Origin of the sequence: Xanthobacter sp. AM11, from assembly GCF_047444035.1 — a bacterium.
Lineage (GTDB): Bacteria > Pseudomonadota > Alphaproteobacteria > Rhizobiales > Xanthobacteraceae > Xanthobacter.
On record NZ_JBLAOA010000001.1, the window covers coordinates 3040776 to 3096003 of the forward strand.

At 69.1% G+C, this 55228-nt stretch carries 51 protein-coding genes, 1 tRNA gene and 1 pseudogene (1 of these 53 running past the window's edge); 38 read left to right on the forward strand and 15 right to left on the reverse strand.

Annotated features, from left to right (window positions below; genetic code table 11):
- From nagZ to ACI7BZ_RS14035, 14 genes are all read left to right on the forward strand, one after another.
- A protein-coding gene (nagZ, locus tag ACI7BZ_RS13970; protein ID WP_414117779.1) for a beta-N-acetylhexosaminidase crosses the window boundary here: on the forward strand, positions 1-699 show its 3' portion. It extends 315 nt beyond the left edge of the window; only the last 699 of its 1014 coding nucleotides appear in the window; its start codon lies beyond the left edge, outside the window; it ends in the stop codon at positions 697-699.
- 2 nt (positions 700-701) lie between these two features.
- Positions 702-1532, forward strand: coding sequence for a segregation and condensation protein A (locus ACI7BZ_RS13975; RefSeq protein WP_414117781.1), 831 nt, complete (start codon positions 702-704; stop codon positions 1530-1532).
- On the forward strand, positions 1529-2275 hold the full coding sequence (gene scpB, locus ACI7BZ_RS13980; RefSeq protein ID WP_414117782.1) for an SMC-Scp complex subunit ScpB: 747 nt from the start codon (positions 1529-1531) through the stop codon (positions 2273-2275). The genes ACI7BZ_RS13975 and scpB overlap by 4 nt, the downstream gene beginning before the upstream one ends.
- A gap of 45 nt (positions 2276-2320) precedes the next feature.
- Complete coding sequence (locus tag ACI7BZ_RS13985) at positions 2321-3391, forward strand: ABC transporter ATP-binding protein (RefSeq protein WP_414117783.1); 1071 nt, start codon at positions 2321-2323, stop codon at positions 3389-3391.
- A 65-nt stretch (positions 3392-3456) separates the two neighbouring features.
- A complete protein-coding gene (locus ACI7BZ_RS13990; RefSeq protein WP_414117785.1) occupies positions 3457-3690 on the forward strand; it encodes a twin-arginine translocase TatA/TatE family subunit in 234 nt (77 codons plus the stop codon).
- A 59-nt stretch (positions 3691-3749) separates the two neighbouring features.
- Positions 3750-4280 carry a Sec-independent protein translocase protein TatB gene (gene tatB, locus ACI7BZ_RS13995; RefSeq protein ID WP_414117786.1) on the forward strand — a complete coding sequence of 177 codons (531 nt, stop codon included), beginning with the start codon at positions 3750-3752 and terminating at the stop codon, positions 4278-4280.
- Positions 4277-5086, forward strand: coding sequence for a twin-arginine translocase subunit TatC (gene tatC, locus ACI7BZ_RS14000; RefSeq protein WP_414117788.1), 810 nt, complete (start codon positions 4277-4279; stop codon positions 5084-5086). The genes tatB and tatC overlap by 4 nt, the downstream gene beginning before the upstream one ends.
- A 215-nt stretch (positions 5087-5301) precedes the next feature.
- Positions 5302-6774: a serine--tRNA ligase gene (serS, locus tag ACI7BZ_RS14005; RefSeq protein ID WP_414117789.1), complete on the forward strand. Its 1473-nt coding sequence runs from the start codon at positions 5302-5304 to the stop codon at positions 6772-6774.
- A 224-nt stretch (positions 6775-6998) separates the two neighbouring features.
- Complete coding sequence (gene surE / locus ACI7BZ_RS14010) at positions 6999-7766, forward strand: 5'/3'-nucleotidase SurE (protein WP_414117790.1); 768 nt, start codon at positions 6999-7001, stop codon at positions 7764-7766.
- Between the two features lie 167 nt (positions 7767-7933).
- On the forward strand, positions 7934-8281 hold the full coding sequence (gene yajC / locus ACI7BZ_RS14015) for a preprotein translocase subunit YajC (RefSeq protein ID WP_414117792.1): 348 nt from the start codon (positions 7934-7936) through the stop codon (positions 8279-8281).
- 27 nt (positions 8282-8308) lie between these two features.
- Positions 8309-9916 (forward strand): protein translocase subunit SecD, encoded by a 1608-nt coding sequence (gene secD, locus ACI7BZ_RS14020; RefSeq protein WP_414117794.1) that lies wholly within the window; start codon positions 8309-8311, stop codon positions 9914-9916.
- 13 nt (positions 9917-9929) lie between these two features.
- Positions 9930-11039: a protein translocase subunit SecF gene (gene secF, locus ACI7BZ_RS14025; RefSeq protein WP_414117795.1), complete on the forward strand. Its 1110-nt coding sequence runs from the start codon at positions 9930-9932 to the stop codon at positions 11037-11039.
- Between the two features lie 4 nt (positions 11040-11043).
- Positions 11044-11424, forward strand: coding sequence for an Mth938-like domain-containing protein (locus ACI7BZ_RS14030; RefSeq protein ID WP_414117797.1), 381 nt, complete (start codon positions 11044-11046; stop codon positions 11422-11424).
- A gap of 10 nt (positions 11425-11434) precedes the next feature.
- Positions 11435-12310: a phytoene/squalene synthase family protein gene (locus ACI7BZ_RS14035; protein WP_414117799.1), complete on the forward strand. Its 876-nt coding sequence runs from the start codon at positions 11435-11437 to the stop codon at positions 12308-12310.
- Between the two features lie 103 nt (positions 12311-12413).
- Here ACI7BZ_RS14035 and ACI7BZ_RS14040 read toward each other — a convergent pair whose 3' ends face one another.
- From ACI7BZ_RS14040 to ACI7BZ_RS14050, 3 genes are all read right to left on the reverse strand, one after another.
- On the reverse strand, positions 12414-13517 hold the full coding sequence (locus tag ACI7BZ_RS14040) for a serine/threonine protein kinase (RefSeq protein WP_414117801.1): 1104 nt from the start codon (positions 13515-13517) through the stop codon (positions 12414-12416).
- A gap of 9 nt (positions 13518-13526) precedes the next feature.
- Positions 13527-14948: a methylenetetrahydrofolate--tRNA-(uracil(54)-C(5))-methyltransferase (FADH(2)-oxidizing) TrmFO gene (gene trmFO / locus ACI7BZ_RS14045; RefSeq protein WP_414117802.1), complete on the reverse strand. Its 1422-nt coding sequence runs from the start codon at positions 14946-14948 to the stop codon at positions 13527-13529.
- 204 nt (positions 14949-15152) lie between these two features.
- Positions 15153-15314, reverse strand: a complete 162-nt coding sequence (locus tag ACI7BZ_RS14050) for a DUF1127 domain-containing protein (RefSeq protein ID WP_414117803.1) — start codon at positions 15312-15314, stop codon at positions 15153-15155.
- Between the two features lie 394 nt (positions 15315-15708).
- On the opposite strand from ACI7BZ_RS14050, the gene ACI7BZ_RS14055 reads away from it, so the two are divergent.
- Positions 15709-16335, forward strand: a complete 627-nt coding sequence (locus ACI7BZ_RS14055) for an FkbM family methyltransferase (RefSeq protein WP_414117804.1) — start codon at positions 15709-15711, stop codon at positions 16333-16335.
- A 682-nt stretch (positions 16336-17017) separates the two neighbouring features.
- On the opposite strand, the pseudogene uvrA reads toward ACI7BZ_RS14055, so the two are convergent.
- Positions 17018-19927, reverse strand: a pseudogene (uvrA, locus tag ACI7BZ_RS14060) (excinuclease ABC subunit UvrA); the annotation flags it as partial.
- Between the two features lie 45 nt (positions 19928-19972).
- A complete protein-coding gene (locus tag ACI7BZ_RS14065) occupies positions 19973-20293 on the reverse strand; it encodes a hypothetical protein (protein WP_414117805.1) in 321 nt (106 codons plus the stop codon).
- 160 nt (positions 20294-20453) lie between these two features.
- On the opposite strand from ACI7BZ_RS14065, the gene ssb reads away from it, so the two are divergent.
- The 8 genes from ssb to gatB all read left to right on the forward strand — a co-directional run bounded on the left by ssb (position 20454) and on the right by gatB (position 31206).
- On the forward strand, positions 20454-21032 hold the full coding sequence (gene ssb / locus ACI7BZ_RS14070; protein ID WP_414117806.1) for a single-stranded DNA-binding protein: 579 nt from the start codon (positions 20454-20456) through the stop codon (positions 21030-21032).
- A gap of 333 nt (positions 21033-21365) precedes the next feature.
- On the forward strand, positions 21366-24104 hold the full coding sequence (gene gyrA / locus ACI7BZ_RS14075; protein WP_414117807.1) for a DNA gyrase subunit A: 2739 nt from the start codon (positions 21366-21368) through the stop codon (positions 24102-24104).
- A gap of 275 nt (positions 24105-24379) precedes the next feature.
- Positions 24380-24991 (forward strand): LysE family translocator, encoded by a 612-nt coding sequence (locus ACI7BZ_RS14080; RefSeq protein ID WP_414117808.1) that lies wholly within the window; start codon positions 24380-24382, stop codon positions 24989-24991.
- Positions 24992-25051: 60 nt separating this feature from the next.
- Positions 25052-26872: a DNA helicase RecQ gene (gene recQ / locus ACI7BZ_RS14085; protein ID WP_414117809.1), complete on the forward strand. Its 1821-nt coding sequence runs from the start codon at positions 25052-25054 to the stop codon at positions 26870-26872.
- A gap of 166 nt (positions 26873-27038) precedes the next feature.
- On the forward strand, positions 27039-27326 hold the full coding sequence (gatC, locus tag ACI7BZ_RS14090; RefSeq protein ID WP_414117810.1) for an Asp-tRNA(Asn)/Glu-tRNA(Gln) amidotransferase subunit GatC: 288 nt from the start codon (positions 27039-27041) through the stop codon (positions 27324-27326).
- The gene (gene gatA / locus ACI7BZ_RS14095) at positions 27323-28807 is read left to right on the forward strand and encodes an Asp-tRNA(Asn)/Glu-tRNA(Gln) amidotransferase subunit GatA (RefSeq protein ID WP_414117811.1); all 1485 of its coding nucleotides are present in this window, start codon (positions 27323-27325) and stop codon (positions 28805-28807) included. The genes gatC and gatA overlap by 4 nt, the downstream gene beginning before the upstream one ends.
- A 122-nt stretch (positions 28808-28929) precedes the next feature.
- Positions 28930-29508, forward strand: a complete 579-nt coding sequence (locus ACI7BZ_RS14100; RefSeq protein WP_414117812.1) for a hypothetical protein — start codon at positions 28930-28932, stop codon at positions 29506-29508.
- A 207-nt stretch (positions 29509-29715) separates the two neighbouring features.
- Positions 29716-31206, forward strand: a complete 1491-nt coding sequence (gene gatB, locus ACI7BZ_RS14105) for an Asp-tRNA(Asn)/Glu-tRNA(Gln) amidotransferase subunit GatB (RefSeq protein WP_414117813.1) — start codon at positions 29716-29718, stop codon at positions 31204-31206.
- Positions 31207-31243: 37 nt separating this feature from the next.
- On the opposite strand, the gene ACI7BZ_RS14110 is transcribed toward gatB, so the two are convergent.
- Both ACI7BZ_RS14110 and lipB read right to left on the reverse strand, forming a co-directional pair.
- Positions 31244-31843, reverse strand: a complete 600-nt coding sequence (locus tag ACI7BZ_RS14110) for a hypothetical protein (RefSeq protein WP_414117814.1) — start codon at positions 31841-31843, stop codon at positions 31244-31246.
- A 107-nt stretch (positions 31844-31950) separates the two neighbouring features.
- Positions 31951-32724: a lipoyl(octanoyl) transferase LipB gene (gene lipB, locus ACI7BZ_RS14115; RefSeq protein WP_414117815.1), complete on the reverse strand. Its 774-nt coding sequence runs from the start codon at positions 32722-32724 to the stop codon at positions 31951-31953.
- A 185-nt stretch (positions 32725-32909) separates the two neighbouring features.
- On the opposite strand from lipB, the gene ACI7BZ_RS14120 reads away from it, so the two are divergent.
- A tRNA-Leu gene (locus ACI7BZ_RS14120) sits at positions 32910-32994 on the forward strand.
- Positions 32995-33085: 91 nt separating this feature from the next.
- On the opposite strand, the gene ACI7BZ_RS14125 is transcribed toward ACI7BZ_RS14120, so the two are convergent.
- Positions 33086-33883, reverse strand: coding sequence for a polysaccharide deacetylase family protein (locus ACI7BZ_RS14125; protein ID WP_414117816.1), 798 nt, complete (start codon positions 33881-33883; stop codon positions 33086-33088).
- Between the two features lie 277 nt (positions 33884-34160).
- On the opposite strand from ACI7BZ_RS14125, the gene mgtE reads away from it, so the two are divergent.
- The 6 genes from mgtE to ACI7BZ_RS14155 all read left to right on the forward strand — a co-directional run bounded on the left by mgtE (position 34161) and on the right by ACI7BZ_RS14155 (position 41171).
- On the forward strand, positions 34161-35576 hold the full coding sequence (gene mgtE, locus ACI7BZ_RS14130) for a magnesium transporter (protein WP_414117817.1): 1416 nt from the start codon (positions 34161-34163) through the stop codon (positions 35574-35576).
- 210 nt (positions 35577-35786) lie between these two features.
- Positions 35787-37922, forward strand: a complete 2136-nt coding sequence (locus tag ACI7BZ_RS14135) for a putative bifunctional diguanylate cyclase/phosphodiesterase (RefSeq protein WP_414117818.1) — start codon at positions 35787-35789, stop codon at positions 37920-37922.
- 247 nt (positions 37923-38169) lie between these two features.
- Positions 38170-39045, forward strand: coding sequence for a bifunctional methylenetetrahydrofolate dehydrogenase/methenyltetrahydrofolate cyclohydrolase FolD (gene folD / locus ACI7BZ_RS14140; protein ID WP_414117819.1), 876 nt, complete (start codon positions 38170-38172; stop codon positions 39043-39045).
- Positions 39046-39143: 98 nt separating this feature from the next.
- The gene (locus ACI7BZ_RS14145) at positions 39144-39524 is read left to right on the forward strand and encodes a 4a-hydroxytetrahydrobiopterin dehydratase (RefSeq protein ID WP_414117820.1); all 381 of its coding nucleotides are present in this window, start codon (positions 39144-39146) and stop codon (positions 39522-39524) included.
- Positions 39525-39546: 22 nt separating this feature from the next.
- Positions 39547-40023: a hypothetical protein gene (locus ACI7BZ_RS14150; RefSeq protein ID WP_414117821.1), complete on the forward strand. Its 477-nt coding sequence runs from the start codon at positions 39547-39549 to the stop codon at positions 40021-40023.
- A gap of 83 nt (positions 40024-40106) precedes the next feature.
- On the forward strand, positions 40107-41171 hold the full coding sequence (locus ACI7BZ_RS14155; protein ID WP_414117822.1) for an aminotransferase class III-fold pyridoxal phosphate-dependent enzyme: 1065 nt from the start codon (positions 40107-40109) through the stop codon (positions 41169-41171).
- 3 nt (positions 41172-41174) lie between these two features.
- Here the strand turns inward: ACI7BZ_RS14155 and ACI7BZ_RS14160 are convergent, their stop codons facing one another.
- The 5 genes from ACI7BZ_RS14160 to ACI7BZ_RS14180 form a co-directional block, all read right to left on the reverse strand.
- Positions 41175-42005 (reverse strand): (5-formylfuran-3-yl)methyl phosphate synthase, encoded by an 831-nt coding sequence (locus ACI7BZ_RS14160; protein WP_414117823.1) that lies wholly within the window; start codon positions 42003-42005, stop codon positions 41175-41177.
- Positions 42005-42574 carry a DUF447 domain-containing protein gene (locus tag ACI7BZ_RS14165; RefSeq protein WP_414117824.1) on the reverse strand — a complete coding sequence of 190 codons (570 nt, stop codon included), beginning with the start codon at positions 42572-42574 and terminating at the stop codon, positions 42005-42007. Before ACI7BZ_RS14165 ends, ACI7BZ_RS14160 begins: the two co-directional genes overlap by 1 nt.
- Entirely contained in the window at positions 42571-43986 is a 1416-nt protein-coding gene (locus ACI7BZ_RS14170) for a DUF6513 domain-containing protein (protein WP_414117825.1), read from the reverse strand. Before ACI7BZ_RS14170 ends, ACI7BZ_RS14165 begins: the two co-directional genes overlap by 4 nt.
- Before the next feature lie 4 nt (positions 43987-43990).
- Positions 43991-44572, reverse strand: a complete 582-nt coding sequence (locus ACI7BZ_RS14175; protein WP_414117826.1) for a flavoprotein — start codon at positions 44570-44572, stop codon at positions 43991-43993.
- A 113-nt stretch (positions 44573-44685) separates the two neighbouring features.
- Positions 44686-45360, reverse strand: coding sequence for an amino acid kinase family protein (locus ACI7BZ_RS14180; RefSeq protein WP_414117827.1), 675 nt, complete (start codon positions 45358-45360; stop codon positions 44686-44688).
- 172 nt (positions 45361-45532) lie between these two features.
- On the opposite strand from ACI7BZ_RS14180, the gene ACI7BZ_RS14185 reads away from it, so the two are divergent.
- The 3 genes from ACI7BZ_RS14185 (at position 45533) to ACI7BZ_RS14195 (ending at position 48334) form a co-directional block, all read left to right on the forward strand.
- Positions 45533-45925 (forward strand): c-type cytochrome, encoded by a 393-nt coding sequence (locus tag ACI7BZ_RS14185; protein WP_414117828.1) that lies wholly within the window; start codon positions 45533-45535, stop codon positions 45923-45925.
- A gap of 300 nt (positions 45926-46225) precedes the next feature.
- Positions 46226-46969, forward strand: a complete 744-nt coding sequence (locus tag ACI7BZ_RS14190) for a 16S rRNA (uracil(1498)-N(3))-methyltransferase (RefSeq protein ID WP_414117829.1) — start codon at positions 46226-46228, stop codon at positions 46967-46969.
- 243 nt (positions 46970-47212) lie between these two features.
- A complete protein-coding gene (locus tag ACI7BZ_RS14195; protein WP_414117830.1) occupies positions 47213-48334 on the forward strand; it encodes a carboxylate-amine ligase in 1122 nt (373 codons plus the stop codon).
- A gap of 41 nt (positions 48335-48375) precedes the next feature.
- Here the strand turns inward: ACI7BZ_RS14195 and ACI7BZ_RS14200 are convergent, their stop codons facing one another.
- Entirely contained in the window at positions 48376-49224 is an 849-nt protein-coding gene (locus ACI7BZ_RS14200) for a fumarylacetoacetate hydrolase family protein (RefSeq protein WP_414117831.1), read from the reverse strand.
- A gap of 127 nt (positions 49225-49351) precedes the next feature.
- Between ACI7BZ_RS14200 and ACI7BZ_RS14205 the strand changes: the two genes are divergently transcribed.
- From ACI7BZ_RS14205 to ACI7BZ_RS14225, 5 genes are all read left to right on the forward strand, one after another.
- Positions 49352-49951, forward strand: a complete 600-nt coding sequence (locus ACI7BZ_RS14205) for a LysE family translocator (RefSeq protein WP_414117832.1) — start codon at positions 49352-49354, stop codon at positions 49949-49951.
- Positions 49952-50157: 206 nt separating this feature from the next.
- Positions 50158-50967: a UDP-2,3-diacylglucosamine diphosphatase gene (locus ACI7BZ_RS14210; protein WP_414117833.1), complete on the forward strand. Its 810-nt coding sequence runs from the start codon at positions 50158-50160 to the stop codon at positions 50965-50967.
- A complete protein-coding gene (locus tag ACI7BZ_RS14215; RefSeq protein ID WP_414117834.1) occupies positions 50967-52034 on the forward strand; it encodes a glycosyltransferase family 4 protein in 1068 nt (355 codons plus the stop codon). Before ACI7BZ_RS14210 ends, ACI7BZ_RS14215 begins: the two co-directional genes overlap by 1 nt.
- Positions 52031-53023, forward strand: coding sequence for a threonine ammonia-lyase (locus ACI7BZ_RS14220; protein WP_414117835.1), 993 nt, complete (start codon positions 52031-52033; stop codon positions 53021-53023). The genes ACI7BZ_RS14215 and ACI7BZ_RS14220 overlap by 4 nt, the downstream gene beginning before the upstream one ends.
- Before the next feature lie 29 nt (positions 53024-53052).
- Entirely contained in the window at positions 53053-54240 is a 1188-nt protein-coding gene (locus tag ACI7BZ_RS14225) for an MFS transporter (RefSeq protein WP_414117836.1), read from the forward strand.
- On the opposite strand, the gene dgcA is transcribed toward ACI7BZ_RS14225, so the two are convergent.
- Positions 54210-55190, reverse strand: a complete 981-nt coding sequence (dgcA, locus tag ACI7BZ_RS14230) for an N-acetyl-D-Glu racemase DgcA (protein WP_414117837.1) — start codon at positions 55188-55190, stop codon at positions 54210-54212. The genes ACI7BZ_RS14225 and dgcA overlap by 31 nt on opposite strands.
- Between the last annotated feature and the right edge of the window lie 38 nt (positions 55191-55228).

Sequence of the window (55228 nt, forward strand, 5' to 3'; positions counted from 1 at the left end):
GCGCGGGCCATGGCGTGCGACCTCAACGCCCTGGGCATCGACGTGGATTGCCTGCCGGTGGCGGACCTGCGTCATCCCGACGGGCACGGCATCATCGGCAACCGCGCCTATGGCACCGCGCCCGGCCCGGTGGCGGCGCTGGCCCGCGCCGCGGCCGTGGGGCTTTTGGAAGGCGGCGTGCTGCCGGTGCTGAAGCACCTTCCCGGCCATGGGCGGGCCCCGGTGGACAGCCACGAATCCCTGCCCCGGGTGAATGCGCCGCGCGCCGAGCTGGAGCAGGCGGACTTCGCCGCCTTCCGCGACCTGGCCGACCTTCCCCTCGGCATGACCGCCCACGTGGTCTATGCGGACATCGACCCCGACCACCCCGCCACCACCTCCCGCAAGGTGATGGACGAGGTGATCCGCGGCTTCATCGGCTTTTCCGGCTTCCTCATGAGCGACGACCTGTCCATGGGCGCCCTTGCCGGCGACATGCCGGCCCGCGCCCGCGACGCCCTCGCCGCCGGCTGCGACGTGCTGCTGCATTGCAACGGCCGCATGGACGAGATGGAGGCGGTGGCGCAGGCTGCGCCCCTGCTGGCGGGGGAGGCCGAGGCCCGCGCCCGGCGCGCCCTGGACCTGCGCATCACGCCGGAGCCGGTGGACCCGGCCGGTCTGCGCGCGGCGGTGGCCGCGCATCTGCGCGCGGTGGCCTGACCATGGCGGCGGAGGCGGACCCGGACCCCTTCGCCTTCGGCGCGGACAGCGCGTCGCAGGCGCGGGCGGACGAGGCCTTCGTCGTGGACGTGGACGGCTTCGAGGGGCCGCTCGATCTGCTGCTGGCCCTGGCCCGGGTGCAGAAGGTGGACCTCACCCGCATCTCCATCCTGGCGCTGGCCGACCAGTATCTCACCTTCATCGAGGCGGCGCGGCGCGGCCGGCTGGAGCTGGCGGCAGACTATCTGGTGATGGCGGCCTGGCTCGCCTATCTGAAATCCCGCCTGCTGCTGCCGGCGCCGCCGCAGGAGGAAGGGCCCAGCGCCGAGGAACTGGCCGCCGCCTTCACCCGCCGGCTGCGCCACCTGGAGCGCATCCGCAAGGCGGCGGAGCAGCTGATGGCCCGCCCGCAGCTCGGCCGCGACGCCTTCCCCCGCGTGGTGCCGGAGCCCGACGCCGCGCCGCAGCAGGCACTGACCTACACGGCCACCCTCTATGATCTGCTCACCGCCTACACCCGCCAGCGGCAGACCAAGGCCCTGTCCCACGTGACGCTGCGGACCCGGGCGGTGTGGTCGCTGGCCGAGGCGCGGGCGCGGCTGGAGCGCCTCATGGGCGCCGAGGCGGTGGGGGAATGGATGCGGCTCGACCAATTCCTGCTAGACTATCTGGCTGAACCCGAGCAGCGGGCAACCGCGCTTGCATCGAGCTTTTCGGCCAGCCTGGAGATGGTGCGCGAGGGGATGCTGGACATCCGGCAGGATGCCCCCTTCGCCCCGCTCTGGCTGAAGCCGCGCGTGGCGGACCCCGTTCCGCCCGGAGAGGAGACATGAACCGTCCCGCCCCGCGCATCGACCTGTTCGACGTGCGCCCGGAGGACGAGCGCGCCTATGCGTTCGCGCGCGACCTGAGGACCATCGAGGCCTTGCTGTTCACCTCCTCCGGCCCGGTGGAGGCGCGCGCCCTCGTCCCCCATCTCTCGCCGGGGGCCGACATCGACGCGCTCATGGAGGCGCTCGCGGCCGATTATGCGCGGCGCGGCGTCAACATCGTCAAGGCGGCGGGGGGCTGGATGCTGCGCACCGCGCCCGACCTTGCCCATGTGCTGGCGGGCCGCGCGCCGGAGCCGCGCAAGCTCTCGCGGGCCGCGGTGGAGGTGCTGGCCATCATCGCCTATCACCAGCCGGTGACGCGGGCGGAGATCGAGGACATCCGCGGCGTCTCCACCTCCAAGGGCACCCTTGACGTGCTGCTGGAATCCGGCTGGGTGCGTCTGCGCGGCCGCCGCAAGGCGCCGGGCCGCCCGGTGACCTATGGCACCACGCCGGCTTTCCTGGTGCAGTTCGGCCTCGACCAGGTGCAGGACCTGCCGGGGCTGGACGAACTGAGGGGCGCCGGACTCATCGACGCCCGCCTGCCCGCCGGCTTCGGCATTCCGCTGCCCTCCGACGATCCTGCGCTGCGCGAGGACGAGGAGGCGATGGAGGCCGAGCCGCTGGATTTCTCCCTCGCCCCGCCGCCCTCGGGCGACGAGGACGAGGAAAGCGACGGCGCACGGGCGCAAGAGGGTGCATGAGGGGAGGCGATCTGCGTGCTGGCCGGGGATCAGGAGGAAAGCATCGTGCGTAGCCGCACGCCGGCGTCCATCGCCAAGGGCCTGACCTTCGAGGCCGTGGAACTCGCTTATGGCGGGGTCGAAGCCGTGCGGGGGGTCAGTCTTGAGATCCGGCCGGGGGAGGTGGTCTGCCTGCTGGGCCAGTCGGGCTGCGGCAAGACCTCCCTGCTGCGGCTTGCCGCCGGCATCGAGCGGCCGGATGCGGGCCGCATCCTGGTGGATGGCCAGGTGGTGGCGGGGCCGGGCACCTTCGTGCCGCCGGAGCGGCGGGGCGTCGGCCTCGTGTTCCAGGATTATGCCCTGTTTCCCCACCTCACCAACCTTCAGAACGTCATGTTCGGCCTTTGCGACCTGAAGCGCCCCGAGGCCGAGCGCGAGGCGCTGCTGGCGCTTTCCCGGGTGGACCTGAGCGATGTGGCGGAGGCCTACCCGCACGAATTGTCCGGCGGCCAGCAGCAGCGCGTGGCGCTGGCGCGGGCCATGGCGCCGCGGCCGGGCATCCTGCTGCTCGACGAGCCGTTCTCGGGCCTGGACCGGCGCCTGCGCGACCAGGTGCGCGCCGACACCCTCGCCGTGCTGCGGGACGCGAAGGCCACCGCCATCATCGTCACCCACGATCCCGAAGAGGCCATGCGCCTTGCCGACCGCATCGCGCTGCTGCGCCGGGGCGAATTGATCCAGCTGGGGCCGCCGGCCGAGCTCTACCGCGCGCCGGCGGACATCGGCGTCGCCCGCTTCTTCTGCGAACTGAACGAGTTCGAGGCGGTGGCCAGCGGCGGGCGGGTGGAGACCCTTTTGGGCGGCTTTCCGGCGCCGGCGGGATGTGCGGACGGGCTGGTGACGGTGGCGATCCGGCCGCAGGGGCTGCGGCTGGAGCGGGCCGGCCGTGGCATCGCCGGACGGGTGCTTGAGCGGCGCTTTCTGGGCGAGCTCGATCTCGTGGAAGTGATCGTGGACGGGCTGGAGCGGCCCCTCGTGGCCCGCCTGCGGGACGCGGGAACTGCGGCAAAAGGCCAGGATGTGGGGCTTTGGGTGGACCCCGGCGAAGTCCTTGTTTTCGCCGCGGGCGGGGCCTAGTCTCGCGGTCCGAAGCATCCTGTGCGCCGGGCGCCGGGACCTGCCACCCCTTGGAGGACGGTTAAATGGGTTCGATGAGCATCTGGCACTGGATCGTGGTGCTGGCCGTGGTGCTCCTCCTGTTCGGTCGCGGCAAGATCTCCGATCTGATGGGCGACGTGGCGAAGGGCATCAAGTCCTTCAAGAAGGGCATGGCGGAGGACGACGAGCCGGCGAAGGCGCAGACCCCGCCCGAGGCGCCGCGCCCGCTTCCGCACCAGGCATCCGCTGCCCCCGAGGCCGAGAAGAAGGCCGTCTGAGGACGGCCTTCCCCTGAACCCGAGGAGGGCGGCGGCTCGGCCGCCGGCTTGAGGCTTCCATGTTCGAGATCGGCTGGTCCGAGCTGATGTTGATCGGCATTGTCGCGCTGATCGTCATCGGCCCCAAGGAGCTGCCCTCGGTGCTGCGCACCGTGGGCCGCACGGTGACGAAGCTGCGCCGCATGGCCGGCGAGTTCCAGGGCCAGTTCCAGGAGGCCCTGCGCGAGGCCGACCTTGCGGACATGCGCAAGGAAATCTCGGACGTGACCGAGAGCGCCCGCTCCACCCTCGCCACATCCGAAATGTTCGACCCGCTGCGCTCCATCCGCGAGGACATCCGCAGCACCGTGGAAGGCGCCACCGCCAAGCCGCCCGCGCCGGATGCGCCCGCGCCCGATGCGGTGCCGCCCGATGCCGGCGTGCCTGACTTTCCCGCCGCCGACCTTCCGGCGATCGCGCCGCCCGCCGCCACCCCGGAGACCCTTGACGCCATGCAGGCCATCCGCGACGAGATCCGCCGCACGATGGATGCGGCGCCGGCCGCTCCCCGTCCCGCCGCCGGTGCGGGCGAGACCAAGGGCGCGTCATGAGCGACGAGGACGAGATCGACGCCTCCAAGGCCCCCCTCATCGAGCATCTGGTGGAGCTGCGCGCGCGGCTCATCAAATCGGTGGTGGCCTTCCTGCTGGCCTTCTTCCTGTGCTTCACCTTCGCCAAGCAGATCTACAATATCCTGCTGTGGCCCTATGAGTTTGCATCGGGCTTCGCGCCGGGCGTGAAGCTCATCTACACCGCGCCGCAGGAGTTCCTGTTCACCCAGATCAAGCTCGGCATGTTCGGGGCGGCCTTCATCTCCTTTCCGGTGGTGGCGACGCAGATCTACATGTTCGTGGCGCCGGGCCTCTACAAGCACGAGAAGAACGCCTTCCGGCCCTATCTGGTGGCCACCCCCATCTGCTTCCTCATCGGCGCGGCGTTCGTCTATTTCGTCGCCATGCCGCTGGCCATGACCTACTTTCTGGGCATGCAGCAGGCGGGCGGGGAGGGGCAGGCGGAAATCTCGCTGCTGCCCAAGGTGTCGGAATATCTCTCCCTCATCACCACCCTCATCCTGGCCTTCGGCATCTGCTTCCAGCTGCCGGTGATCCTGACGCTGCTGGGGCGCATCGGCATCGTGACGCAGGACATGCTGCGCAAGGCACGCCGCTACGCCATCGTGGGCGTGTTCGTGGCGGCGGCGGTGCTGACCCCGCCGGATGTCATCAGCCAGCTCTCCCTTGCCCTGCCGACGCTGCTTCTCTACGAGGTGTCGGTCTATCTGGTGGGTATCGTCGAGAAGCGGCGGATGGCCGAAGAGGCGGCGCGCAATGCGGCCGACGCCTCCACGGCCAACTGAGGCGGACCGCGGGGCCTGTTCCGGTTTGTCAGGATTTTTCGGGCGCGCGCCTTCCCTTCCGCCCGTCATCCCCCGGCTTGACCGGGGGGTCCACGCATCCGCGCGTGCCGGCGCTCGGCGGCACGATGGATGCCCCGGTCAAGCCGGGGCATGACGGTGGTCAGGGGCAAGACGCGCTGCCCCAATAGGCCCCGAGGGGCCCGGCGGAGCTTGCCATGCACGACATCAAATGGATCCGGGACGAGCCGGACGGGCTCGTGAACGCGCTGGCGCGGCGCGGCGGCAATTCCGACGCGGCGCGGGGGGCGGCAAAGGCGCTGGTGGACAAGCTGCGCGGCCTCGACGAGGAGCGCCGCGCCACCCTCACCACCCTGGAAGCCCTGCTCGCCCGCCGCAACGCCGCCTCCAAGGAGATCGGCGCCGCCAAGGCGAAGAAGGACGAGGCCACCGCCGCCGCCCTCATGGCCGAGGTGGCCAAGCTGAAGGAGGACGTGCCGGCGCTGGAGGCCGAGGCCAAGCGCATCGAGAAGGCGCTGGAGGACGAACTCGCCGCCATCCCCAATGTCCCGCTCCCCGACGTGCCGGACGGGGCGGACGAGGACGGCAATGTGGAGATCCGCCGCATCGGCACGGTGCGCACCGCCGCGACGCTGGGCTTTGCGCCGAAACAGCATTTCGAGATCGGCGAGGCGCTCGGCCAGATGGATTTCGAAACCGCCGCCAAGCTCTCCGGCGCGCGCTTCGTGGTGAACAAGGGGCCGCTGGCCCGCCTAGAGCGCGCGCTGGGGCAGTTCTTCCTGGATGTGCATACGGCGCCGGAGAAGGACGGCATCGGCGGCTATATGGAAGTGAACCCGCCGCTGTTGGTGCGGGATCACACCATGTACGGAACCGCGCAGCTTCCGAAATTTTTCGATGACCAGTTTTTAGCTTATTCGATCCCAGCGTTTACGGAGAATTATAAGGCATTGATTGAGTTGTCCCGAGATATCGTTTTGGGGCATGCTGAGCGCGAAGGGATTGCTTACGCAAAAACCTACCAAATGGAGTCGCTCGCTCTGGATTCTGATCCAGATCGGCATTGGCTCATCCCCACCGCCGAAGTCCCCCTCACCAACCTCGTCCGCGAATCCATCCTTTCGGAAGAAGAACTCCCCCTGCGCCTCACCGCCTGCACCCCCTGCTTCCGCGCGGAAGCCGGCGCGGCGGGGCGCGACACCCGCGGCATGATCCGCCAGCACCAGTTCACCAAGGTGGAGCTGGTTTCCATCACCGCGCCGGAGAAATCCGCCGAGGAGCACGAGCGCATGCTCGCCTGCGCCGAGGCGGTGCTGCAGAAGCTCGGCCTCGCCTATCGCGTGGTCACGCTCTGCACCGGCGACATGGGCTTCGCCTCGCAGAAGACCTACGACATCGAGGTCTGGCTGCCGGGGCAGAACGCCTTTCGCGAAATTTCCTCCTGCTCGGTGTGCGGCGATTTCCAGGCCCGGCGCATGAATGCCCGCTACCGCCCGGCGGAAGGAAAAGGCCCGCGCTTCGTCCATACGCTCAACGGCTCGGGCGTGGCGGTGGGACGGGCGCTGGTGGCGGTGCTGGAAACTTACCAGAACGCGGACGGCTCCGTCACGGTACCGGAAGCATTGCTGCCCTATATGGGCGGGCTGACGCGAATCGAGAGACTGAAATAGGGGGCTCAAGGCTCCCGTCGCCGCTGTCTTCCCGTCACCACCGTCGTCCTCCGGCTTGACCGGAGGACCCTTGACCGCCCCGCCGACCGGTGACTGCCCCGCGATCGGCGGCCCATCGGCACGATGGATCCCCCGGTCAAGCCGGGGGATGACGCTCTGGTGGGGAAGGGGGCCTGCGTTGCGGTCCCAAGAAATCGCGGCCTGACCGCACAGAGGAACACACGATGCGCATCCTGGTCACCAATGACGACGGCATCCACGCCCCGGGCCTCGATGCCTGCGCCGCCATTGCCCGCAGCTTCACCGACGACGTGTGGGTGGTGGCGCCCGAATTCGACCAGTCCGGCGTCGCCCATTCCCTGTCCCTGTCCGACCCCCTGCGCCTGCGGCAGATCGAGGAGCGGCGCTTCGCGGTGAAGGGCACGCCCACGGACTGCGTCATCATGGCGGTGCGGCACCTGATGGCCGACACCCCGCCGGACCTCGTGCTCTCCGGCGTCAACCGCGGCCAGAACATCGCCGAGGACGTGAGCTATTCCGGCACCGTGGCGGGGGCCATCGAGGGCACCATCCTGGGCATTGCCTCCATCGCCTTGTCGCAGGCCTTCGGCGTGACCACCCGGGAAAATCCCAGCTACGCCACCGCCGAGGCCCACGCCCCAAAGGTGATCCGCCACCTGCTGGAGGAGGGCATTCCCCCCGGCATCGTGATGAACGTGAATTTCCCGGACCGCGCGCCGCAGGAGGTGGCCGGCATCGCCGCCACCTTCCAGGGCAAGCGCGACCAGAAGCTCATGCGCATCGACGCGCGCCGGGACGGCCGCAACAATCCCTATTACTGGATCGCCTTCGAGCGCCGCATCTTCGAGACCGCCCCCGGCTCGGACCTGCGGGCGCTGGACGAGGGACGCATCTCCGTCACCCCGCTGCGCCTCGACATGACCGACGAGCCGCAGATGACCCGCCTCGCTCTGCTGTTCGAGGGCAAATAAGCCGTCCTTGGCACCGCCGACGGGGTGCCGGCGCGGTTGCCTTTTCAACAGCTGCGTGATCTATCCGGCCCATCGTTTGCATTCGACGGGGCGGCGGCTATAGTCCCGCCGCTTCGCCGGAGCCCGGCGCGGCGCAAACTTCCCATCACAGACGAACGAGGACGCAAATGTTCATTACGCCCGCATTCGCCCAAGGCGCCACGGGAGCCGGCGGCGGGGCCGACATGCTCATTCAGCTTGCTCCGTTCCTGCTGATCTTCGTGGTGATGTACTTCCTCATCCTGCGCCCGCAGCAGAAGCGCGCCAAGGCCCACCAGGAAATGGTGACGGCCCTGCGCCGCGGCGACGTGGTGGTCACCGCCGGCGGGCTCGTGGGCAAGGTCACCCGCGTGGTGGACGAGGCCGAGATCGAGCTGCAGATCGCCGACAACGTGCGTGTGCGCCAGCTGCGCTCGCAGATCGCCACCGTGCGCGCCAAGGGCGAGCCGGCGAAGGACGAGACGTCCGCCGCCTGATTCTTCAGAACGAGATAAGCGCGCGACATGTTGCATTTCTCCCGCCTCAAGACCGCGGCGATTCTCATCACCATCGCCGTCGGCCTCCTGTTCGCGCTGCCCAACGTGCTGCCCCAGAGCGTGCTGGCGCATCTGCCCACCTGGCTCGCGTCCAGCCGCGTCACTTTGGGCCTCGACCTGCAGGGCGGCTCGCACATCCTGCTTGAGGTGGATGGCGCGGCGCTCCGCAAGGAACGCGCCGAGCAGGTGCGCGACGAAGTGCGCCGCGTGCTGCGCGACCAGAAGATCGGCTATTCCAACCTCGCCGTGCGCGACACCACGGTGAGCCTGCGCCTGCGCGATGCCGCCGACACCCAGAAGGCCGTGACCGAGCTGCGCAAGCTCGCCGCCCCGGTCACCGGCGACCTGTTCGGCAACAGTTCCGGCGAAATGGACCTCACGGTGGCCTCCGCCGCCGACGGCGCCATCAGCGTGCAGCTCACCGAAGCCGGCCTCACGGCGCGCATGCGCGGGGCGGTGGACCAGTCCATCGAGATCATCCGCCGGCGTATCGACCAGCTGGGCACGGTGGAGCCCAACATCCAGCGCCAGGGCGTGGATCGCATCCTGGTGCAGGTGCCGGGCCTGCAGGACCCGCAGCGGCTGAAGAACCTGCTGGGCCAGACCGCCAAGCTCTCCTTCCGCATGGTGGACCAGTCCATGTCGCCGCAGCAGGCGCTGGAAGGCCGCCCGCCGCCGGAATCCGAAGTGCTCCAGGGCCAGGACGGCCAGCCCTATCTGGTGGAAAAGCAGGTGCGCGTTTCCGGCGAGGATCTGGTGGACGCCCAGCCGGGCTTCGACCAGACCAGCCGCGAGCCCATCGTCTCCTTCCGCTTCAACAACAACGGCGCCCGCCGCTTCGCCGCCACCACCCAGGATGCGGTGGGCCGGCCGTTCGCCATCGTGCTCGACAACCAGGTGATTTCCGCGCCGGTGATCCGCGAGCCGATCCTGCAGGGCTCAGGCCAGATTTCCGGCTCCTTCACCGTGCAGCAGGCCAACGACCTTGCCATCCTGCTGCGCGCCGGCGCCCTGCCGGCGCCGCTGAAGGTGGTGGAGGAGCGCACGGTGGGCCCGAGCCTGGGCGCCGATTCCATCGAGGCCGGCAAGGTGGCCGCCTATGTGGCCACCGGCCTCGTGGCGGTGTTCATGGTGTCGGTCTACGGCCTGTTCGGCCTGTTCGCCCTGGTGGCGCTGGCCGTGCACATCATGCTGATGTTCTCCCTGCAATCGGTGCTGGGGGCGACGCTGACCCTGCCGGGCATCGCCGGCGTGGTGCTCACCATCGGCATGGCGGTGGATTCCAACGTCGTCATCTTCGAGCGCATGCGCGACGAGGCGCGCGAAGGGCGCTCCGCCATCTCGGCCATCGACAAGGGCTTCGTGAACGCCCTCGGCACCATCCTCGACGCCAACATCACCTCGCTCGCCACGGCGGTCATCCTGTTCCTCATGGGCGGGTCGGGTCCGGTCCGCGGCTTCGCGGTCACCTACATCCTCGGCCTTCTGACCACCATGTTCACCGCCTACACCCTGACGCGGCTCATGATCGCCTATTGGGTGAAGTGGCGGCGGCCGGCGAAGCTGCCCATCTGAAGGTGCGCCGCACATGCCTTTGATCGACTACATTCCGGCGCAGACGAACATCCATTTCATGCGCCTGCGCCACTGGACGTTCCCGTTCTCGGCGCTGCTCTCCATCGTCGCGGTGGTGCTGTTCATCACCGTCGGGTTCAACCTCGGCATCGACTTCCGCGGCGGCACCCTCATCGAGGCGCAGACCAGCCAGCAGCAGGCCGACATCGGCGCCCTGCGCGAGCACCTGACCGACCTCGACGTGGGCGACGTGCAGATCCAGGAATTCGGCTCCCCGCGCGACGTGCTGATCCGCGTCGGCGCGTTCGGCGCCTCCGACGAGGCGCAGCAGGCCATCCTCACCAAGGTGAAGGATGTGCTGGGCACCGAATACAGCATCCGCCGCGTGGAAACCGTGGGGCCCAGCGTGTCCGGGGAGCTGGTGCGCCAGTCCATCCTGGCGCTGGTGCTGGGCGCGGTGGCGGTGCTGGCCTATCTCTGGTTCCGCTTCGAGTGGCAGTTCGCGGTGGGCGCGCTGGTGACGACGATGCACGACATCTTCGTCACGCTGATGATCTATTCGGCGCTGGGGATCGACTTCGACCTCACCTCCATTGCCGCCATCCTCACCATCATGGGCTATTCGCTCAACGACACGGTGGTGGTGTACGACCGCATCCGCGAGATGCTGCGCCGCTACAAGAAGCTGCCGCTCCCGGAATTGCTCGATATCGCGGTGAATGCCACCTTCTCGCGCACCATCATCGTTTCCACCACCACCTTCTTCGCCACCCTCGCGCTGTATTTCTTCGGCGGCGAGGTGCTGCGCGGCTTCTCCCTGGCCATGACGGTGGGCGTGGTGATCGGCACCTATTCCACCATCTTCGTGGCGGCGCCCATCCTCATCCATCTCGGCCTGCGCGCCTCCACCGTGGCCCCGGCCAAGGGCGGCGAGCCGGAGGAGGTGCTGAACGTGGACGAGACGGCCAAGCTCCTGGAGGCGGAGGCCGCAGCCACGGCGGAAGCAAAGCCTGTGGAAGCGAAGCCCGCGGAATCCAAGCCTGCGGCCTCGGCCGCCACGGCGCCCAAGGGCAAGGGCGGGCGCCCCGGCAAGCGGCCGCCGTCCAAACCCGCCAAGGCCTGATCCGGTGGCCCTGCCGCCCTCCGCGCCATTCCTGCCGCGGCAGGTGACCATCGACGGCTATGGCGACAGCTTCTTCCACTTCGCCGGCATGTCCCATGCCGGTTCCATCCTCGCCCTGCCGTCGGGCATCCGGCCCTGGCCGGTGGCGCGCATGGCGGAGGTGGATCGCGCCGCCCTCGCCCCCATCCTGGCGGAGGCGGATGCCTTCGAGCTTTTGTTCATTGGCACCGGGCGCGATCCGGCCCACCTGAAGGAGCCGCAGAAGCAGTTGCTGCGGGACAAGGGCCTGCGCTTCGAGCTGATGCCCACCCCGTCCGCCGCCGCCACCTACAATGTGCTCCTCTCCGAGGGCCGGCGGGTGGGCGCCGCCCTCATCGCCTTCTAGGCCGGGCACCATGTCCGACACCCTTGAAGCCGCCTATGCCTATTGCGCCGACCAGGTTCGCGCCCAGGACAAGGACCGCTTCCTCGCCGCCCTGTTCGCGCCCCAGGAGCTTCGCCGGCACCTCCTCGCCCTTTATGCCTACAATCTGGACGTGGCCCGGGTGCGCGAAGTGGTGCGCGAGGCCCTGCCCGGCGAGGTGCGGCTCGCCTGGTGGCGGGAGGTGATCGAAGGGGAGGGGCGCGGCGAGGTGGAGGGGCATCCCGTGGCGGCGGCGCTCCTCGACACGGTGGCGCGCTTCGCCTTGCCGCGGGCAAGCCTGCTGGCTTTGGCCGACGCCCGCATCTTCGACCTTTATGACGACCCCATGCCGACCGTGGCCGATCTGGAAGGCTATGCGGGGGAAACCGCCTGCGCTTTGCTGCAATTGTCCGCCCTCGTCCTCGCGCCGGACCGGGCCGCGGCGGCGGGCGACCTTTCCGGCCATGGCGGCGTGGCCATTGCCATGACCGGCCTGATGCGGGCCTTTCCCATCCATGCGGCGCGGGGCCAGTGCTACCTGCCCCTGGACCTTCTGGCGCGCCATGGCATCGGCCGCGAGGCGGCGGTTTCGGGGCAGGTGACGCCGCCGCTTCTGGCCGCCCTGGACGACTGGCGCGCGCAGGCCCGCCGCCATCTTGACGCCGCCGCGGCTGCCGCCCGCGCGCTGGGGCCGGCCGCCGCGCTGGCCGCCCCCTACCTGCCGCTGGCGCTGGTGGCCGGGGACCTGAAGGCCCTGTCGCGGGTCACCGATCCCTTCCGTGCGGTGGCGGGGCTTTCCCCCTTCCGCCGCCAGTTCGCCCTCTGGCGCGCGGCGCGCCGGGCGGCGGCGGGCAAGGCCTGGTTCTGAGGGGCGTTCCGGGCAAATCCCGTCGCGGTGCGGGGCGCGGGAAGAACGCGCGGGTCTTGAACGGTGAGGCGCCGGCCGCATCTTTGCGGCGCGACGGCGCCCCCTACGCTGCCGGGCGGGTGATGCGATCGGTCAGGTTCAGCCGGCCGCGGGCGATCTGCGCCAGCAGGGCGCGGGTTTCCGGCGATCCGGCCAATTGGTCCAGCATCTCGATCTGGTTGCGGGCCACCAGCAGCAGGAGGTCGTCGCGCACGGCGCCATCGGGGCCGTGGGGCAGGGCTTCCACCAGCTGGAGGTGGTCGAGGTGGGGGCGATCTGGCAGGGCGGCGGCGAGATGGGCGCGCAGCGCCTCCACCGTCACGCTTTGGCGCGGCGCCACGAAGGCATAAAGGCCCACCTTGCCACCCAGCGTCTGGAAATCCGCCATATGCACCTCGGCCACGGCTGGGTGGGCGGCGAGGGCGGCGGCGATGCGCGGGCCCACCTGCGTCACCCGCGGGCCGCGGCCCTCGGTGTCCGAATAGGACATGAGGCGGCGGGTGACGAAGCGGTACAGCTTCTTGCCGGTGGCCATCCAGATGCGCGTGGGCACGCTCTTGGTGGCCAGCATCTTCTTCTCGCGGGGGGTGAGCGCCTGCGGGCAATAGGTGCGCTTGTGCTTCAAAAGGTGGCGCAGGTCCTCATAGGCCAGCACCCGGCCGAGCTTCCAGCGCCGGCTGATGGGCAGCGCCAGCTGGAAATCCATGAGCCAGGCTTCGCCATCCGCCCCGCGCAGCCAGTTCTGCTGCTTGGCGAGGTCGTTATGCGCATAGCCGGCGCGGTGCAGCAGGTGCAGGGCGCCCTTCGCCGACTGGAAGAAATGCAGGTCGCCCGCCGGCCGCGCAATCTGCAGCGGCACCCCCTCCACCCAGCCGCGCACGAGGAAGCGATCGCCCACGGCGAGAAGCGGCGTCGTCACGCCGGTGCGGGTCACCCGCTCCAGGGCCTTCACCTCGAAGGCGGCCAGCTGGCGGGCGAGGGGCGCGAGCCAGACGGACACCTCGTTCCAGCGGCGGCGCACGGCGGGCCAGGGCCGGCCCTGGACGTCGGTCCAGGTGCCGCGCTCCACGGTGGAGAAGACGTCGCGCTTCAGCACCGTGTCCACGGCGAAACGGGCCGGGTCGGCGCGGTATTCCACGGGCGGCGGCGGGCTGATGAGGCGTGGCATGCCCGCCTCTTAAGCCGCCTTTTCCGGCGTGTCGAGCCACGCGGCCATGTGGGCGAGTGCACGGACCGCCATCGCCTTCTTGCGGGCGAGGCCCTTTTCCGCCCCCCGCAGCCGCTTGCCGCCCTCGCCCTTGGGGGCCTCCGCCAGCGGCGGGAACAGGCCGAAATTCACATTCATGGGCTGGAAGGAGCGCGGCGCCCCCTCGGTCTCGCTCTCCAGGTGGCCGCCGGTGATGTGGGCGAGCAGCGCGCCATGGGCGGTGGTGGGCGGCGGCGGCACGATCTGCGCGCCCAGCCGCTCGGCGGCGGCGAAGCGGCCCGCCATGAGGCCCACCGCCGCGCTTTCCACATAGCCCTCGCAGCCGGTGATCTGGCCGGCGAAGCGCAGGCGCGGGTCCGCCTTCAGCCGCAAGGTGCCGTCCAGCAGGCGCGGGGAGTTGAGATAGGTGTTGCGATGCAGGCCGCCGAGCCGGGCGAACTCGGCCGTCTCCAGCCCCGGAATGGCGCGGAACACCCGCGCCTGCTCGCCATGGCGCAGCTTGGTCTGAAAACCCACCATATTATAAAGCGTGCCCAGCTTGTTGTCCTGCCGCAGCTGGACCACCGCATAGGGCTTCACGTCCGGCGCATGGGGATTGGTGAGGCCCACCGGCTTCATGGGGCCGAAGCGCAGGGTCTCGCGGCCGCGCTCGGCCATCACCTCGATGGGCAGGCAGCCGTCGAAATAAGGGGTCTTAGCCTCGAAGTCGCGCATGGGCGCCTTCTCGCCGGCGATCAGCGCATCCACGAAGGCGTGATACTGGGCCTCGTCGAGGGGGCAGTTGATGTAGTCCGCCCCGGTGCCACCCGGGCCCGGCTTGTCGTAGCGCGACTGGAACCAGGCCTTGCCCATGTCGATGCTGTCGAAATGGACGATGGGGGCGATGGCGTCGAAGAAGGCGAGGGCGCTTTCGCCGGTGAGGTCCAGCACCGCTTGCGCCAGCGCCGGCGAGGTGAGGGGGCCGGTGGCGATGATCACCTTGTCCCATTCCGGGGGCGGCAGGGTGGTGATCTCCTCGCGGCGGATCTCCACCAGAGGATGGCTGGCGAGCGCATCGGTCACCGCCTGGGCGAATCCCTCCCGGTCCACGGCGAGCGCGCCGCCGGCCGGCACCTGGTTCTTGTCCGCGCAGGCGAGAATAAGAGAGCCGGCGCGCCGCATCTCGGCGTGGAGCACCCCCACCGCATTGCCCTCGGCATCGTCGGAGCGGAAGGAATTGGAGCAGACCAGCTCGGCGAGGGAGGGCGTGAGGTGCGCTTCAGTGCCGCGCACGGGGCGCATTTCGTGCAGCACCACGGGCACGCCGCGCGTGGCCAGCTGCCAGGCCGCTTCAGATCCGGCAAGGCCGCCACCGACCACATGCACGGGTTCGCTCGTCCGTTCGCCCGGCATTCGCCCTCCTGGCTGTCCGGGCCGGCGCGCACCCTGCACGCTCCACGGACGTAAGAGCGGGTATGTGCCACAGGCGCAAGCCGACCTTCAACCCCTTCCAGCTGGCCTCAGAGTTCGTGCCGGGGGCGGCGCCACCAACGAAAATGGCCCCCGTGGGGGCCATTCTCACACGCCGGCACGGCCGGCGGTCCGCATCGTCTGACCTCAGGCGGCGGTTGCCGCAGTGCGGGCGACGGAGCGGATTTCGCTGCGCGACACGTTGATGTCGGCGAGGCTGCGATCATCAAGCCCCGAAAGCTCGGCGACGGTACGATTGTAGACCTGCCACCGGCGAAACTGGCGAGCCAGCAAACCCCAGAGGAACATGGACCTTCTCCTTGACTGCCAGGAGCGACGCGGCGCTCCTGTCTTTTCGCATCAGAAGATATACCTGCATGCTGCATTGCCATATAATGGTATAAGCATTGCAGCATTGCGCTCCGTGCATGAAGAGGGCAGGGGCGGGTGGGTCGCCGAACCGGACAGCGCGCTGCCGCTGCCGGCGAACGCGACTAAAATTTGCCACCCCTGGCTGATTTCGCCCTCACGGTGTCGGCGGTACTTACGTCTGAGCTGATGAAGCCGCGGGGGCGGCTTTGAACGGGGATCAGAAATGTTCTTCCAAGGGACGTTGGGGCCAGTGGCCTCGGACTCAGTCTTTTCGGGGCAGGAGGAGCGCGGTCTGATTTCGGCGTTTTTCCAGGGACCTCCTGGATTTTTCGTGGAAGTTGGCGCGTACGATCCGATTTTTCAGAGCCAGACTTACCATCTGGAACTGGTGGGGTGGGACGGGCTGCTGGTGGAGCCCATGCCCGATTTTGCGGAGAATCTCACCCGTAGCCGCAAGGCCCGGGTGCGTCAGTGCGCGTGCGTGGCTCCGGGGGAAGCTGCGCGCGGTTCCATCCGGCTGCTCGACCTGCGGGGCGGCAGCACGGTGCGGTTCACGGCGAAGATGGCCGCGAACCAGACGGTGATCGAGGTCCCGGCCGCCACCCTCGACAGCGTTCTGGAGGACGCGGGGGTGGAGCGCGTGGACTTCCTCTCCGTGGATGTGGAAGGCGCCGAGCCCGATGTGTTGAGAGGGCTGACCCTGTCCCGCTACAAGCCGCGCCTGGTGATCGTGGACGACCGCGACCGGTTCGGCGAAACCTGCGGCGTGATGCGCCGCAGCGGCTACCGTCTGGTGCGGCGCACCGGGCACAATGCCTGGTTCGTGCCGCAGAACGAGTCCTTCCGGCTCACGTTGCGCGGTCGCGTGCAACTGGCCTGGACCTACGGCATCGGCCGCGCGCTCCGCCGCACCCGCGCCAGCATCTCCCGGCGGTCCGCCGGCCTGCCGATTAGCTGAAACCGCCCGACTGCGAGTGACGCCCGGAGCGGACCGGAAGGTCCGCTCCGGCTGAAGGCTGGCCGCGGCGCTTGTGCCCGGCCACAAGCCGTCCGGGACGCTTCTGCCCGGTGGCGGCCTGGGCGAGGGCCGCGCAGGCCGCCCGAGCGCTGCACGGCATCTCCCGGCGGCTCCACCGTCCCGGCCGGACGCCGTGGGTGGCGAAAAGCCGAATGGCCATCCACGAATGCACGCAGCATCCACCAGCGCAGGTTGACGTCTCCTGCGCGGCCGTGACTCTCCTGAAATGGCGCAGGCCTTCCCGATCCGGTTGATCGAGCCGGATCGGGGAGCCCTATTCCGCCATGGGTGCCTTGCGCCGCGTCGCCGACCGACGGCCGCGCGGCGCGGGTGACGGCGCGGGCGCGGGTGCGGCCGGCTCCTGGCCGGCCTTCTTCCGCGGCGCCTTCGAGGCGGCGGCCACGGCCGCCGTGGGAGGGGTCGACGGCGCCTCCGCCACGCCCCCGGCAAGGTCCGCTGCGGCCATCTCCGCCAGATCCAGCCCGGCCAGATCCATCTCCGCCAGATCCATCTCCGCAGGGTCCGCGTCCGCAGGCGCCACCTCCGTTGCGGCCGTGGGCTTTCCCGCCGGCTTCCCGGCCTTCCGGGTCGCACCCGGCGCGGTTGCCGCCGCCGGAGCGGCCATGGGCCGCCGGGCCAGGACTTCGGCCAGGAAGCGCCCGGTGTGGGAGCGCGGGTGTTCAGCCACGGTCTCGGGCGTGCCCGTCACCACGATCTCGCCGCCGCCGTCGCCCCCTTCCGGGCCGAGGTCCAGGATCCAGTCGGCGGTCTTGATGACTTCGAGATTGTGTTCGATCACCACCACCGTGTTGCCCTGCTCCACCAGCTCGTGGAGCACCTCCAGCAGCTTCTTCACATCGTGGAAGTGCAGGCCGGTGGTGGGTTCGTCGAGAATGTAGAGGGTGCGCCCGGTGGCGCGCTTGGACAGTTCCTTGGAGAGCTTGACGCGCTGCGCCTCGCCGCCGGAGAGGGTGGTGGCCTGCTGGCCCACCTTGATGTAGTCGAGGCCCACCCGGTGCAGCGTCTCCAGCTTCTCGCGCACGGAGGGCACCGCCTTGAAGAATTGCGCGCCCTCTTCCACCGTCATGTCCAGCACGTCGGCGATGGACTTGTTCTTGAAGGTGACCTCCAGCGTCTCGCGATTGTAGCGCTTGCCCTTGCAGACATCGCAGGTGACATAAACGTCCGGCAGGAAGTGCATCTCGATCTTGATGACGCCGTCGCCCTGGCAGGCCTCGCAGCGCCCGCCCTTCACATTGAAGGAGAAGCGCCCCGCCCCGTAGCCGCGCGCCTTGGCCTCCGGCAGGCCGGCGAACCACTCGCGGATCGGCGTGAAGGCGCCCGTATAGGTGGCAGGGTTGGACCGCGGGGTGCGGCCGATGGGCGACTGGTCGATGTCGATCACCTTGTCCAGGTGCTCCAGCCCCTCCAGCCTGTCGAACGGCGCCGGCGCCTCGCTGGCGCCGTTGAGGCGCCGGGCCACCGCCTTGTAGAGCGTGTCCAGCAGCAAGGTGGACTTTCCGCCGCCCGAGACGCCGGTGATGCAGGTGAACAGGCCGAGGGGAATTTCGGCCGTGACATTCTTCAGATTGTTGCCCCGCGCACCCGAGAGCTTCAGCATGCGCTTGGGATTGGGCTTGCGCCGGGCCGGAACGCCCACCGAAAGGGCGCCGGTGAGATAGCGGCCGGTGAGCGAGGCGGGGTTGGCGAGGATCTCGGCGGGCGTGCCCTGCGCCACGATGCGCCCGCCATGGATGCCGGCGCCGGGGCCCACGTCCACCACATAATCGGCGGCGAGGATGGCATCCTCGTCATGCTCCACCACGATGACGGTGTTGCCGAGGTCGCGCAGGTGCTTCAGCGTCTCCAGCAGGCGCTCGTTGTCGCGCTGGTGCAGGCCGATGGAGGGCTCGTCCAGCACATAGAGCACGCCGGTGAGGCCGGACCCGATCTGGGAGGCGAGGCGGATGCGCTGGCTCTCGCCGCCGGACAGGGAGCCGGAGGCCCGCGCGAGGGTGAGATATTCCAGCCCCACGTCCAGCAGGAACTTCAGCCGGTCGCGGATCTCCTTCAGGATGCGGCCGGCGATCTCGTTCTGCTTGGCCGAGAGCTGCGCCGGCAGCGCCTCGAACCAGCCGGCGGCGGCGCGAACCGAAAGCTCGCCCACCTGGCCGACATGCCGGTCCGCCACCCGCACCGCGAGGGCCTCCGGCTTCAGCCGGAAGCCGGAGCAGGTCTTGCAGGGCACGGTGGAGAAATATTTGGAGATTTCCTCGCGCGCCCAGTCGCTGTCGGTCTCCCGCCAGCGCCGGTCGAGGTTGCGCACCACCCCTTCGAAGGTCTTCTGGGTCTCGTAGGCGCGCAGCCCGTCGTCATAGGCGAAGGTGATCTTCTCGTCGCCCGAGCCGTAGAGCAGCACCTGCCGCGCCTGTTCCGGCAGGTCGGCGAAAGGCACGTTCAGCTTGAAATGATAATGGCGGGCCAGCGCATCCAGGGTCTGCCCGTAATAAGGCGAGGTGGACTTGGCCCAGGGGGCGATGGCGCCCTGCTTCAGGGAGCGCGCCTTGTCCGGCACCACGAGGTCGGGGTCGATGGTCTGCTCCACGCCGAGGCCGTCGCAGGCTGGGCAGGCGCCGAAGGGGTTGTTGAACGAGAACAGCCGCGGCTCGATCTCGGGAATGGTGAAGCCGGACACCGGGCAGGCGAACTTTTCCGAGAACAGGATGCGGCGCGGCGCCCCCGCCTCGTCCGTCTCGTCGGCAAATTCGGCCACCGCGATGCCGTCGGCCAGAGCGAGGGCGGTCTCGAAGCTGTCGGCGAGGCGCTGGGCGAGATCGGCGCGCACGACGATGCGGTCCACCACCACGTCGATGTCGTGCTTGAACTTCTTGTCCAGGGCCGGCGCCTCGGCGATTTCATGGAAGGCGCCGTTGATCTTGACCCGCTGGAAGCCCTTCTTCATCCATTCCGCCAGCTCCTTGCGGTACTCGCCCTTGCGTCCGCGCACCACCGGGGCGAGCAGGAACAGGCGGGTGCCCTCCGGCAGCGCCAGGGTGCGGTCCACCATCTGCGAGACGGTCTGGCTTTCGATGGGCAGGCCGGTGGCGGGGGAATAGGGAATGCCGGTGCGCGCCCACAACAGGCGCATGTAGTCATAGATTTCGGTGACCGTGCCCACCGTGGAGCGCGGGTTGCGCGAGGTGGTCTTCTGCTCGATGGAGATGGCCGGCGAGAGACCGTCGATCTGGTCCACGTCCGGTTTCTGCATCATCTCCAGGAACTGGCGGGCATAAGCGGAAAGGCTCTCCACATAGCGGCGCTGGCCCTCGGCATAGATGGTGTCGAAGGCAAGGGAGCTCTTGCCGGAGCCCGACAGGCCGGTGAACACCACCAGAGCGTCGCGCGGGATCTCCAGATCCACATTCTTGAGATTGTGCTCGCGCGCGCCGCGCACCGAGAGGGTGCGGGCATCGCGGCGGGCAGCATTGGCGGCGTCGAGCGTGGCACGCCGGGAGGAAGCACGATCAGACATGAACATCCTGGGGCGCACGCAAGCCTTGCGGCCGGCGCCGAACGATCAGGGCAAGGGGAAGGCCGCCTTCAGCATGGCAAGCGTGCCGGCGGCGGTGGCGAACATGGTGGAGAACATGGCAGCGCGTGCGGTCCGGTGGAATGGGCCCGCGCCCGGCGCCTCCTCGCGGGCGGCACCCCGGCCGTCCTGGCCGAGGACGAACTCTTTCCTGCCGCCTCCCGCGGCGGCGATATCCCATCGAAGCGCTGCAAATTCACTCATGGTCATGGCCCAAATGTAGTCCACCGGGTGCAATGCGGTAGAGAACATATCAAGAACAATCGTTGTGCGCGAGTCAAAAATCCAGTGTCGGCTGTCACGGTCCATCTTGCATCCTGCGGGCGGCGTGTATAGAACATTTGCGGAACAAATGTGCCGGGGGCGTGCACAGGCCAGCCTTTGCGGTGGACAACGCCGTTTGCGGCTCGCATGCGTCGCCGGCCCGGCTAGGGTGCTGCGCCCGATCGGTGAAGAGTGGAGAGCGAGGATGGCCGGCAGCGTCAACAAGGTGATCCTGATCGGCAATCTCGGCCGGGATCCCGAGGTGAAGTCGTTCCAGAACGGCGGCAGGGTGTGCAATTTGTCCATCGCCACGTCGGAGAACTGGCGGGACAAGGCCTCCGGTGAGCGGCGCGAGCGCACGGAATGGCATCGCGTGGTCATCTTCAATGAAAATCTCGTGGGCGTGGCCGAGCGCTTCCTGAAGAAGGGCTCCAAAGTCTATATCGAGGGCCAGCTTGAGACCCGCAAATACGAGAAGGACGGGCGCGAGACCTACACCACGGAAGTGGTGCTGCGGCCCTATCGCGGCGAGCTGACCCTTCTGGACGGGCGCGGCGAGGGCGGCGCCGGCGCTGGCGCCGACGACTTCGGCGGCGGCTCGGACTTCGGCTCGGCAAGCCCCATGGGCGGAAATGTGGGCTATGGCGGCGGCTCGGGCGGCGGCAGCTTCGGCGGGGGCGGTTATGGCGGCCAGTCGGGCGGCGGGCGCCGGGCGGGCGCGCCGGCGGGCGGCGGCAGCAGCCGGCCTGCGTCCACGGACATGGACGACGAGATTCCGTTCTGAGGCATCCGGCGGATCGGCGGGGTCCGGCTCCGCAGGTCCTTCCGCGATCAGCGCGACGCGGGGGCTGTCCGCATGATGGTCCGGGCCTCGTTTCATTCCGAGAGGATGGCTGCCGGACGTTTCCCGGCGGGTCGGCGCGTGCCGTGCTTTTCGGGCGGCGCGGGGCATTCTGACGCAAAAGGGTCAAAATGTGCGCCGGGTGCCCGCGGGGTCATGTTTAAGACATTGAAAATAAAGAAGAAAAAATAGATCGTCGGCGGTGGTTTCGCTGGCGTCGCAACGGTGAATCGGCTAGAAGGGGACACCGCGTTTCATCATCGAGAGTGTTGACTTTTGGCCGAACCCGAGACGCCGAGGCCCGGCGGCGAGCCGCCCTCCGACATCAGGCCCGTTTCCATCACGGAGGAGCTGTCCCGCTCCTACCTCGACTATGCCATGAGCGTCATCGTCGCCCGGGCCCTGCCCGACGTGCGCGACGGCCTGAAGCCGGTGCATCGGCGCATCCTGTTCTCCATGCACGAGAACGGCTACGAGTGGAACAAGCAGTATCGCAAGTCCGCCCGCGTGGTGGGCGACGTCATCGGTAAATACCATCCCCATGGCGACCAGTCGGTCTATGACGCGCTGGTGCGCATGGCGCAGACCTTCGCCATGCGCCTGCCGCTGGTGGACGGCCAGGGCAATTTCGGTTCGGTGGACGGCGATGCCCCGGCGGCCATGCGCTACACCGAGGTGCGGCTGGAGAAGGTGACCGGCAGCCTGCTCGACGACCTCGACAAGGACACCGTCGATTTCCAGGACAATTACGACAATTCCGAGAGCGAGCCCACCGTCCTCCCGGCCAAGTTCCCCAACCTGCTGGTCAACGGGGCCGGCGGCATCGCCGTGGGCATGGCCACCAACATCCCGCCGCACAATCTCGGCGAGATCATCGACACCACCGTGGCCCTGCTGGACGACCCGACGCTGGAGCCCGAGGCGCTGCTGGATCTGCTGCCCGGCCCGGACTTCCCCACCGGCGCCCTGATCCTCGGCCGCACCGGCATCCGCCAGGCCTATCTCACCGGCCGCGGCTCGGTGCTGATGCGGGCGAAGGTGGCCATCGAGCAGATCCGCAAGGACCGCGAGGCCCTCATCGTCACCGAGATTCCCTACCAGGTGAACAAGGCGACGATGATCGAGAAGATTGCCGAGCTGGTGCGCGACAAGCGCGTCGAGGGCATCTCCGAGATCCGCGACGAGAGCGACCGCGACGGCATGCGCGTGGTCATCGAGATCAAGCGCGACGCGCAAGCCGACGTGGTGCTGAACAACCTTTATCGCCTCACCCTGCTGCAGACCTCCTTCGGCGTGAACATGGTGGCCCTGTCCGGCGGCAAGCCGGGGGTGCTGACCCTGCACGACGTGCTGACCGCCTTCATCGCCTTCCGCGAGGACGTCATCAGCCGCCGCACCAAGTTCCTGCTGCGCAAGGCCCGCGACCGGGCCCATGTGCTGGTGGGCCTCGCCATCGCGGTGGCCAATATCGACGAGGTGATCCGCCTCATCCGCACGGCGCCGGACCCGGCGAGCGCGCGCGAGGCGCTGATGGGGCGCGACTGGCCGGCCAAGGACATGGCCCCGCTCATCGCTTTGATCGCCGACCCGCGCCACAAGCTCAACGACGACGGCACCTACCGCCTCTCCGAGGTGCAGGCCCGCGCCATCCTCGATCTGCGCCTGCAGCGCCTGACCGCCCTCGGCCGGGACGAGGTGGCCGACGAGCTGGACAAGCTCGCCGCCGAGATCGCCGATTATCTCGACATCCTGGCCAGCCGGCCGCGCATGCGCGCCATCATCCGCGACGAACTCAACGCCATCAAGGCCGAGTTCGGCACGCCGCGCCGCACCGAGATCGTCGAGGGCTTCGGCGACCTGGAGGATGAAGACCTCATCCAGCGCGAGGAGATGGTGGTCACCGTCTCCCACGCCGGCTACATCAAGCGCGTGCCGCTCTCCACCTACCGGGCGCAGCGCCGCGGCGGCAAGGGCCGCTCGGCCATGCAGACGCGGGACGAGGATTTCGTCACCCGCCTGTTCGTGGCCTCCACCCATGCGCCGGTGCTGTTCTTCTCCTCCAAGGGGCAGGTCTACAAGCTCAAGGTGTGGCGCCTGCCCCTGGCGGCGCCCCAGGCCCGCGGCAAGGCACTCATCAACATCCTGCCGCTGGAGCAGGACGAGCGCATCACCTCGGTGGTGCTGCTGCCGGAGGATGGCGAGCAGAACGACCGGCTGCAGATCATGTTCGCCACCACCGGCGGCACCGTGCGGCGCAATGCGCTCACCGATTTCCAGCAGGTGAATCGCAACGGCAAGATCGCCATGAAGCTGGCGCCCGGCGAATCCATCGCCGACGTGGGCCTGTGCACCGAGGATGACGACGTGCTGCTCACCACCGCAGCCGGCGCCTGCATCCGCTTCCCGGTCACCGACGTGCGCGTGTTCAAGGGCCGCGACAGCGTGGGCGTGCGCGGCATCCGGCTGGAAGAGGACGACAAGATCATCTCCATGGCCATCATCCGCCATGTGGAGGCGGAGGCCGACCAGCGGCTCCTCTATATCAAGATGCGCCGCGCCCTGCGGGGCGAGGCGGGCGAAAGCGCCGAGGTGGAGCAGGAGGAGGGCGCGAGCGGCTCCGGCCAGCTCAGCCAGGAGCGCTATGCGCAGATGAGCGCGCTGGAGCAGTTCATCCTCACCGTGTCCGAGAATGGCTACGGCAAGCGCACCTCGTCCTATGAATACCGCGTCACCGGCCGCGGCGGAAAGGGCATCGTCGCCATGGCCGTGAACGAGCGCAACGGCCGCCTCGTCGCCTCCTTCCCGGTGGAGGACGCGGACCAGATCATGCTGGTGACCGACGGCGGCCAGCTCATCCGCTGCCCGGTGGACGGCATCCGCATTGTCGGCCGCGCCAGCCAGGGCGTCATCGTGTTCGACACGGCGGAGGGCGAGCGGGTGGTCTCGGTGGAGCACATCAGCGACGATGCCGGCGCCGAGGGCGAGGATGCGGCCGGCGAGGCGCCGGAGGCGTAGCACCAAAGCCCCTGAGCCTGGCTCATGGCCCGTGGTCAAGCCCGCGCGGCGCCGGAGCGCGCCCTCTCGGCGCCGGAGCGCGCCCTCTCGGCGCCGGTCAGGGGCCAGGGGCGCTGGTATAGGGCTCCGGACTTCGGGTGCCGGACTTTCGGGTGCCGGACTTCGGGCCGTGCGCGGGATCGCAGCCGGCGCGGCTCGCCCGGTTGCGTGAACCGCGACCACACAACGCCGGTGGCCGCTGGGCCGGCCGGAGCCGCAGGCAGGGGAAGTGACGGATGATCTCGGCGGAAAGCCTCGCGCTGTTCGTGCTCGCCTGCCTCGCCCTTGCCGCCACGCCGGGGCCGAACGTGGCGCTCATCGTCGGCACCAGCCTGAAGCACGGGCGCAGGGCCGGCATCCTCACCGCCACGGGCGTGAATGTGGGCCTCATCGCCCAGCTGGCCCTCGTGGCCGCGGGGCTCGCCTATGTGGTGGAAGCCTTCTCCCGTCATTTCGATCTCGTGCGCTATGCGGGCGCCGCCTATCTCCTGTGGCTCGCGGTGCTGCAATGGCGCAGTGCCGGGGTGGGGGCGCAAGCGTCGGCCCCCTCGGCGCGGGCGGCGTTCGGGCGCGGGCTGGCGGTGGCCTTCGCCAATCCCAAGACGCTTTTGTTCCACGCGGCCTTCCTGCCCCAGTTCGTCACCGACACCGCCAATCCGGTGCCTCAGATCGCGCTGCTCGCCGCCATCTTCGCCGGCATCGCACTGGTGGGCGACGTGCTGTGGGCGGTGGTGGCGGACCATGCCCGGTCGGCCCTCAAGGGCCGCTTCACCCGGATCGCGGATCGCGTTTCGGCCGGCATCCTCGTGGGCGGCGCGGCCATCCTGCTGGCGGCGGGCCGCCGATAGGCGCGGCGCTTGCGCGCCCATTGCGCATTGCCCCGGCCCAGCGTCGGACTATAAGGCGCCATGCCCGCCGCCGCCCCCACCGATTCCGCCCCGCTCCAGGTCCTGCGCACCGTCTTCGGCTACGAGACCTTCCGCGGCCGGCAGCAGGAGATCGTGGAGCATGTGGCGGCCGGGGGCGATGCCCTGGTGCTGATGCCCACGGGCGGCGGCAAGTCCCTGTGCTATCAGGTGCCGGCTTTGGTGCGGCCGGGCACGGCCATTGTCGTCTCGCCGCTCATCGCGCTGATGCATGACCAGGTGCAGGCCCTGCGCCAGCTGGGGGTGAAGGCGGCCATGCTCAATTCCTCCCTGCCGCCGGGCGAGGCGCGGCAGGTGGAGCGGGCGCTGGCCATGGGCGAGCTGGACCTGCTCTATGTGGCGCCGGAGCGCCTGCTCACCGACAGCTTCCTCACCCTGCTGGATGGCGCGCGCCTGTCCCTGTTCGCCATCGACGAGGCCCATTGCGTGTCCCAGTGGGGGCACGATTTCCGGCCCGAATACCGCCAGCTGTTCGTGCTGCACGAGCGTTTCCCGGGCGTTCCGCGCATGGCGCTGACCGCCACCGCGGACGGCCCCACCCGCCGGGAGATCGTGGAGCGCCTGGCGCTGGAGGAGGGGCGGGTGTTCCTCTCCTCCTTCGACCGGCCCAACATCCGCTACCGCATCGCGCCCAAGTCCAACCCCCGCACCCAGCTGAAGGCGTTCCTGGATGCGCACGAGGGCGAGGCGGGCATCATCTATTGCATGAGCCGGGCGAAGGTGGAGGCCACGGCGCAGATGCTGGCCACCGAGGGCCGCCTGGCGCTGCCCTATCATGCGGGCCTCGACGCCGACACCCGCGCCCGCCACCAGGACCGCTTCCTGAAGGAGGAGGGCATCGTGATGGTGGCCACCATCGCCTTCGGCATGGGCATCGACAAGCCGGACGTGCGCTTCGTGGTCCATCTCGACCTGCCCAAGAGCATCGAGGCCTATTACCAGGAAACCGGCCGCGCCGGCCGCGACGGGCTCGCCTCCGAAACGCTGCTGCTCTACGGCGTGGAGGACGTGGCCAAGCTGATCCAGTTCGTGGACGCCTCCGATGCGCCGGATGCGCGGAAAAGGGTGGAGCGGGGCAAGCTCGATGCCCTGCTCGGCCTGTGCGAGAGTGCATCCTGCCGGCGGCAGGTGCTGCTGAAGTATTTCGAGGAGGATCTTCCCGAGCCCTGCGGCAATTGCGACACCTGCCTGGACCCGCCGCGCACCTTCGACGGCACCGAGCCGGCACGCAAGCTGCTGTCCTGCGTCTATCGCACCGGAGAGCGCTTCGGCGCCGGCCATGTCATCGACGTGCTGCGCGGCGAGGCCACCGACAAGGTGCAGAAGTTCGGCCACGAGAAGCTGTCCACCTTCGGCATCGGCAAGGATTTCTCGCGCGATGAATGGCGCGCCATGGTCCGCCAGTTGGTGGCCATGGGTCATCTGAGCGTGGATGTGGAGGGCCACGGCGGCCTCGGCCTCACCCAGAAATGCCGGCCGGTGCTGCGCGGCGAGGAAAGGGTGGAACTGAAGGCGGAGGCGCGGGCGCGGCCGGCGCGCACCGGCGGCGGGGGCCGCGGGCCGCGTCCCGCCCTGCAGGACCCGGCCGACGAGGCACGCTTCCAGCGGCTGAAGGCGCTGCGCCTGGAGATTGCCCGCGCCCAGGGCGTGCCGCCCTACGTCATCTTCCACGACACCACGCTGATGGCCATCGCCGAGCTGAAGCCCGATTCCATGAAGGCGCTGGGCATGATCTCCGGCATCGGCGAGGCTAAGCTGGACCGCTACGGCCGCCAGTTCCTGGACGCGGTGCGGGAGGGGTAGCCCGGTTGCCGGCGAGCGCCCGGGCCGCGGAGAGACATCCCGCGTCGTTCCATGTCGCATTTGCGGGGGTGCGACGGCTGCGTCTCCACCCGCCTCTTTCCCCGGCAAACCCTTCCACCGCGGCATACCCCTTGCTATAGCGGCGGTCAGCTTTTGGGAGCGCATCATGTCCGTCGATCAGGCGACCGTCCGCCGGGTGGCCCATCTTGCGCGCATCTCGGTGCGCGAAGACGAGCTCGGCCACCTTCAGAATGAACTCAACGCCATCCTGGAATTCGTGGAGCAACTGGCGGACCTCGACGTCTCCGGGGTCGAGCCCCTCACCGGCGTGGTGCCGGTGGAGCTGCCCATGCGCGAGGATGTGGTGACCGACGGGCATTGCCCGGAAAAGGTGCTCGCCAACGCCCCCGACCACGAGGGCGGCTTCTTCACTGTGCCGAAGGTGGTGGAATGACCAAGCTCACCCAGCTCACCCTCACCCAGGCGCGCGAAGGCCTGGCGCAGGGCGAATTCACCTCGGTGGAACTGACCGAGGCCTATCTGAAGGCCATGGAGGCGGCGCGGCCCCTCAATGCCTATGTGCTGGAGACGCCGGAGATCGCCCTGGAGATGGCGAAGGAGAGCGACCGGCGCATCGCCTCCGGCGACACCGGCCCGCTGGAGGGGATTCCCCTCGGCATCAAGGACATGTTCTGCACCCAGGGCGTGCGCACCACCGCCTGCTCGAAGATCCTCGACGACTTCGTGCCGCAGTACGAATCCACCGTCACCGCCAATCTGTGGCGCGACGGCGCGGTGATGCTGGGTAAGCTCAACAATGACGAGTTCGCCATGGGCTCGTCCAACGAGACCTCGGCCTTCGGCCCGGTGCTGTCGCCCTGGCGGCGGAACAGCGACGACACCTATCTGGTGCCGGGCGGCTCCTCCGGCGGCTCGGCGTCGGCGGTGGCGGCCTTCCTGTGCGCCGGCGCCACCGGCACCGACACCGGCGGCTCCATTCGCCAGCCTGCGGCCTTCACCGGCACGGTGGGCATCAAGCCCACCTACGGGCGCTGCTCACGCTGGGGCATCGTTGCCTTCGCCTCCTCCCTCGACCAGGCCGGTCCGTTCGCCCGCACCGTGAACGACGCGGCCCTGCTGCTGCGTTCCATGGCGGGCTACGACGCCAAGGATTCCACCTGCGTCAACCGCCCGGTGCCGGACTATGAGGAGGCGGTGGGCGCCTCCATCAAGGGCATGAAGATCGGCATTCCGCGCGAATACCGCATGGAGGGCATGTCCGACGAGATCGACGCCCTGTGGCGCGAAGGCGCCCGATGGCTGGAGGATGCGGGCGCGCAGATCGTGGACATCTCGCTGCCCCACACCCGCTATGCGCTGCCGGCCTATTATATCGTGGCGCCGGCGGAAGCCTCCTCCAACCTCGCGCGCTACGACGGCGTGCGCTACGGCGCCCGCGTGCCGGGCCGCGACGTGGTGGAGATGTATGAGAACACCCGCGCCGCCGGCTTCGGCCCGGAGGTGCGCCGGCGCATCATGATCGGCACCTATGTGCTCTCCGCCGGCTATTACGACGCTTACTACCTGCGGGCGCAGAAGGTGCGCAGCCTGATCAAGCGCGATTTCGACACCGTGTTCGCGGAAGGGGTGGATGCGGTGCTCACCCCGGCCACGCCCTCGCCCGCCTTCGGCATCGGCGAGAAGATCAAGGCCGATCCGGTGGAGATGTATCTCAACGACGTGTTCACCGTGACGGTGAACATGGCCGGCCTGCCGGGCATCGCCGTTCCCGCCGGCCTCTCGGCCGACGGGCTGCCCCTCGGCCTCCAGCTCATCGGCCGCCCGTTCGCGGAGGAGACCCTGTTCTCCCTCGCCGAGGTGATCGAGGAAGCGGCCGGCCGCTTCCCCGTGGAAGACCTGTGGTGGAAGGGCTGATCTGACCTTGCGGTGCGGGGGCGCCGGCCCGGGCGCGCCTTGTATTTGTATTGCAATATGCAAATGATCAGCCGGCCGGCCGGGGAGGGGGACCCCGGCCCGTCTACCGATCGGGGGAACAGATGCAGTTCTGGGGGAAAGCGTGCCTTGCCATCATCGCGATGGCGGGCGCTTTGGCATGCGTGGCGCCGGCAGCGCAGGCGCAGGACCGGTGCACGGCCTACGCCAATGAGATGGTGGGCCTCGACCAGCGGGCGCGGCAGATGCGCTGCCCCGGCTGGAGCAGCCATTCCAACTGGCAGAACCACTACAATTGGTGCACCACCAAGACGCCGGCGCAGACCAATGGGGCGGTGGATACGTGGAGCGCCAAGTTCGACGGCTGCGCCTTCTCCTATGGCGGGCAGGGCGGCGGCTACAAACCCCCGCCGCCGGCCAATGCGCCCAAGCAGGACGCCAGCCGCACGCCGATCTGCAAGTCGTTCGCCAAATACCTCGTGACCTGGCGCAACAAGGCCATCGCCACGGGCTGCACCCTGGGTGCCGTCAAGGAGGGCAGCTGGAGCGAGGGCGAGGCCTATACCTTCTGCATGGGCACCTCGGACGCCGAGTTCCGCACCCGCAGCCCGCAGGCGCTGGGGGCCAAGGGCGTGTTCGAGAAGGCCTGCACCCAGGAGCTGCGGCGCCCCATCAAGCTCTGAGGCCGCGCCGGCCATTTCGATCCTGCGGCCCGCCCCGGTGGCGGGCCGTTGCGCATCCGCGGGGCGCGCCGAAGGCCGCCGGCGCGGCACCCTGCCGGTTGCCAGAGGCGGCCGCTCGGGGTTACGTGAAACCAGCAAGGATGCGGCCACGCCGCACCACAGCACACCACGCGGCCGTGCGCCGCCGACAGGACCTTAAGGACGACCATGACCCTTCACACCCGGCCGGTCGAGGCCAAGAAGCTCATTCCCGGCGCCACCGGCGACTGGGAGGTGGTGATCGGCATGGAAGTGCACGCCCAGGTCGCTTCCAATGCCAAGCTCTTTTCCGGCGCCTCCACCGCCTTCGGCGGCCCGCCCAACGACCATGTGTCGCTGGTGGATGCGGCCATGCCCGGCATGCTGCCGGTCATCAACAAGGAGTGCGTGGCCCAGGCGGTGCGCACCGGGCTCGGCCTGAAGGCGCAGATCAACCTGACATCGGTGTTCGACCGGAAGAATTATTTCTACCCGGACCTGCCCCAGGGCTACCAGATCAGCCAGTACAAGCAGCCGGTGGTGGGCGAGGGCGAGGTGATCGTCGATCTGCCCGACGGCGAGAGCATCACCGTGGGCATCGAGCGCCTGCACCTGGAGCAGGACGCGGGCAAGTCCATTCATGATCTGTCGCCCACCCTCTCGTTCGTGGACCTCAACCGCTCCGGCGTGGCGCTGATGGAGATCGTGTCGCGCCCCGACCTGCGCTCGGCGGAGGAGGCGCGGGCCTATGTGACCAAGCTGCGCACCATCCTGCGCTATCTGGGCACCTGCGACGGCGACATGGAGAAGGGCAACCTGCGCGCCGACGTGAACGTTTCCGTGCGCCGGCCGGGCGACGCGCTGGGCACCCGCTGCGAGATCAAGAACGTCAATTCCATCCGCTTCATCGGCCAGGCCATCGAGGTGGAGGCGCGCCGGCAGATCGAGATCCTGGAGGACGGCGGCACCATCTCCCAGGAAACGCGCCTGTTCGATCCGGGCAAGGGCGAGACGCGTTCCATGCGCTCCAAGGAGGAGGCGCACGACTATCGCTACTTCCCCGATCCGGACCTGCTGCCGCTGGAGCTGAAGGCGGAATGGGTGGAGGATCTGGCCTCCCACCTGCCCGAGCTGCCCGACGAGAAGAAGGCCCGCTTCATCGCCGACTACGGCCTTTCGCCCTACGACGCCGGCGTGCTGGTGGCCGAGCGGGAGACCGCCGATTATTTCGAGCAGGTGGTGGAAGGCGGCGGCGCCAGGCGCGACGGCAAGGCGGCGGCGAACTTCGTCATCAACGAGCTGTTCGGCCGCCTGAACAAGGAGGGCAAGGACGTCACCTCCTCGCCGGTGACGCCGCACCAGATCGGTGCCATCCTCGACCTGATCGCCGAGGGGACCATCTCGTCCAAGATCGCCAAGGACCTGTTCGAGATCATCTTCACCGAGGGCGGCGACCCGCGCGTGGTGGTGGAAGCCCGCGGCATGAAGCAGGTGACAGACACCGGCGCCATCGAGAAGGTGGTGGACGAGATCATCGCCGCCAACCCGGACAAGGTGGCCCAGGTGCAGGCCAAGCCCACCATGCTCGGCTGGTTCGTCGGCCAGGCCATGAAGGCCTCGGGCGGCAAGGCCAATCCGCAGGCGCTGAACGATATTCTCAAGGCGAAGCTGGGGATTTGAGGGGGGCGTTGCGGCGGGTAGGGACGGGGGCGCGGGTTCAGATGCCCGGGACCCCCATCCATTGCTTGATGCCGTTTTCGAGCCACATATACATGGGCTGAGCGGTTTCCGTGATCTTTCGGTTGACGGCATCCGTCAGCTTGCAGTCTTGATTCATGCTGTAGGCATCCAGAACGACCTGCCCGACCTCCACAAGAAGAATGGGCGTCGCAGCGCCGCCTGTTGGAGCTTCTGCGAGGAGAGCCCCGGTTGTCTTCACGATGCTCACTGCCAGCACGGCCACTGAGATCCCGCAGGTGAGGTTGTCCTGTGCGTTGCCCATCCGAGCAATGGCAATGCCCTTCTGTGCCAAGAATACTGCAAGTTCTCGTCCCGATAAGACTTTACCGCCATTGATCAATTCGTAAGCGATTGTATAATGATCGCCAATTCCTTGTGCAATGTGATCTGGAAGGCCAATTTTTACCAGGCCACCGCGGAGGGCGTGGCTGGTTCCTGCCTTGACCATGTTGTGGAAGAAGTCGCGTTTTTTGGATCCTTTCAGGATATCCTCTGCTGATTGCTTCATGAGGACTTCGGCGAAGCCCTGGGTCGAGTAATCGTGGTCGGGTTTTTTTGTCCCGGTGGAGGAAGGCATGCTTGCGCTCATTCTTCAGCACGAGAATTGAGCGTCGACAGCGCCGAAATGACAAGTTCAAATATGACTGTAGGCTATCAATTCGTTTGATGCGTATTTCCGGCGCCCTATTGCGGGGCGCCCTGGCGGTCCCGTTCAGATGTCGGCAACAGCGTCGCCCCCACTACCGTCTTCCCGAACACCGCCTCGAACGCCACCCGCATCACCGCGTCCACCTCGTGCATGGCCACCGGCAGACCGAGGTCGGCAAGGCTGGTGACGCCGTGCTCGCGCACGCCGCAGGGCACGATTCCGCCGAAATGGGAAAGGTCCGGCTCCACGTTCAGCGAGATGCCGTGGAAGGTCACCCAGCGCCGCACGCGGATGCCGATGGCGGCGATCTTGTCTTCCCCGCTTCCTTGGCCGCCGCCCTTCCGGCGCACCCACACGCCCACCCGGTCCTCCCGCCGCTCGCCGGTGACGTTGAAGGCGGAGAGGGTGCCGATGATCCAGGCCTCCAGCGCGCTCACATAGCGCCGCACGTCGGGCGCGCGGCGCTTGAGGTCGAGCATCACATACGCCACCCTTTGGCCGGGGCCGTGATAGGTGAACTGGCCGCCCCGGCCGGTCTCGTAGACCGGGAATCGCGCGTCCACGAGATCTTCCGGGCGGGCGCTGGTGCCGGCGGTGTAGAGGGGCGGATGCTCCAGCAGCCACACGCATTCGGGCGCCGTGCCCTCGGCGATGGCGGCGGCGCGCGCCTCCATGGCGGCGAGGGCCTCGGGATAGGCGATGAGGGGGTCGCTCACCACCCATTCCACCGGCGGCGCATCTGCGGCGAGGGGCAGGAAGGTGGCGTCGAGGCTCGCGCGCGTGGCGCCGGCGGCGATGCGGTCTGTCATGGTCCCTGCATAATCCTTTGGCCGTGCGGGTCCAGCCCCCTCCGCCGGTGCGTCATCCACAGGCCGCCGGCGTGTGGCGCCCGTGTTGCCGAGAGCACTTGTAGCCGCACATTCGATCTGTTAGACGATGGCCCCCGGTCGAGAGCGGTCCTTCAATGGACCCCCGGCCGGTGCCATCCCTGACTGCGGTCGTGGCGGAATTGGTAGACGCGCTAGCTTGAGGTGCTAGTGGGGAGACCCGTGGAGGTTCGAGTCCTCTCGTCCGCACCAGTGGATTGGCAAAAGTTCCGGGCGCCTTCGGGCGCGGGCACGCAAGAGGGTGGCTTCGGCCGCCCTTTTTCGTTTCCGGCGCCGGTTCGCGTCAGGATGGCTTGCCGGCGGCTGCCTGTGCCTTCGGCACCACATGCACCACCGTGTAGCCGCGCTCCGCGAGGGCGCGCAGGAAGGCGGGAATCATCGCCGCGGTGTAGCTCTTGGTATCGTGGAACAGAATGATGCCGCCGCCGGCCGCATCCAGCCGCTTCATCACCAGATCCAGTTCGGCCTGCGGCGTCATCACGTTCCAGTCGCTGGCCCACAGATCGGCGCCGAACACGGCGATTCCCCGCGCGTCGAGATAGTCCAGCAGCTTCGGCGTGGAGGCGAAGCCGGGAAAGCGGAAGAAGGGCACCCGCGGCGCCGCCCCGCCGGTGCCGTAGGCGGCGGCCTCGTCGGCGGCGATGCCGCGCTCGATCTCCGCCACCGCCGCCTCGAACGGCAGCTTGGCCAGCGTCACCGCCGGATGGGTCATGGAATGGTGGGCAAGGGTGTGGCCTTCCGCCAGCGTGCGGCGCACCAACTGCGGCCGGGCCTTCGCATTCTCGCCGATGAGGAAGAAGGTCGCCCGCACGCATTCGGCCTTCAGCGCGTCGAGAATGGCGGCGGTGGTGCCGGGCCACGGGCCGTCGTCGAAGGTCAGCACCACCTCCCGCGGCGCCAGGGGCAGGGTTTGCGCGAACGATCGGGTGCCGACCCGCAGGCCCTTGGGGTCGATCTCCAGCACCCGCGCCGTTCCCAGCGCGTCGGTGCGGCCGGGGCAGGGGCCCTGCGCCAGCGCGGGGGCCGCGAAGGGCAGGAGGAGGCACAGTGTTGCGACCAGCCGCCGCATGAGGGGTGTCATGTCACCATTCCCCGCTTCGCGTTCGAAGGCCCGGCCATGCCGCGGGCCAGTTCTGCCTAAGCCCTGCCGGTGGCGAAGGAAAGGCCGGCGTGCCGGCGCCCGGTCGCACGGCATTGCAAGAAGTCGCCATGCAGGCTTCACAAACCGTCCGCAGCACTCTAGAGCCGGAGCCGGTGCCGACCCAGGCCGATCGGGTCCTGCCGAAATCCCAGATCCGTGCCCGATCCCCAGGGGAAGGGCGCCCCGACCCCCGCCCACCACCGAACGGGAGGAGCCCATGCGCGAGGACACCGATCCCGCCCGCGACGACGGCGCGAGCGATGTGCACGCGGTGAGCGATGCCGAGGGCAACCTGCGCGAGGATTTCCGCGCCACGGTGGAAGACGCCATTTCCGCCCGCGACGTGGACCGCCTGAAGACCCTCACCGGCGAGCTGCACGAAGCCGACATGGGCGACCTGCTGGAGGCGCTGGACGCGGACGAGCGCCGGCGCCTCATCGAGCTGCTCGGCCCCGCCTTCGATTTCACGGCGCTGACCGAGCTCGACGAGACGGTGCGCCTGCAGATTCTTCATGCGCTGTCGCCGGCCACGGTGGCGCGGGGTATGCGCGACCTTGATTCGGACGATGCGGTCTACATCCTCGAAGATCTCGACGAGGACGAGATGGCCGCGGTGCTGGAGCACATGCCGGCGCCGGAACGCGTCGCCCTCCAGCGCTCCCTGGACTACCCGGAGGAGAGCGCCGGCCGGCGCATGCAGACCGAATTCATCGCCGTGCCCCCCTTCTGGACCGTGGGGCGCACCATCGACTACATGCGCGAGACGGTGGACCTGCCCGACACCTTCTATGAAGTGTTCGTGGTGGACCCGGCCTATCGGCTCATCGGCTCGGTGTCCCTCGACCGGCTGCTGCGCACCCGCCGCCCGGTGCTGGTCACGGGGGTGAAGAGCGAGCAGCCCAAGGTGGTGAAGGCCTCCGACGACCAGGAGGATGTGGCGCGCATGTTCGAGCGCTACAATCTGGTGTCCGCCCCGGTGGTGGACGACGCCGGCCGGCTGGTGGGCGTGATGACCATCGACGACGTGGTGGACGTCATCCAGGAAGAGGCGGACGAGGACCTGCGCGCCCTCGCCGGCGTGGGCAGCGACGAGGAATTGTCCGATACCGTGGCCTATACCGCCCGCAGCCGGCTGCCCTGGCTCATGGTCAATCTGGGCACGGCGTTCGTCTCGGCCTCCATCATAGGCCTGTTCGAGGGCACCATCGAGAAGATGGTGGCCCTTGCCGTGCTGATGCCCATCGTCGCCTCCATGGGCGGCAATGCGGGCACCCAGACCATGACGGTGGTGGTGCGCGCGCTGGCCACCAAGGACCTGTCGAGCCACAATGCCCGTCGCATCATCTCTCGCGAGGTGCTGGTGGGGCTGCTCAACGGCGTCACCCTCGCCACCCTGCTGGGCATCATCGCCGCCCTGTGGTTCGGCAATGCCCACCTGGGCAGCGTCATTTCCGCAGCCCTGATCATGAACATGATGGCGGCCGGGCTGTTCGGCACGCTCATTCCCCTTGCCATCTCAAGGCTGAAGCTCGACCCGGCGGTGGCCTCGGGGGTGTTCGTGACCATGGTCACGGACTCCGTCGGCTTCTTCGCCTTTCTCGGGCTCGCCACCTGGTGGTTTGCCGCGGGCTAGGGCTAAGCCCTTGCCTGCAAGGGGTTGTTCCTGCGATCCCCTTGCGTAGCCGGCGGATTTGCACGACAAATGATCGCCCCGTGACACTCCGCGGATGGTGACGTGCCCAGGGAACGGACGATCGGAACCGGCGTCCGATCTTCTGCGACCCGGGACAGGCCCGCGGGGCAAGGCGCGCGGCGGACGGAGGGCAGGCAGATTCCGTTTCGGTTGAACGCTCGCGAAGGCTGGACCCTGCCGGCCGCGCTCGCCGCCGCCGTGCTGGTGGCCGGGCTCGGGGCAGCCGTTTTTGTTGCCAGCCTGCGCAAGGATGATGAAAGCGGGACGCGCGAGCGCGCGGCGTTGCTGGCCTCCCTGGAGGCGCATGGCAGCGTGATGGCGCGTGCCCTCGCCACGGCGGAGGAGGAGGGCGCGACCCTCGACGCCATCGCCGGCGGGGACCTGCCGAAGCTGCACCGGCGTTTCGGGGAGCGGCTCAATACCGGCTTCGGCTTCGAGTTCGTCTACATCACCGATGCCGACGGAAATATCATCTACTCCTCCGAGCAGGGCGAGCTCGGCGCGACGAAGGCCTTCTCCTGGATTCGTCCGGCCATCCAGCGCGCCTTGGCGGAGGGGCAGCAGGCGGCGCGCGGCATCGTCGCCGGGCCGGGCGCGGCCGGGCTCCTGGTCGCCCGGCCGTTCGGGGTGAAGGCCGACCTGCCCCGGTATCACCAGCCCCTGCTGGCGGTGACGGTGGATGTCATCGACCCGGAATTTCTGAAAACGCTCTCGAAGCCCGCCAACCTTGACGACGTGCAGATCGTCCGGGTCCAGGACGAGGCGCCGGAGGGGCGCAGTCTTCGCGTTCCCAATCTCTATGACGGGTCGCAGGTGGAACTGGCGTGGCGCGGCCATGAGCCGGGCCGCAGCCTGCTGCGGGAACTGATGCCGACGGCGGCCGCCTTCAGCCTGCTTTTGTCCGGGATCTTCCTGGTGCTGATGGTGCGGGCGCAGCGCACCGCGGCGGCTCTTGCCGCCAGCGAGACACAGGTTCGGGCGCTGGCGCTCCAGGACCACCTGACGGGCCTTGCCAACCGCGGGCATTTCCTCGCCGAGCTGGAAGCGGCGCTGGCGTCGCGCCGGCCGGAGGAGACCGTGGCGCTGCTGTTTGTCGATCTCGACAACTTCAAGGAGGTGAACGACTGGGCCGGGCACGGCGCCGGCGATGTGCTGCTGTGCGCGGTGGCCGACGTGCTGCGGGCCGCGGTGGGGGATAGCGGCCTTGCCGGTCGCTTCGGCGGCGACGAGTTCGTCGTCTTCGCCCGGTGCACGGCGCCCGGGGACCGGGACGCGCTGGCCGCGCGCATCTTCGCCGCCCTGGAGGTGCCCGTCTCGCTGGGGAGCGAAGTGGTGCGGGTCAGCGCATCGGTGGGTGCTGCGCAGGCGCCGGAAGATGCCAACGAGGCCGCCGAGCTGATGCGCCGCGCCGACATCGCCCTTTACCGCGCCAAAGCGGAAGGGCAGGGCACCTATCGCGTCTTCGTGCCGCAGTTCGAGCACGCGGCCGCCGAGACCAAGCGGATGGCCTCGGAGCTTGAGGGCGCGCTGGAGCGCGGCGAGCTCACGCTTCAGTTCCAGCCGCAGGTGGAGCTGGAGAGCGAGCGGATCGTCGGCTTCGAAGCGCTGGTGCGCTGGGACCACCCCACCCGCGGGCGCCTTCCGCCCGCCGCGTTCGTGCCGGTGGCGGAGGAGAGCCACCTGATCTGCGCGCTGGACCTTTTTGTCCTGCGCCGCGCGGTGGTGGATGCGCGCGCGCTGGGCGACCGCTGGATTGCGGTGAACATGTCGCCGGTCACCCTGCGCTCCTTCGGCATCATTCCCAAGATCCTGGATGTCCTGGAGCAGGCCCGGTTCGATCCGGCGCGGCTGGAGATCGAGATCACGGAAAGCATGGTGCTGCATCCCTCCCCGGAGGTGCAGAGCAACCTGAAGGCGTTGCGCGCTGCCGGGATCCGGCTGGCGCTGGACGATTTCGGCACCGGCTATGCCTCGGTGGTGCATGTGCGGCGCTTTCCCTTCACCAAGATCAAGATCGACCGGGCGTTCATCACGCGCCTCGGCGAGGATGCCGACGCCGATGCCATCGTTGAATACAAGGTGCGCCTTGGCCGCTCCCTCGGCCTTTCCATGACCGCCGAAGGGGTGGAGACGCCGGAGCAACTGCGCTTCCTGCGGCAGGTGGGAATGCAGCAGGCGCAAGGCTATCTGTTCGCGCCGCCCTTGCCGCTGACCGCCGCGGTGGCCATGCTGGTGCGGGAGAAGGAGCAGGCCGGGGGCCGCACGACCTCGCCCCCCGCCGCCTGAGGGCGCGCCAACCGGCGCCTTAATTTTCTTTTCAAGAAAGTTTTTATCTTTATAAGGGTATTCAGCGGGCTGTGGCGTCGCACCGGGTCCCTTTGGCCTTGCCTTCCGCGGGTTCGGTGCGGAGAACGGCGGGCAATCGTGGGGACGGCGCTTCGGGGTCGCATGCCCATGTCCTGGAGCCGGCGGAGCCGGGGCCTTGCCCCCCGGGCGCCGTCAAGCCTGGCTCCGCACTGTGTGGGGATGCTTCGTGATCGAGACCAAGCTCATCGACGGAAAGGCGTTCGCGGCCGACCTCAGGGCCCGCATTGCCGGGGAAGTCGCGCACCTTGGCGCCAGCGCCGGCTTGAAGCCCGGCCTTGCCGTCGTTCTCGTGGGGGAGGACCCGGCGAGCCAGGTCTATGTGCGCAACAAGGCGGCGCAGACCCTGGAGGCCGGCATGGCCTCGTTCGAGCACAAGCTGCCCGTGGACACGGCGGAGGCGGACCTGCTCGCGCTGATCTCGCGCCTCAATGCGGACCCGCAGGTCCACGGCATCCTGGTGCAGCTTCCCCTGCCGGCGCAGATCGACGCCATGAAGGTGCTCTCCACCATCGACCCGGCGAAGGACGTGGACGGCTTCCATGTGGTCAATGCCGGCCGCCTCGCCGTGGGGCTCGATGCCCTTGTGCCCTGCACGCCGCTGGGCTGCGTGATGCTGCTGAAGCACCACCTGGGCAACCTCTCCGGCCTGCGGGCAGTGGTGGTGGGGCGTTCCAACATCGTCGGCAAGCCCGCGGCGCAGCTCCTGCTGAAGGAGGATTGCACCGTCACCATCGCCCATTCGCGCACCCGCGACCTGCCGGCCGAGTGCCGCATGGCGGACATCCTCATCGCCGCCGTGGGGCGGCCGGAAATGGTGCGCGGCGACTGGATCAAGCCCGGCGCCACGGTCATCGACGTAGGCATCAACCGCATCCCGCGTGAGGATGGCAAGACGCGGCTGGTGGGCGACGTGGCCTTTGCCGAGGCGCAGGGCATTGCCGGCCTCATCACGCCGGTGCCCGGCGGCGTCGGCCCCATGACCATCGCCTGCCTGCTGGCCAACACGCTCACCGCAGCCAAGCGCCAGGCCGGCCTCGGCTGAGCCCGCCGCGCGGCGGGCGCCGGTGGCTTCGCCCTGCGCCCCCGTGCGCACGGGCGCATAATGCATGAGACATCGGCTCCTGCCCCGAGGAGGCACCCATGACCATCGATCGCAAGCAGACCTTCACCACCGCGGAGATCGAGGCCCGGCTGAAGGCGGAACTGCCCCACTGGCGCCTTGAGGACGGCTGGATCCGCCGCACCTACAAGACCAACAGCTGGAAGGGCACGCTCATGGTGATCAACACCGTGGGCCATCTGGCGGAAGCCGCGTGGCACCATCCCGACCTCACCGCCTCCTATGCCTGGGTGGAGGTGCGCCTGCAGTCCCACGATGCCAAGGGCATCACCGTGCGCGACTTCGCCTTGGCGAAGAAGATCGAGGAGGTGGTCCAGTGGCAGCCCGGCCTTGAGGCGGATGGCCCGCTGGAAGGCACGCCGCAGCACGATTTGCGGTTCGCCTATGTGAAGTATGATTGAGGCGGACGAACCGGGGGGGCACATGAAGGGCAGCTACGACGACATCATGTCCCGGATCACCGATCCGATCCTCTGGTACGACGAACACGGCGTGCCGCGCTACGCGCCGTTCGCGCCCGACCTGAAGTCGGACATCTATGCCGACGAGGCGGCGCTGGTGGAGGTGGTGTGCCAGGCGTGCCGGCGCGCCTTCCTCGTCTGCTGCTCCCGCGCCGAAGCCCAGGACCGCAGGCCCATTCCGGTGGCCGAGGCCATCCGCGCCAATGATGACGCGCTTTATGGCGACCCGCCGTGCCACACCACGGAAATCGAGGCCCGGACCGGGATGGGGGGATGCCGGGCGGGAGAAACCATGACCGCCATCGGCGTGCGGGTGGTGGAATATTGGGGCCGCAATCTGGCCAAGCCGGGCAGCGGATGGGCGCGGGACCCGGCGCTTGAGGTCACCTTCACCCATGAGGACGATTTCGTGCGCCGGCAGATTGCCGAGAAGTGGTAAACTTCGTTCCCTGAACGCGAGCGCGGGACCGGCCCAGGACGTCACAGGGCCGTTCAGCGCTCCAGCGGGCCGGGAGTGCGCGGGTGCCGAACGATCTTTCCCATGGCTTGCCGGTTGATGGCCTGGCGGAACCGGCAGAAGGCGCGCCGCCCGTTGTGCTGCCGCTGGACTTTTCCGGCGCGCAGCTGGTGGCCGCCGACGCGGAACCCCCATTGGCGCAGGACCGGCCCATCTCCGGCGCGGGAGATGAAGCCGCTGCGATCACCGGGCTCCTCGTGGCCCATTCCTTCGGCGACGCCGGGGTTCTCCTGCCAACCATGGCGAGCGTCCGCCGGGCGATGCTGGACACCATCCGCGCCCATCACCGCATCGCCGGCCGGCCGAAGCGCCGCCATCTCCTCGTCTGCGCCCCGCCCGGAACCGTCCTGCCGCCGGAATTGGCCGGCGACGCCGAAGTGTCGCTGGTGGCGGACGACATGGGCGCCGTCCGCGCCGAGATCGGGCCGAGGACGGCGGGCCTTCTCGTCTCGCCCGTGCGCCTTGCCGCCGGGCTGGAGATGCTGTCCGGCTCCCTGCTTGCCGATCTGCGGGAGAGCGCGGACGAATACGGCCTCATCCTCGCCTTCGACGAGACCGATGGAGGGCTGGGGCGCACCGGCATGGCCTTCGCCCACGAATGGACCGGCGTGACGCCGGACCTGATGCTGCTGGGGGAGGGGGCCGGCCTGCCCCTGGCCGCCCTGGTGATGACGCAGAAGGTGGCGCGCGGCCTGCCCGCATCCCTTCCGCGGCCGGAAGCCGCCGCCGTGGCGCAGGCGGCCCATGTGGTGCAAATGGCGCTGGCGGCGGGCTTCGAGGCCCGCATCCAGGCGCTCGGCTGGATGCTGGAAGACCGCCTCGCCACGCTGCGCTGGCGCCGGCCGGATCTGTTCACCGGCCTTGCGGGCACCGGCCTGATGCAGGGGCTGGTCTGCCCCGGGGCGGCGGAGGAACTGGCGGCGCGGCTGGCGCAGGCCGGGCTCTTTGTGCGCGCCATCGGTTGCGTTCTGGCGTTCCTGCCGCCCCTCACGGTGACGGAAGGCGAGATCGCCGCGGCGGCGGAGCACTTGGAGCATGCCGTGGCGCAGATGGAGCCGGTGCCGGCCTGAGCCTCAGGCCGCCGCCTGCCCGCGCAGTGCCCCGCGCACCGCCGCAAGGCGTGCGGGGTCCAGCGCCGCCACGCGCCCGCCGGCGCAGAGCGCGCCGCGGAAGCCGAGATAATGGGGACCGAGGGCGGAAAGCGGGGCGATGTCCTCAAGGGCAAGCGAGCCCGCAAGCCCGGTGAGCAGCCCGCAGGCGCGCGCCGCCGCGACGAAGCCGCCGAGGCTTTCGAGCCCCATATGGCGCATGAGGCCGCCGGCTGCCTTGTCGGCGGTGTCCAGCATCACCCCATGAAAGCCCGCCTCGGCGAAGCGCGGCACGAGGGCAAGGTCGGGCGCCTGGTCGGCGAACAGCACGGCAATGAGCCGCGTGTCCCGGGCCAGCGGCCGCAGCGCCGCAAGGCAGGGGGCCAGCGCCGCCTGCGCCTCCCGCGGCGGCAGGGCGAAGCCGATCTTCACCAGCGGCACGCCGGTGGCGGCGGTGCGCATCGCCGCTGCCATGAGGGTGCCGGGGGTGAGGGGGTGGTCCCCCACCGTGGCGCTGAGATCGGGGCGGATGCCGCTGCGGCCCGGAGGCCGCGCGCCGTCCGGGCGGGGGCCGGTGCTCCCATCGGCTGAGGTTGCTGCGCTCCCGGCCGCCCGCCAGCGGCTGACCGCGGCCACGAGCGCCTTCGGCTCCCAGGCCCCCAGCGCGCCGCGGGCGGGGTCCTTCAGGTCCACGATGTCCACGCCGGCGGCGAGCGCCGCGTCCATCTCGGCAAGATTTGCCACCGAGGCGAGCAGCCCCGGCGCGGTACGGATGGCGGGAGCCCATGCCGCCCCCCGGGGCATGCCGGCCGGCATCACGAGGCCGCCCGCGCCCGGTGGTCGGCGACGGTCTCGCACAGCCAGTCCCAGGCCTCCCGCTCCGCCGCGCCGGCGGTCTTCTCGATGGCGACGGACAGATAGTTCATCTCCCGGTCCACCCGCTCCGGGTCCATCAGGTGCAGGCGCGACACCAGGATGGCACCTTCCAGCACCGCCGCCACCGCCCGGTTGAGGCCGAGGAAGGGGGCGTGGGTCTCCCGGTGCACGGTGCGGCAGAAGAAGCGGGGGCGGGTGGGGTCGTCCTCCATGCGCTCCACCTCCACCTCGTCATGGGCGAGGCAGGCGGCAAGGCGCACGGCGGTGGCAAGCCGGGTGGCGGGGGCGGTGGGCCAGGATCGGTGGCGGCCGGTGATGCAGCCGGCGAAGATGCGGGCGTCGTCGGTGAAGTTCACCACCGCGACCCGGCTCGCCGCCAGATTGTCCAGCGTGCGCGAGGGGCGGAAGGGCTGCAGCAGGTAGCCGCCATCCACGACGCTGGCGCCCATGGGCGCCAGATGGGCCTCGCCGGCCGCCGATTGTGTGGTGACGATGGTTTCCCGGATCACGCGCCTTCGCCTTTCTTGTCCCGGGAAAGGGTCGATCCCGGTTCCTTGAAAGTCAACCGATGGGCCTCGTCGGCGCTGCCGCCGGTCTCTCCCGCCACGCCCCATTTCAGGGGCTCGTCCTGTGCATAGCGCTTGCCGAGGCGGTATGCGATTTCCGCCCGGCCGGTCTCGACGCCCAGATAGAAGGCGTGGGCGCCGTCGCTGTCCACCTTCAGGTGGGGAAACAGGGCGAACGGCTCCTGCGCCACATGGTGGCCGTCGCGATTGTAGGCGTGGATGCCGTTCTGCGTCACTTCGATGCGGAAGGCGCGATCGCTCACCGAGCCGGCGAGGCGCTCCACCTCCTCGGGCGTGGTGGTGAAGGGCCGCCGGTCCCGCAGCGCCATCAGTCCGCCGCCGAAGCCCTGCGGCAGCGCGCCCGCCTCCCGCGCGGCGAAGAATTCCCGCCGCGCGCGGTCGAACTCGCGCACGGCGGTGCGGCAATGGGGGCTCACCTGTACCGCCAGCACCGCATTCAGCCGCAGCTCGGAGATGATGCCCATGAGCAGGGCGTTCATGCCCGTGGTGTCGGCATCGGTCAGCTCGGTGACGTTGCCGATGCCCATGAGGATGGCGATGTCCGGCTTCAGCCGCCGCAGCTCCGCATAGCGCAGCAGGGAGGCGGTGAAGCCGAGATGGATGGGGTCGAGGATGGGGTCGGCCAGGAAGGGGCGGCCCGCGGCCTCGCACCTCTCCACCGCGCGCACGAGGGAGGGCAGGTCCCCGGCCCGGGCGGGCACCAGCACCGGCACGGCCGGGCCTTCGTCGGCGATGGAAAGGTTGGTTTCGTTGAGGCTGAGCAGGTAGTCCGCCCCGGCGCGGGTGGCGCGGGAGAGCTCCTGCGGGTCGAAACTGTCCACGCTCACCTTGAGCCCCTCGCCTTTCAGGGCGGCGATGGCCGCCTCCAGGTGGGGGAAGGGGGAATCGGGCAGGGCGCCGAGGTCGATCACGTCCGCCCCCTCGGCCCTCAGGGCGCGGGCGCGGGTGAGCAGTTCCGCCAGGGAGAGGCGGGTGGCGTCCACGATCTCGGCGAACAGCAGCACGTCGTGGCGGTCGAGGGCGAGGGTGCCGCGGCCCTTGCCGAAATAGTCGGGCAGGTCGGCGGCCTCCTCCGGCCCGCGGGCGAAGGGCCGGCCGAAATAGGCCTCCAGCCGCACCAGGTCGCCGCGGAAGCGGCCGGGCATCAGCACCCGGTCGGTGCCGGCGGGCAGCTTCAGGCGGCGTTCCACGATCTCCGCCGTCATGAGGGCGGCGACCTTCACGCCCACATTCACCACCACGGGATCGAGCCGGTCGTCGGCGATCTCCTGCGCGATGCGGCGGATGCGGGGCTCGGCCAGGGAGCCGGTGACGAGGGCGATGCGCTCCGCCATGGGCTCAGGTCGCCGGCAGGGGGTGGGGGCGGGTGGCGGCGCCGGCGGCGAGCTCCGCCCGGCGGCGGGCGATGGCGCGGCGCAGTTCCTCCAGCGTCTCGGCCACCACGGTGGCCTCGAAGGTCTTCAGGCGGGCGGTGTTCTCCAGGTCGATGCGGCGCGGATACACCGGAACCGGACCCTCCGGCGCCTCGGTGATCATTTCCGGCATGCTGTCGCAGGCGAAGACGATGGCCGGCACCCGGCACTTGCCGGCCTGGGCGAAGCAATTGGTGACGAGGGTGTCGGAAATGCCGAGCACCGCCTTCGCCACCGTGTTGGACGAGGCCGGCGACACCACGAGGGTGTGGTATTCGCCATGATAGAAGCGGCCGATGGAGGCGGACGAGGCGCTGTTGTCGCGGAACACCTGCGTTTCCGCGGGCAGGGGCTCCTTGTCCTGCTTGTACATACGCAGCACTTCCTCCGCCGCGGCGGAGATGAACAGGTCCACGTCCCGCAGCGCGCGGATGATCTCGATGCTCTCGGTGAAATAATGGCCGGAGCCGGTGAGGGCCCAGGCCCAGCGGGGCGCTTTTGCGGTCATGGTCGGGCGGGTGCCTTCCTCTTGAGCGCGCGCCGATCAGCCTGGATCGCAAGCTGATGGGATCACGCGCCGTCTGTCATCAAGCCGGAGGGCGATTCACCGATCAAATGGCTTCAATCTGATCGAATCACGCTCCGGGCGGGCGGTTCCTCGGATGCCGGCCGCTTCTGCTCCAGGACCTTTTCAAGCCCCTGCGTGTCGTGCGCGGCGACGAGCACAATATCGCCTGTGAAGCGCTGCGCCATGCTCGCAAAAGCCGCATCCACCAGGCCCGCCCGGCACCAGGTGGCGAGGTCGGCGGTGCGGTGGGCGGTGGGGGCGGGCAGGGCGAGGCCGGGCGCCTTCACCAGAACCAGGCGGGCGGCGTTCATCTCGGCGGCGAGCCATGCGGAAAGGCTGTCGGAGGTCACGTTCCAGCTTTCCGGGATGCCGGGATGGCCGAGGGTCATGGCGGCGGGCAGCCAGAGGGCGGCGCCCGTTGCGGCAGCGGCGGCCAGGGCCGGCGGGGTGGCAGCCGGCACCAGAGCGGGCGCGAGGGCCGCGAAGGCATGCGCCATCTGCTCCATGGCGAGGATCGCCATCCGGTGGGCCGCCGAATCCGGCAGATGCCACTGCGGCTGAACATCGCGGACGGTATCCGCCAGGGCACCGCCGCCCGGCACCACCACGATCCCACGGGCCTGCGCCAGCCGCCCAAGCAGCTCCCGCGGCGGGGCATCGCGGGTGAGACTGCCACCGATCTTCACAATGGTCGTCATCTCGCCGCCCTCGGCCGGGCCGTGGCCCATGGTCCTATCTCTTCCTCTCTTGGAGTCATGCTAAGGAAGCTCATGCGGCCTCCAATGGGGGATTTTGTGCATCGCAGCAAGGTCTTGCCGGCAGATGGGTCGTCTCATATATTCGCATGTGTGAATAAAAAGCCGGCTGACTCTGCCCTGCTTGTCTAGAGAGGAATGCGACATGCGTCTGATTCTGGCATCTGTACTTGTTCTTGCCGCCACGGGCTCCGCCCTTGCCGACCCGGATGTTGCCAAGGGGGAAACCTCCTTCAAGAAGTGCATGGCCTGCCATGCCATCGGCCCGAACGCCAAACCCAAGGTCGGCCCGCCGCTGAATGGCATTGTGGGCGCCAAGTGGGCGCATTTCGAGGGCTATGCTTACTCAAATGACATCAAGGACGGCGCCGCCGCCGGCAAGGTCTGGGACGACGCCACCCTTTCCGCCTACCTCACCAATCCCAAGGACCTCGCCCCCAAGGGCAAGATGGCGTTCGCCGGCATCAAGAGCGAGGATGAGCGCAAGGATCTCATCGCCTTCCTCGCCCAGTTCAACGCCGACGGCAGCAAGAAGTGACCTTCCGCCCGCGCCCGTGAGTCTCGGCGCCGCGGCCCCCGTCCAAGGGGCTGGAAGGCGCATCACCCATTTGGGGGATGTGGTTCACCGGCGCCTCTGGGACAACATATCCGCCGGTCAGGGCGCAGGACCTCCTTGGGGGGAACAGGCGGTGTCGCGATAGACACCGCCTGTTTTGTTTGCGGCCCCCGCTTGCCGCAACCCGTTCGCGCGATCGACCGCCGCCACCAACAGCCGCCACCGACCCTTGCCAGATCGCCGGCCCCGTGCTGACCCTCCCCGGGAGCACGAGGACGACCCATGCCCGATCACGATTTCCGCGCCCAGCGCCTTCATGTGGCCGACGATCTCTCCGCCGGCGGGAGCCTCGCGCTCGCGCCGGAGCAGGCCCATTACGTGGCCAACGTCATCCGCCTGCCGGTGGGCGGCACGGTGCTGGTCTTCAACGGGCGCGACGGCGAGTGGCTGGCGGCCCGCGCCGCCGGGGGCAAGCGCGAGGTGCGGCTCGACATTGTGCGCCAGACGCGGCCGCAGCCGCAGTCCCCAACCCTCGAATTTGCCTTCGCGCCGCTCAAGCATGCCCGGCTCGACTACATGGTCCAGAAGGCCGTGGAGATGGGGGCGGGCATCCTCAGCCCCGTGATCACCCGCTTCACCCAGGTGACGCGGGTCAATCTCGACCGGATGGGCGCCAATGCGGTGGAAGCGGCCGAGCAATGCGGCATCCTTTCCATTCCGCAGGTCGCCGCGCCGCAGCCCCTGGCGGGATGGCTGGCGGCGCTGCCGCCGGAGCGGGTGCTGGTCTTCTGCGACGAGGCGGCGCCGGAGGCCGATCCCATCAAGGCGCTGCGCGCGGCGCCGCCCGGGCCCGCCAGCGTCCTGATCGGCCCGGAAGGCGGGTTCAGCCCGGACGAACGTGCCCTCATCGCGCCACGGGCGATCACCTTGTCCCTCGGGCCGCGGATCTTGCGGGCCGATACGGCGGCGGTGGCGGCCCTTGCGCTGGTGGAGGCGGCCCGCGGCGGCAATGCAGGGGGGCAATAACGCTCGCGAACGCCGATGGTTCCCTTTTGTTCAGGCCGATTTCTTTGAATGATTCCGAGAGTGATTCAAGAATACAGCCATTTTCCTTGATGCAACGCGGTAAGGTATTGAAATCGTGCGAGGGTAGAAATACGGTCTTCTCCGGCCGCATTTTCGACCGATTTCGGGTCAGTCTCTCCGGAACTTCGAAGCGGGCAAAGCGTTATTGGCTCGCATTTTTTGGAGTATTGGCTGGAGGCCCGCATGTCGCACGATTACCGTTTCGGCATTGAGGAAGAATTCTTCGTCGTGAACGCCGAATCGAAAGCAGTGCAGCGGCGCATGCCGACTGGCTTCTTCGACGCGCTGAAGGACCGGCTGGGCGAGCAGGTGTCCGTGGAAATGCTCCAGTCCCAGCTCGAAGTCGCCACCCGGCCCTCCACCATCTCAGGCAGCGCCCTGGACCAGCTGCGCGCGCTGCGCCGCACGGTGGCGGACGTGGCGGCCGACCACGGGCTCGGCGTCATCGCCTCCGGCACCCATCCCACCGCCATCTGGGACGGCGCCCGCCCCACCCGGGCCCGTCGCTATGACGGGGTGATGAACGACCTGCAGATGCTGGGCGAGCGCAACATGGTGTGCGGCCTGCACGTGCATGTGGAGCTGCCCGACCCCGACCAAAGGGTGGACGTGATGCGGCGCATCGTGCCCTACATCCCCCATTTCGTCGCCCTCGCCACCTCCTCGCCCTTCTGGGGGGCCAAGCAGACGGGGCTGATGGGCTACAGGCTCGCCGCCTACGACGAGCTGCCGCGCACCGGCCTGCCGGAAATGTTCGAGAGCAATGCGGCCTACGAGCGCTATGTGGACGCGCTGGTCTCCGCCCGGGCGATCACCGATTCCAGCTATGTGTGGTGGGCGGTGCGCCCCTCCCGCAAGCTGCCGACCCTGGAGCTGCGCGCGCCCGACAGCTGCACCCGAATCGAGGACACGGTGGCGATCGCCGCGCTCTACCGGGCGCTGGTGCGCTTCCTGGTGCGCAATCCCCACCACAACCGCCACGCGGATACGGTGGACCGGGCCATTGCCGACGAGAACAAGTGGCGGGCGCAGCGCTACGGCGTCCACGGCTCGTTCGTGGACCTGGCCGAACGCCGCGCGCTCTCGGTGCGCGATGCGGTGGACGGCCTCGTCAATCTGGTGGCGCAGGACGCGGAGGCGCTGGGGTGCCTGGATGCGCTGCTGCACGTGCGCACCATCGCCGAGGCGGGAACCAGCGCCGACGTGCAGCTCGCCGTCTTCGGGGAGGCCCAGCACCGCACCGGCAACCGCACCGAAGCGCTGGACGCGGTGAAGACCTGGCTGGCCACCACGACGATGCAGTGAAAGGGCAGGGGCCGGCACCGCGCGCGCCGGCCCCGCACATTTCACATCTGGAACGGCACCACGGTCTGCTGCTGCTCGCCGAGGCCGGTGATGCCGAGGCGCATCACGTCGCCGGCCTTGAGGAAGCGCGGCGGCTTGAAGCCGAGGCCGACGCCGGGGGGCGTGCCGGTGGTGATCACGTCGCCGGGCTCCAGCACCATGAACTGGCTGATGTAGTGCACCAGGAACGGGATGCGGAAGATCATGGTCTTGGTCGAGCCGTTCTGCACCTTCTCGCCATTCACCTCCAGCCACATGGCGAGGTCGGAGGTGTCGGCGATCTCGTCGGTGGTGACGAGCCAGGGGCCGAGCGGACCGAAGGTCTCGCAGCCCTTGCCCTTCATCCACTGGCCCGACCGTTCAACCTGAAAATGGCGTTCGGACACGTCGTTGCAGATGCAATAGCCGGCGACGTGGGCGAGGGCGTCCTTCTCCTCCACATAGCGGGCGCGGGTGCCGATGACGAAGGCCAGCTCCACTTCCCAGTCGAGCTTGAGCGATCCCTTAGGGGTCATCACGTCGTCATGGGGGCCCACCACGCAGTTGGGCGCCTTGTTGAACAGCACCGGCTCTTCGGGAATGGGATTGTTGGTTTCCGCAGCATGGTCCGCGAAATTGAGGCCCACCGCCACGAAATTGCCCGGCCGCGCCACGCAGGAGCCGAGCCGGGCGCCCTCGGGGGCCAGCGGCAGGGTTGCGGGGTCGGCCGCCGCGATCGCGGCCAGGCTCGCGGGCGAAAGCGCGTCGCCGGCCAGATCGGCGATGACGCCCGAGAGGTCGCGCACCTTGCCGCTTGAATCGATTAGACCCGGCTTTTCCTGCCCTTTGTCCCCGAAGCGAACCAGCTTCATAGGTCGTACTCCCTGATGGTATCTTTGGAGGGTTGCGGAACGGTGCGGCGCGCGGTCGCTCCGGTCGCGCGCACGCTGGCGCGGCGCGGGCCAATGGTCAATGGTGGCGGCGGAAGAAAATGTGGCGATGACCGAGCAGATATTCCCGCTGTTGCTGTTTTCCATGGCTGCCAGCGTCACGCCGGGGCCCAACAATCTCATTGCCGCCGCCTCCGGCGCAAGGTTCGGCTTTTGGCGGACCCTGCCGCAGATGCTGGGGGTTGGGGTGGGCTTCCCGCTGCTGGTGATCGCCATCGGGCTCGGCCTCGGGCAGGTGTTCGCGGCCGTGCCGGGGCTGCATCTGGCGCTGAAGGTGGCGGGGGCCGCCTATCTCCTGTTCCTCGCCTATGGCCTGATGCGCGCCGCCGGTCCCGATGCGGAGACCGCCCGCACCGGCGAATCGGCGCCCACCTTCCTCCAGTCGGCGGCGTTCCAGTGGGTCAATCCGAAGGCGTGGACCGTGGCGCTCGGCGTCATTCCCGCCTTTGTGCGGCCGGATGGGGAGATTCTGCCGCAGGTGCTTCTGGTCGCCGGCGTGTTCATGATCACAGCCGTGCCATCTCTGGCGGTCTGGGCGCTGTTCGGCGCGGCATTGTCTCGCATGCTTTCACAGGAAAAGCTGCGGCAGCGGGTCAATGGTCTATTAGCCGCCTTAGTAGCCCTGAGCGTAATACTGCTCTTTATCTAGGCGTGATCAGTTTGGGTGCAATTGCGCTTCCGTTTTTCGCGCTGGCGTCATAAAAGGGAAACAGGACTCCGGCTAAGTCGCGGACACGCTCCGAAGGAGCATCAGGCAATGAACGACCAGGAACGGTCACGGACCGCCAAGGCTGAAGTAAAGTCGATGGCAAGTCCGCGGGCGGGTTCAGCCGCCCAAAGCGTGGAGGTGATGGCGTGAGCGACAGTCCCGAAGCGCGCCGCTACCGCGCCCTTTTCATCTCCGACGTCCACCTGGGCACCAAGGGTTGCCAGGCGGAACTTCTGCTGGACTTCCTGAAGTACCACGATGCCGACACCATCTATCTTGTGGGCGACATCGTGGACGGCTGGCGGCTGAAGCAGTCCTGGTACTGGCCGCAGAAGCACAACGACGTGGTGCAGAAGCTGCTGCGCAAGGGCCGCAAGGGCACGCGGATGCTCTATCTGCCCGGCAACCACGACGAGTTCCTGCGCGATTATTACGGCACCCATTTCGGTGGCATCGAGGTGGTGGAAACCGCCATCCACGAGGCGGCCGACGGCAAGCGCTACCTGGTCATCCATGGCGACGTGTTCGACCTGGTGGTGCGCCACGCCAAGTGGCTCGCCTTCCTCGGCGACTGGGCCTATTCCGCCGCCCTCACCATCAACACCTACCTCAACAAGGCGCGCCGCCGCCTCGGGCTCACCTATTGGTCGCTCAGCCAGTGGGCCAAGCTCAAGGTGAAGAATGCGGTGAACTATATCGGCAAGTTCGAGGAAGCGGTGGCCGACGAGGCCAAGCGCCACGATGTGGACGGCGTGATCTGCGGTCATATTCACCACGCGGTCATTCACGATCAGTTCGGTGTGCGCTATGTGAATTGCGGCGACTGGGTGGAGAGCTGCACCGCCATCGCCGAGCACGAGGACGGCCGACTCGAGATCATCAGCTGGACACGGCATCTCGAGGAGGTCCCCGCCGGTGAGCGGGAAATGGTCGAGGGGGCGCGCGCGGCGGCCTGATGCGGGTTCTTGTCGCCACCGATGCGTGGCATCCACAGATCAACGGCGTGGTGCGCTCGCTGGAGCACACTGCGAGCGAGGCCGCAAACCTCGGCGCGGAACTGGAATTCCTGACGCCGCAGGGCTTCCGCACCATTCCCATGCCCACCTATAACGAGATCCGCCTCGCCCTCGCGACGCCGCGCATGATCATGCGGCGAATCGAGGCCTTGGAGCCGGATTTCGTGCATATTGCCACCGAGGGGCCCATCGGCATCCTGGTGCGGCGGGCCTGCATCGCCTCGCGGCGGACCTTCACCACGTCCTACCACACCAAATTCCCGGAATATCTCGCCGCCCGCGCCCCGGTGCCGGAGCGCCTCACCTATGCGTGGCTGCGCTCCTTCCACAACGCCGGCGGCGGCGTCATGGTCTCCACTGCGACCCTGGAGCGCGACCTTGACGCCCGCGGCTTCAAGCGGCTGATGCGCTGGTCGCGCGGGGTGGATGCGGAGCTGTTCCGTCCCCGGCCGGAGGCGACGCTGAACCTGCCGCGCCCGGTCTACCTGTTCGTCGGCCGCGTGGCGGTGGAAAAGAATATCGAGGCCTTCCTTGCCCTCGATCTGCCGGGCTCCAAGGTGGTGGTGGGCAACGGCCCGGCCCTGGCGAGCCTGAAGGAGCGCTTCCCGGCGGTGCATTTCCTCGGCTCCAAGGAGGGGGAGGATCTGGCGCAGGTCTATTCCGCCTGCGACGTCTTCTGCTTCCCCAGCCGCACCGACACCTTCGGCATCGTGCTGCTGGAGGCGCTGGCGAGCGGCCTGCCGGTGGCGGCCTATCCGGTGACCGGACCCACCGACGTGCTGGCCGACGCCACCGAGCCGGTGGGCGTGCTGGACGAAGACCTGCGCATGGCCTGCCTCAAGGCGCTGGAACTCTCCCCGGCAGCCGCCCGTCGCTTCGCCCTGCGCTATACGTGGCGAGAAAGTGCCCGGCAGTTTCTCGACAACGTATTGATTGCGCATGATATTGGACCTATAGCACGGCGGTACCGCCTGCGCCGCAGGCGCAGGGTGGCCGCTGCTCCATGAACCCCCGTATCGACGCACTTCCCACTTCTGCCGACGTGGCTGCCGCAGCCCGGCGGCTGACGGGCGTGATCGTGCGCACGCCGCTCCTCTACTGCGCCGCCCTCAGCGAGTTGACCGGGGCGAAGGTGTTCGTGAAACCGGAAACCCTGCAGCGCACCGGCTCCTTCAAGTTCCGCGGCGCCTACAACCGGCTGGTGCAGATTCCCCTGGCGGACCGCCCGGCCGGCGTGGTCGCCTCCTCCTCCGGCAATCACGCCCAGGGCGTCGCCGCCGCCGCCCGCCTGCTCGGCATCCCCGCCATCATCGCCATGCCCGATGACGCCCCGGCGCTGAAGCGCGAGCGCACGGAAGCCTTCGGCGCCGCGGTGGTGGGCTTCGACCGGCGCACCCAGCACGGGGAGGACATCGCCGGAGCCCTTGCGGCCGAGCGCGGGGCCACGCTGGTGCCGCCCTATGACGACACCGAGGTGATCGCCGGGCAGGGCACGGTGGGGCTTGAGATTCTCGACGACCTTTCCGAGCTGGGCCTCGTGCCGCAGGTGGTGGCCGCGGCCGCGGGGGGCGGCGGGCTGGTGGCCGGCATCGCCCTGGCCGCGCAGTCGCGGGCGCCGGGCCTGCGGGTGGTGGCCTGCGAGCCCGAAGGGTTCGACGATCATGCCCGTTCCTTCCGGTCCGGCGTGCGCGAGCGCAATGTCTCGCTGGTGGGTTCCTTCTGCGATGCGTTGCTGGCGCCCCATCCCGGTGCCATGACCTTCGAGATCACGCGCACCCTGGTGGGCGAGGCGGCCGTCGCCGACGATGCGGAAGTGTCCAGGGCGGTCACCTTCGCCTTCCGCGAGCTGAAGCTCGTGGTGGAGCCCGGCGGCGCCGTGCCGCTGGCCTGCCTGCTGGAGGGACGCATTCCCATCGCCCCCGGCTCGGTGGTGGTGGTGGTTCTTTCCGGCGGCAACGTGGATACTGAAACCTTCATCCGCTGCCTCACCGCCTGAGGGCGCGCAGCGGGAAGGGGCGGCGGTCCATGGCACAGGACGAGGGGGCGAGGGGGCCGGGGCCTGCGGGCGGGCCCTGCGTCCAGCGGCGCCTGGCGGCGGCCTATGCCACCTATTTCATCGCCCTCGGCATCCAGATTCCCTATCTGCCCCTGTGGTTCCAGCAGCGCGGGCTCGGCCCCGAAGCCATCGGCATCGCCCTGGCGGTGCCCATGCTCGCCCGGCTGGTGGCCACCCCGCTGCTGGGGCTTCTCTCCGATCGGCTGGGCCGGCCGCGGGCGCTGCTGGTGGCCCTGGCCCTGGCCACCGTGCTCGGCATGGGGGCGCTGGCGGCGAGCCGCGAGGCCTTCGCCATCTTCGTGGTGCTGGGGCTCATGTCCCTGTGCTGGTTCCCGGGCCTCGCCCTCCTGGATTCCTACGCCTCGCGCCTGGCCAAGGCGAAGCGGGCCGATTATGGCCGCGCGCGGCAATGGGGCTCGGCTTCCTTTCTGGTGGCCAATGTGGCGGGGGGCGCCTTCATCGGCGGGTTGGGGGCGGGGTCCGTGGTCCTTCTGATGCTGGCGGGCCATCTCACCCATGTGCTGGCCACCGCCGCGCTGCCGGAGCTGCCCCCGGCGGAGCGCCGGGCCATGCCCCTGAACGGCCGGCGCGCGCGGCTCGGCCTGCTGGCCGGCATCGTCGCCGGGGCCGTGGTGCAGGCGAGCCACGCGCCGCTTTATGCCTTTGCCTCGGTGCATTGGGCGCAGGAGGGGGTGTCGCTCACCACCATCGGCCTTCTGTGGGCGGCCGGGGTGGCGGCGGAAATGGTGCTGTTCCGGTTCGGCACCGGGCTGGTGGCGCGGTTCGGCCCCCATCGGCTGATCGCCGCCGGGGGGATGGCGGCCCTGGTGCGCTTCGCTGCAATGGCGGGCGACCCGCCGCTGGAGCTGCTCTTTCCGCTCCAGCTGCTGCACGCCTTCACCTTCGGCGCCACCTATCTCGGCACGGTGGAGCTGATCGCCCGCAGTGTGAGCGAGCACCGGGCGGGGGCGGGGCAGACGGCGGCGGCGTGGACCACCAGCCTTTTCATGGCCACCGCCAATGTGGCGTCCGGGCCGCTCTGGCAGCAGTTCGGCCCCATGACCTTCCTGGCTGCCGGCGTCGTCGGCCTTGCCGGCACCGGCGTCGCCCTGCTGGCGGGCTGGCTTCAGCCCCACAGGTCCGGCGCGGGCGGGTAGACGATGGCCCCGTCATAGCGCAGGGCCGGGGTGCGGTCGCGGGCGAGCAGCAGCGGCCCGTCGAGGTCCACCACCTGCGCGCGCTGCGCCACCAGCAGCGCCGGCGCCATGGCGAGGGAGGAGGCCAGCATGCAGCCCACCATGATGGAAAAGCCGGCGCGCTGCGCCGCGCCGGCCAGGGCCAGCGCCTCGGTCAGGCCGCCGGCCTTGTCGAGCTTGATGTTCACCGCATCGTAGCGGTCGCGCAGGGCGGCGAGGCCGGCGCGGTCGTGCACGCTCTCGTCGGCGCAAACGGGCACCAGCCGCTGGATACGGGCGAGGGCCCCGTCCTGCCCGGCGGGCAGCGGCTGCTCGACGAGTTCCACCCCGGCGGCGGCGCAGGCCGAAAGGAGAGCCGGAAGCTGGTCCGCGTCCCAGCCTTCGTTGGCATCGACGATGAGGCGCGCGGCAGGGGCGGCGGCGCGGATGGCGGCGAGCCGCTGCACATCGCCCGGGGCGCCGAGCTTGAGCTTCAGCAGCGGCCGGCCCTGCGCTTCCGCCGCGCGGCGGGCCATGGCGTCCGGCGTGTCGAGGCTGAGGGTGAAGGCGGTGGTGAGCGGCCGCAGCGGCGCCACCCCGGCCTGCACGGCGGCGGGGACGCCGCTGCGTTTCGCCTCCAGGTCCCAGAAGGCGCAGTCGAGGGCGTTGCGGGCCGCACCCGCCGGCAGGCGCTCCTGCAATTGTGCGCGTGTGAGTCCGGCGGCAATCTCGGGCGCCAGCGCGGCGATGGCGGCGGCGACCCCCTCCACGGTTTCCCCGTAGCGGGCATAGGGCACGCATTCCCCGCGCCCGGTCACCCCGCCGGCGGTGATCCGGGCCTCCACCACCACCGCCTCCGTCTTGGAGCCGCGGGCGATGGTGAAGGTGCCGGCGATGGGAAACCGCTCGATGCTCAAGGTCAGCTCAGCCATGGGGTTAAGATTAATACCCGATTCCGCCAGCCCGTCGC

Excerpts from the sequence above, each read along its gene's own strand:
- secD (WP_414117794.1), top strand. The coding sequence starts at position 8,309 with ATGTTGCATTTCTCCCGCCTCAAGACCGCGGCGATTCTCATCACCATC.
- ACI7BZ_RS14050 (WP_414117803.1), bottom strand. The coding sequence starts at position 15,314 with ATGTTCCTCTGGGGTTTGCTGGCTCGCCAGTTTCGCCGGTGGCAGGTC.
- ACI7BZ_RS14145 (WP_414117820.1), top strand. The coding sequence starts at position 39,144 with ATGACCATCGATCGCAAGCAGACCTTCACCACCGCGGAGATCGAGGCC.
- surE (WP_414117790.1), top strand. The coding sequence starts at position 6,999 with ATGCGCATCCTGGTCACCAATGACGACGGCATCCACGCCCCGGGCCTC.
- ACI7BZ_RS13990 (WP_414117785.1), top strand. The coding sequence starts at position 3,457 with ATGGGTTCGATGAGCATCTGGCACTGGATCGTGGTGCTGGCCGTGGTG.
- ACI7BZ_RS14190 (WP_414117829.1), top strand. The coding sequence starts at position 46,226 with ATGCCCGATCACGATTTCCGCGCCCAGCGCCTTCATGTGGCCGACGAT.
- ACI7BZ_RS14110 (WP_414117814.1), bottom strand. The coding sequence starts at position 31,843 with ATGCCTTCCTCCACCGGGACAAAAAAACCCGACCACGATTACTCGACC.
- recQ (WP_414117809.1), top strand. The coding sequence starts at position 25,052 with ATGCCCGCCGCCGCCCCCACCGATTCCGCCCCGCTCCAGGTCCTGCGC.
- yajC (WP_414117792.1), top strand. The coding sequence starts at position 7,934 with ATGTTCATTACGCCCGCATTCGCCCAAGGCGCCACGGGAGCCGGCGGC.
- ACI7BZ_RS14175 (WP_414117826.1), bottom strand. The coding sequence starts at position 44,572 with ATGACCGCAAAAGCGCCCCGCTGGGCCTGGGCCCTCACCGGCTCCGGC.
- ACI7BZ_RS14065 (WP_414117805.1), bottom strand. The coding sequence starts at position 20,293 with ATGGACCGTGACAGCCGACACTGGATTTTTGACTCGCGCACAACGATT.
- ACI7BZ_RS14035 (WP_414117799.1), top strand. The coding sequence starts at position 11,435 with ATGTCCGACACCCTTGAAGCCGCCTATGCCTATTGCGCCGACCAGGTT.
- ACI7BZ_RS14160 (WP_414117823.1), bottom strand. The coding sequence starts at position 42,005 with ATGCCGGCCGGCATGCCCCGGGGGGCGGCATGGGCTCCCGCCATCCGT.
- ACI7BZ_RS14215 (WP_414117834.1), top strand. The coding sequence starts at position 50,967 with ATGCGGGTTCTTGTCGCCACCGATGCGTGGCATCCACAGATCAACGGC.
- tatC (WP_414117788.1), top strand. The coding sequence starts at position 4,277 with ATGAGCGACGAGGACGAGATCGACGCCTCCAAGGCCCCCCTCATCGAG.
- ACI7BZ_RS14225 (WP_414117836.1), top strand. The coding sequence starts at position 53,053 with ATGGCACAGGACGAGGGGGCGAGGGGGCCGGGGCCTGCGGGCGGGCCC.
- ACI7BZ_RS14180 (WP_414117827.1), bottom strand. The coding sequence starts at position 45,360 with ATGGGCCACGGCCCGGCCGAGGGCGGCGAGATGACGACCATTGTGAAG.
- ACI7BZ_RS14040 (WP_414117801.1), bottom strand. The coding sequence starts at position 13,517 with ATGCCACGCCTCATCAGCCCGCCGCCGCCCGTGGAATACCGCGCCGAC.
- scpB (WP_414117782.1), top strand. The coding sequence starts at position 1,529 with ATGAACCGTCCCGCCCCGCGCATCGACCTGTTCGACGTGCGCCCGGAG.
- ACI7BZ_RS14220 (WP_414117835.1), top strand. The coding sequence starts at position 52,031 with ATGAACCCCCGTATCGACGCACTTCCCACTTCTGCCGACGTGGCTGCC.
- dgcA (WP_414117837.1), bottom strand. The coding sequence starts at position 55,190 with ATGGCTGAGCTGACCTTGAGCATCGAGCGGTTTCCCATCGCCGGCACC.
- ACI7BZ_RS14100 (WP_414117812.1), top strand. The coding sequence starts at position 28,930 with ATGCAGTTCTGGGGGAAAGCGTGCCTTGCCATCATCGCGATGGCGGGC.
- secF (WP_414117795.1), top strand. The coding sequence starts at position 9,930 with ATGCCTTTGATCGACTACATTCCGGCGCAGACGAACATCCATTTCATG.
- trmFO (WP_414117802.1), bottom strand. The coding sequence starts at position 14,948 with ATGCCGGGCGAACGGACGAGCGAACCCGTGCATGTGGTCGGTGGCGGC.
- lipB (WP_414117815.1), bottom strand. The coding sequence starts at position 32,724 with ATGACAGACCGCATCGCCGCCGGCGCCACGCGCGCGAGCCTCGACGCC.
- tatB (WP_414117786.1), top strand. The coding sequence starts at position 3,750 with ATGTTCGAGATCGGCTGGTCCGAGCTGATGTTGATCGGCATTGTCGCG.
- ACI7BZ_RS14205 (WP_414117832.1), top strand. The coding sequence starts at position 49,352 with ATGACCGAGCAGATATTCCCGCTGTTGCTGTTTTCCATGGCTGCCAGC.
- gatB (WP_414117813.1), top strand. The coding sequence starts at position 29,716 with ATGACCCTTCACACCCGGCCGGTCGAGGCCAAGAAGCTCATTCCCGGC.
- gatC (WP_414117810.1), top strand. The coding sequence starts at position 27,039 with ATGTCCGTCGATCAGGCGACCGTCCGCCGGGTGGCCCATCTTGCGCGC.
- gatA (WP_414117811.1), top strand. The coding sequence starts at position 27,323 with ATGACCAAGCTCACCCAGCTCACCCTCACCCAGGCGCGCGAAGGCCTG.
- serS (WP_414117789.1), top strand. The coding sequence starts at position 5,302 with ATGCACGACATCAAATGGATCCGGGACGAGCCGGACGGGCTCGTGAAC.
- ACI7BZ_RS14150 (WP_414117821.1), top strand. The coding sequence starts at position 39,547 with ATGAAGGGCAGCTACGACGACATCATGTCCCGGATCACCGATCCGATC.
- ssb (WP_414117806.1), top strand. The coding sequence starts at position 20,454 with ATGGCCGGCAGCGTCAACAAGGTGATCCTGATCGGCAATCTCGGCCGG.
- ACI7BZ_RS14195 (WP_414117830.1), top strand. The coding sequence starts at position 47,213 with ATGTCGCACGATTACCGTTTCGGCATTGAGGAAGAATTCTTCGTCGTG.
- ACI7BZ_RS13975 (WP_414117781.1), top strand. The coding sequence starts at position 702 with ATGGCGGCGGAGGCGGACCCGGACCCCTTCGCCTTCGGCGCGGACAGC.
- ACI7BZ_RS14170 (WP_414117825.1), bottom strand. The coding sequence starts at position 43,986 with ATGGCGGAGCGCATCGCCCTCGTCACCGGCTCCCTGGCCGAGCCCCGC.
- ACI7BZ_RS14200 (WP_414117831.1), bottom strand. The coding sequence starts at position 49,224 with ATGAAGCTGGTTCGCTTCGGGGACAAAGGGCAGGAAAAGCCGGGTCTA.
- ACI7BZ_RS14125 (WP_414117816.1), bottom strand. The coding sequence starts at position 33,883 with ATGACACCCCTCATGCGGCGGCTGGTCGCAACACTGTGCCTCCTCCTG.
- ACI7BZ_RS14080 (WP_414117808.1), top strand. The coding sequence starts at position 24,380 with ATGATCTCGGCGGAAAGCCTCGCGCTGTTCGTGCTCGCCTGCCTCGCC.
- ACI7BZ_RS14185 (WP_414117828.1), top strand. The coding sequence starts at position 45,533 with ATGCGTCTGATTCTGGCATCTGTACTTGTTCTTGCCGCCACGGGCTCC.
- mgtE (WP_414117817.1), top strand. The coding sequence starts at position 34,161 with ATGCGCGAGGACACCGATCCCGCCCGCGACGACGGCGCGAGCGATGTG.